Below are 57,671 nucleotides of genomic sequence, written 5' to 3'. Positions count from 1 at the left end.
CCATTGTCAGGTGCGACGGTTAGTGTGAAAGGCACAAGTCGGCAATCAAGCACAGATGCTGATGGGAAATTCAAAATTCAGATTAATTCATCGAACGAAGTAATTGTGGTTAATCTGATGGGGTATTTAGCCCAAGAATTGGTAATTGGTAGTCAGAATAACCTGACATTCAGAATGACAAGCAATGAAGCAAATCTAGAAGAAGTAGTCGTAATTGGATACGGTACGGTAAAGCGTAAAGATCTGACTGGTGCTGTTTCGTCCGTAGACGCTAAAACTATAGCAGCTGCACCAGTAGCTTCGGCTTTGGAGGCTATTCAAGGCCGTGTAGCGGGATTGAACATTTCAACAACAGAGGGTTCACCAGATGCAGAATTGACTGTGCGTGTACGTGGTGGAGGTTCTATCACACAGGACAACTCTCCACTGTATATTGTTGATGGTTTTCCAGTCAACTCTATTGCTGACATAGCGCCTCAGGATATTGAAACTATCGATATCTTAAAAGATGCTTCTTCTACAGCGATTTACGGTTCTCGCGGTGCAAATGGTGTAATCTTGGTGACCACGAAGGGTGGGAAAGCAGGTAAAACGAACATTAGTTTGAATGCTTTTACAGGCGCACGTAATCTTGCAAGCAAACTTGATGTACTTGATCCAATGGATTATGTGACTTGGCAATATGAACAGGCTCTATTAGCGAATAAGATAAATAATTACACAGATTACTTCGGGAATTTTCAAGACATCGATCTGTATACCAACGTACAGCCGAATGATTGGCAAGAAATTGTATTTGGTCGTACAGGAAATACCTATAATCAAAATATAAACTTCAGTGGTGGTGGAGAAAAGACAAAATACAGTGTAAGTCATTCATTCGTGAAAGACAAAGCAATTATGCAGATGTCCGATTACCAACGTCAAAATGCCAATTTCAAGTTAAATCACAAATTGTATAAAAATCTGACATTAGACTTGGGACTTCGTTATTCAGATATGCGCGTAAATGGAGGCGGTATGAATGAGCAGAATGAAGTTTCTTCTGCCGACTCTCGTCTTAAGTATGCGATGCTTTATCCTCCATTTCCAGTTAATGGTTTGACGACTACTACTGAAACAGATGATGATTTCAATTTGTACAGCCCATTGATTGCGATATCGGACAATGACCAATATTTTCAGCGTAAAACATACAATTTGAATGCGGCTTTAACTTATGAGATCGTTGATAATTTACGTTTAAGAAGTGAATTTGGTTACGATAGCTACCGCAATGACCAAGATCGCTTTTACGGGGGGACTACATATTATGTGCGCAATGTGCCAGCACGTGAAAATCAGAATCTTCCAGCTTTGTGGTTGACAAATACGAATCGAAATGGTTGGAGAAACACCAACACATTGAACTATGACTTCAAAAAGTTGATCTCAAAAGATCATTCTTTGAATATGTTAATAGGTCAAGAGTACTTGATGATTCAAAATCAGGTATTGACCAATATAATGCATGGTTTTCCATCGACATTTTCATTTGATGAAGCTCGTAAGTTGACCACTCAAGGAAATCCTTATTCAGTGGACAATAATTTCGCTCCAGATGATAAATTATTGTCATTTTTTGGACGTGCTAATTATGGATATAAAGAAAAATATTTATTGAGCGCAACATTTAGAGCAGATGGTTCGTCGAAATTTTCAGCAGCAAATCGTTGGGGATTTTTCCCGTCAGTTTCTGGAGCTTGGCGAATTTCGGGTGAGGAATTTTTGGAAGATGCAGCTTGGTTGAGTGATTTAAAAATTAGAGCGAGTTATGGTGCGGCGGGAAATAACAGAATTCCTTCGGGTTTATTGGTTCAAACATTCAATAACTCCACCACAACTTGGGTCAATGGGTATAATAACTTTTGGGCTGCCTCTAAAACCATGGCAAATCCTGATTTGAAATGGGAAACGACTACTACGCGAAACGTAGGATTGGATTTCTCTTTGTTCAATAGTAGGTTGAGCGGTACAATTGATGCATATTTAAATAAAACAGAAGATTTATTAATCGCTTATCCTGTAGCAGGTACAGGGTATGATATCCAATACCGTAATATTGGTAATACCCAAAACAAAGGTTTGGAATTCTCTTTAAACTGGTCTGCTGTTCGTAAACAAAATTTTGATTTAACAGTAAATGCGAATATTGCCTTCAACCGTAATGAAGTTCTAAGTTTAGGAGCTGTTGAAAATATTCCTGGAACGTCAAGATGGGCCTCTACGGCAATTAATATGGACTATTTGGTAGAAGTTGGTGCGCCTTTAGGTCAAATGTATGGTTATCAAAGTGATGGTCGCTATGAAGTGTCTGATTTTGAGGGTTATATTTCAAGTCAATGGAAGCTAAAAGAGGGTGTTACAACGGCTGCAGAGGTTGTTGGTACGATGCGTCCAGGAGCTATGAAATTAAAGGATATCAATGGTGATGGCATGATTTCGGTAGCAGATCGTGGAATTATTGGTAATGCGAATCCATCACACACAGGTGGTTTTTCTTTGGCATCACGCATCTATAATTTTGACCTAGCAGCGTATTTCAATTGGTCTTATGGCAATGATGTGTACAATGCTAACAAGATTGAATACACGAGTACGAGCCAATATTTTTCACGTAATATGATTTCAGAAATGGCGACTGGTAAACGTTGGACAAATTTGAGATCAGATGGTACAATCAGTAATGATCCTGCTGAATTAGAGCAAATGAATGCCAACACCACTATGTGGTCGCCGTATATGCGGTCTTTTGTATTCAGTGATTGGGCTGTAGAAGATGGATCATTCTTACGTATGTCTACATTGACATTAGGATATACTTTACCTAAGCATATTTCGGCACGCTTGCGCATGCAGACATTACGCATATATGCTTCAGGTTACAATTTATGGTTACTTACTAATTATTCTGGTTTTGATCCAGAAGTGTCTACACGTCGTCAAACACCATTAACTCCAGGAGTAGATTATTCGGCCTATCCGAAAAGTAAATCTTTCCTTGTTGGACTTAATGTAAACTTCTAGTAGGACTTAATTTGACTGATTATGAAAAAGATTATTACAATTAGCTTAATATTAACAGCCTCGTTAACAACTTGGAGTTGTAAAGATATTTTAGAGGCGCCTACCAAATCCTCTTTGGATGAATCTGTGATATTTTCTACTCCAAGTCTTGCTGAAGGAGTTATTCCAGGTATTATACAATCTTTTGGAGAAACAAACTCCTATAGAGGAAGGTATCTCGTGTATTATGGAACAAATACGGATGTAGAGGTATATAGTTCGTTGAAGGCTATTAATGATGATAAGTCTCGCTTAGGGAATTACAATACTAATGTCGAGAATGATCAAATGAATACAGATAATAACGCTTGGGCTAAATTTTATGAAGGAATCGAGCGTGCAAATATGGCTATTCGCGGTCTACGAAATTATGGCAATGTTGAAAACAATCCAGCCATGGCTCAGGTATTAGGTGAGGTACTGGTATTACGTGCGGTGTTATATAATGATTTGATAAAGGGTTGGGGTGATGTACCGGCGCGATTTGAGCCAATTACTACGGAGACAACCTATCTTCCACGTGCGGATCGCGATGTCATCTATAAACAATTATTGGCCGACTTGGATGAAGCAGCCGGTTTATTGCCATGGCCGAATGAAAGTAATGCTACACGTTCTGTAGAAAGAGTGAGCAAAGCTTTTGCAAAAGGGCTACGAGCTCGATTAGCTTTAGCCGCTGGTGGTTATGCACAGCGACTAGATGGTACAGTGCGATTGAGTTCAGATCCTGACCTTTCAAAAGAGAAAATGTATGCTTTAGCGAAACAAGAATGTTTGGATATTATTCAAAGTAATACGTTGAAACTATTAGGTTTTGAAGAATTATTCAAAAGATTCAATAGTGAAAACCTCCTAGCGGGAGGAGAATCCATTTGGGAGATACCGTTTAGTGAAGGTCGTGGACGTGTAATTTTTGATTTAGGCGTACGCCATACCAAGACGAATAAATATACTGGACAAAACCGTGGAGGTACCACTGTCGCAAATCCTTTAATTTGGTATGAGTATGACCGCGAAGATGTTCGCCGAGATGTGTCTGTTGTGCCTTACGAATGGGATAGGGCAGCATCTGATGAGGCTGATGCGGGAGGATTTCAGGTGCCGACCACATTGGGTAGGATGTATTTTGGTAAGTATCGTTACGAATGGATGAACCGCAGAGTGACTTCTACGAATGATGATGGATTAAATTGGATGTACATGCGTTATGCAGATGTGATATTGATGGCTGCAGAAGCTATTAATGAGTTAGATGGACCGCAGGCTGCAGCGCCATATTTAAAAATGATATTAGACAGAGCATTTCCAAACAGTCCAAATAAAGTTTCTACCTTATTAACGAGTGCCTCTGCATCGAAAACAGCATTTTTTAACGCGTTAGTCGATCAGCGTGCCCTAGAATTTACAGGTGAAATGTTGCGCAAAGGAGATTTAATCCGTTGGAATTTGTTGGGTACCAAATTGGCCGAAGCTAAAACAAAATTGCAACAATTAGAGAATAGAACAGGTCCATATGCAAATTTGCCTACTCGCATTTATTATAAAAATGAAGGTGAAAAAGTTGAAATCTATGGGCTAAATTTTGGCGATACTGATGCAGAAGGAGCTTCTTTGGGCTATACAGCAAATAAAGTATGGACAATGTCTTCTTCTGGTGATCAGACAACGTATTGGGATGCGCTTGTGTATCCTGGTAAAGATCCGAATAAACAACAATATTGGCCAATATGGCAGTTCTTTATAGAAGGATCAAATTCTCAATTAAACAACAGTCATTTAAACCTATAAATCGAAGAATTATGAAACGAAATAAATTATTCGGTATAATGGCAATTGCGTTGTCTGTAACAACGATGTCGGCATGTGATAGTAAGTTGACTCAAGAAATAGCTGAACTGCATTTAGATAGAGCATTGTCTCCTACGAATGTAGTGGCTCAAGTGGTCGAACGCACTAATGTGCGATTGAATTGGAATAAAGTTTACAATGCTTCATCCTATACGGTCGAATTCTATGATAATCCAGCTGGAACAGGTACTGCTGTAAAGCGCATTGAAAATATACAACTGGATGAACTCCCTTACACGGTCGCCGGCTTGGATGGCGAAACAGAATATCTTGTAAAAGTACAGGCATTAGGTGAACAAATAAATGAGTCCAAATGGTCAACAGTTACTTTTATTACCGGTACAGAACAGATTTTGCGTGCAGTTGATCCTAACGAAATTACGTCCTCTTCAGCATTGCTAAGATGGCCAGCAGGCCTTCCTGCCACTTCTGTGGAAATAACACCAGGAAATAGATCTATTCCGGTTACAGCACAAAATATTGCAGAGGGGGCTATCCTCATCGAAGGTTTGGGTAGCGATATTACCTATACCGCACGTTTGATAAATGGCTTAAAAACTAGAGGTACTATATCGTTTACAACTATGCTAGGTGATAATGTTACCAAAATAGGCCCTTCTGACGATTTCGTAAGTACACTTTCTACTCTTCAAGATGGAGATATTATTGCACTAGAACCCGGTGAATATACTGTAAATGAAGATGTAGAAATAAACAAAACAATTTCTATCCAAGGTTATAGACCTGCAGATAAGCCAATCTTAAAAGGAATTGTTTTGAAAGTAAAAGCTGGCGCAGGCTTGACTATCAAAGATGTGATTATGGATGGTACTGGCAATTCATCACAAAATCAATCTATATTTTATGATGAAGACTTAAATACAGCATATGGCGAACTATCTATAGAAAATTCAGAATTTAGAAATTATGTGAAAGGATTGCTTTATGTAAATAAAAAAGTACGTATATCTAAAGTTACATACAGCAACAATTTGATATATAACATTGAATGTTCAGGAGGAGATTTCATTGATTTCCGTAATGGTATAGTCGATGAATTGTACTTCCGTAATAATACAGTTTACAATTCTGCATTAGCTCGCGATTTATTCCGAATGGATGCCGGAGGATCAACTAATTTTCCTGGAATCACCTCGAAAATATATATCGAGCAAAATACATTTCATAAAATATTAGATGGAAATTCCAGAAGGATGTTGTATATCCGACTGTCTTCGCATCAGATTTATTTCAATAAAAATATAGTTTCCGAATCTTTGGGATTGCACAGTAATCAAGTAGCTACCACAATTACGCAGATGCAGCAGAATAACTATTTTAATTCGGCAAATTACACGAGTAGTACTGCCTCAAATGCGAAAAATGATACAGGAAATTTCACATTGTTAAATCCACAATTTACAAATTCAAATGGAGGCAATTTTACAATTGGAAATTTAGACCTGAAATTGAATGAAATAGGAGCAGCTCGTTGGAGAAATTGATAAAATGCTCAATTAAATATTCGACTGTTTCGCTGCACAATCTATTATAGTTTATTTTTTGTGTTAAATCGAAACAGTCGAACAATTTTGTAATTTTTAATTATATTAAAATCAGTAAGGATAATTACTATTGTCCCTTTAATTGGATTTCCTGAAGCTGATTAACTATATAAGTACTAATTTATCGTATTATTTATGTATTTTTTGCGCATAGTTAACAGCAAGATATATTACTGCTTCAAAAATTCTTTGATATTTTTATTACTTCCGTAAATGACAATAATTTCACCTTCTTGTAAAATAGTATCTGGTTTTGGGATGCCATGTAAGACCGTAGTAACGATTTGACTTTTTCCGATAAGTGAATCGCGTTCTGTTTTTTTCAATATTGTTAAAACGAGTATTTCATAGCGCTCTCTAAAGCCTATCTCTTGAATAGATTTTCCAAAATACTTCTTGGGAATGATTGCCTCAACAATACTATAGTTTGCATTTAGTTCGAAGGAGTCGACCAAACCAGATAAACATAATTTCTTTGACCATCGTTCCGCGGTTTCTTCCTCAGGGTGGACTATTTCAGAGACTCCAATTGCACTAAGAACTTTTTCATGTAGGGTATTAACAGCCCGGCTAATTAGCCGTTTAACTTTGGCTTCTTTACAAAGAGCGGTAACCATAATATTAGCTCCCTCATTTTCTCCAATTGCAACTATTACGACATCTGTATTTTTCAATGGAAGTGAATTAAACGCAACGGGGTCAGCTGCATCTATGGAAACGGTATGAGTAATATGTTCTTTAAGCGCAGTTATGCGATTTAGTTTAATATCGACACCTATAACTTCATTTCCTTGCGCTGCTAATTTAATTGCTAATGAGGCGCCAAAATTTCCAAGACCTATAATAATGAATTTCATATTTCTAATTTATAGTTAGTTCTTCTTCTGCAAATCGATAATTTGTGAATTTTACTTTTTTAAAAATGGCAATCATAATGGATAGCATTGTAACTCTTCCTATAAACATCAAAATGATGAGCACTGCTTTACTAGCGGTAGATAGATTAAAGGTAATTCCCAGTGTGAGACCGACAGTACTATAAGCTGAGAAGCATTCAAAAGCAATTTGTAATATATTAAATTGATTATCAAATATGCTTATAAGAAATATACACAATCCAATTATAAATAGGGAGAGGGTCATAGTCGCAAATGCTCTTTTAACGGTTATTTCTGCTATTTCTCTACTAAATATTTCCAATCTTTCTTTTCCTCTTACTAAAGTGACGATGTTTAATAGGGCTATAGCGAATGTACTTGTCTTAATACCTCCTCCTGTTGAATTCGGGGAGGCCCCAATCCACATCAAGAATATGACAAACAGAATGCTCGATACCTTTAATTCTGCAAAGTCTATGCTATTATATCCTGCAGTGCGTGGGGTGCTAGCTGTAAATAGAGCTGTGACCCAGCGTCCAAATGTATTATGTTCACTCAGTACTCCGTTTCTTTCTAGAAGCCACAGTAATAAGGTTGCCAAGGCAGTTATAGTTAGTGTCGTTATTAGATTAATTTTACTATTTATGTTGATGACCCAAGGCTTATAAGCATATTGATTTTGAGCATATCTTTTAATGAATCTATTAATTATATGTTTTAAGTATTGAAGTAGATTTATAACTATTGGAAACCCTAGCCCACCTAGTACAAATAAGGAGAGAATTATTAATTGAAAAGGATAATTAAATAAAACTGATTTTTCAGCCAGACCAAGTGGGAGAGTGGAAAATCCAGCATTACAAAACGAAGAAATGGAATGAAATATACAGAAAAATACGTGTTGTTTGAAGCCTAGGGTTTGAAAGTCGGGTGTTAAAAAATAAATTAAAATAGCTCCCCAAGCTTCAATAGAGAATGTAATTATAATTATACGTTTTAACAAAAGAAATACTTCTCCAAGTTTTTGAGAATTTGCCATGTCTTTACTAGCAAGCTGATTTTCATAGGAGGAGCCCCCCTTGAAAAAGTACGCGAAATAAGATGCAAAAGTTAATATTCCTAACCCTCCCATTTGTATAAGTAACATAATAATGACTTTTCCCACAGGTGTAAATGCACTGGCGGTATCTACAACTATTAGCCCCGTAACACAAACTGCACTTGTTGCCGTGAAAGCTGCGTCAATTAATGATATATTTTGTGTATGCGATATAGGGTGGTATAATAGCGCGGTCCCTATTAAAATGAGCAAAATGAAACTACCAGAAAATAGCTGGGCAGGATTGTAGAATTTTTTCACAACATATATTTTTTCAAAGGTATAAAAAGTCCTTACTATTCAAATTGAATTTTCCAAATGTTGTATTTGAAATTTTTATGCATTATGTAATAGATTTTGGTGAGAAGAATTGGTACATACAAAGAGAATAAGTTGGTCTTTTTGAAGATTACATGTCATATTAAGGTATGCTTTTAAACCAAAATTTGCATTTAAGGTATTTATTTATACATTTGAGCCGTTGTATCATAATAATTTACTATGAAAAATATAATAATTTTACTTTCTTTTGTTATCAGCGGTTTTGTTGCTCAGGCTCAAGTTGATAAATTTCAATTATCTAGTCACATATTAGATATATCTACAGGGCAGGGTGCACCTGATGTAAAAGTATTATTAAAAAAATGGAGCAATGATAAATGGATAGATGTTCAAGGTTCAAAGACTGATGAAAATGGTAGAATTAAAGAGTTGTTGGCTTTTTCCAAAGCCGGTAATGACGGTATTTATAAATTAGTTTTTGAGACACATCCATATTTTAAGAAAAAAAATATCGATAGTATATATCCGTTTATTGAAGTTGTGTTTAGTATTAAAGGCAATGGGCATTATCATATTCCAATAACTGTTACGCCTTTTGGTTATTCTACATACAGAGGTAATTAGTGTAAATATATACTTTCGGGTGTTGATTTATAACATTCAACCATTATGATTAACATAAAGGTTTTGAATAAATATTTATTAAATCTGTGCAATATCTTAATCATGAGTTCGAGGTTTCTTTGAACTCATTTCTTTTATATTAATAGGTGTTATTTTAAAGTGATGTGTTTTAACTTTTATTCCCAAGAATCAACGTTTACTATGATGTTTTCTTCATTAATTAAATTTGTTTTATAGGTAATTTGTTGTATTACCTCATCTAATTCATTTACTGCATCCATAATTAATTCCATAATTTCCTCTATAGTTAGTCCCCCTCCTCCTAGTTCTTTGGAGAGATATACTAGACCCATTATTCTGGTAAGGGGGCTACGTATTAAATGTGACTGTGTCCAAGCAATTTCTCGAAGGGCTTCATTTTGCTTCTTAATTCGCTCCATATTTCCGCGCGATACGGATACATCTAAAGCTGCTCCTACCAATCTTACCGCATTTCCATCTTGATCTCTTAATATATTGCATCTGTCTACCACATATGATACTGACCCATCAGTTAATATAATTTTATATTCTTCACGCCATGTTTCTTGAGTTTTATTTTTAAGAGCGTATTCAAGAGATGCCCAGACTCTTAATCGGTCACTAGGATCTATGGCGGTGAACCATGAATTTTCTATCGAGAATGTTTCGCTTAAATTATAATCAAATGTTTGATTATGATTCTTTCTTCTTATGAGCTGATTAGTCGTTAAATCAACGTTCCAAATCAATTCATTACTTGCTTTCATTGCTAGTATAAAGACTTCATTACTTAAATGCAGTTGCTTTTCATATTCTTTTCTCTCAGTGATGTCTTGTATTGTTCCTTCGATTCTGACAGGAGTACCTTTTTCATCAGTTATTAGTTGTACTTCTTGACGAACCCATTTACTTTTGCCTGACGATGTAATTATTTCGTGTTCAAAACTTTGTACTTTTGTATCAGTAAGGTGTATTGCGGGGTCATCTGAAATTAAATACCTGTCGGCAGGCTTGAATGTTTGTAATAAGTTCTCTTTAGTGGGTGTGAATGTCTCGGGTTGATATTCATAAATGGCATATGTTTCCTCGCTCCATACCGAAACGTCCGAATTAATTTCTCGGTACCAGTAACCTAGTTTAGCAATTTTTTGTGCTGTTTTTAATCGCTCGTAAGCTGTTTTTAATTTTTTTTCTGCAAGGGTTTGTTCTGTAATATCTTTACCAACAGCAATTATAGTCTTAGATTCAGTTAATGCTGTGGCAGAACATAACAACCATTTAACTTCACCATTAGAGGCGATAAGTCTTCCCTTAAAAGGTTCTGATGATTGTCCTTGTATTAAAGAATTAATACTTTGGGCAACTTTATCTTTATCATCTGGGTATATAAAATTAGAAATGGGTGTAGTATATAAATGTTTCTTAGAAAAACCAATTAGAGAAATAAACGCTTTATTACATTTTTTTATATAGCCATCGAAACCGACAACACATCTAGGGTCTGGGGAAATATTAAAAAAGTTTCGGTATTCCTCTTCTGTTAATTTTTGTTTTATTACTATGCCTAATTTCTGGATTACACTACTTAAAATACAAATTTGTTCCGTAAGTTTTTCAGAAGAATCTTTTGAAAAGCATGTGATGCAGCCAAGAAATTGATCGGCATAGATAATAGGAAATCCTATGCCGGATGAAAGTTTTGCTATTTTTGCAGCTTTTGTTCGAAGAAATTTTTTATGTTTAGGGAGATTTTCCCATACAACTTTATTTTTCTCCTTCCATACTCTTCCTGGTAACCCTTCATTAAATCTAAAGTTGGTAGTATGTAAAGACTGAAAATGAAAGGCCTCTGTATCAGTTTTTTGATAAGCTTTTGTAATAAGATTCAATTGGCTATTATCAGGGGTTATCAGCCATATTTCACTCATACATATTTTTGAAACTTTAACTAACTTTTTTAATGCTTCATGAAGGCAGGTTACTAAAGAATTTGGTTTAGCTATTGCTAAACTAATTTCTGTAACCAGATTGTTAATTATTGTCTGTTTTATTTCGTCAGTAACATCATGTGTGTTCGCAACAATTCCTTCAATTAAGGGTGTGTTTAGGTGATTGGAAAGCTCAGTACGTACCCATCTAAGGTTTCCCTGGGCATCAGGAAAACGATATGGTTCAATAGAGATATATTTTTTATTTTGAATTTTGGATAGTAAGTGTTTCACTCTAGGCAAATCTTCTTCATAAACAAAATCGAAAGCACTTTTCCCTATAAATTCTGTTGCATCGATTCCTAATACTGTTTTTGATGAAGGAGCAACATATTTATAATTTCCATTTTTATCCAAAATAGCCACAAGGTCATTTCCATTTTCAATTAAAGATTTGTATTTACCTTCGCTAAATGATAATTCTTGATATGCTTTATGGGATTTAAGTACTTGTGCAAGATTTGAAGTCAGTGCATACAATAATTGAAATTCATCTTCTGAAAATCGTTTATATTTTTTACAATCATCAAAGCCTATAAACCCATAAAATTCCTCATCGACAAATATGGGGAGTGTAAGTGCCGATTTTATGTTTTGTGCCTCTAATACACTTTTTGACCATGAGGGGGGTAGCTCATTGACTATAGCCTCAAAGTGTTTCTTTTCTTTTAAAGAGTTTATGATAAGATGGTAATCAGATAGTTTTGCATCTTGTAACAATGGATTGTCAATTTCTGGTTCAATATTAGTCCTATTCCATTCAAGTTTTTGGGAGGTAGTTTCATTTTTTAAGTTATTTTCGAAGAAGTAAATACGATCCACTTCTATTATTTCACCAATAATTTCGAAGCAGCGATATAGCGACTGCATCCAGTCAGTTGACTTTAACCAAATTTGACTTATATTTCCTATGGCTTTTAAATAATCTTTTTGGGCTAAAATTTTCTGCTGTTTTTCATATCTTGTCGTAAGATCAGTTATAGTAATTATTTCAGCGTCAATCCCTCGGTAATGAATGCTATTACATTTAATTTGAACATATAAAGTGTTGCCATTCGCATTTTTATGTCTATAAACAACTTCATTTTTAATTCCTTTGTTATAGTCAAAATTACTGCATATTATTTCGGTCTCTGTATCACCTACAGTCTGCCAAATATCGTTCAATTTCATGTTTAAAAATTCATCTTCACTATAGCCATAGAGTTGTATAGCTTCCTTATTTATAGCAAGAAATTGTAGTGATTCTTTTTGATAAACCACTACTGGGACAGGTATAAAACTCAAGAAATCAAAGTTGTTATTAGACAGTTGGAAAGAGCTGTTAGTCATACTTTTTAAGTGTTATGTAGCTTGATTGTCAATTGTTTAATTGCGCTTTTGATTGGTGCATATGAATCTTTTCATGGATTTATATTTAAATTTTTAATAATCTGCTTGGTGAGGGGCTTAACTAAATATGACTCAACTAGACTAAACTCCTTTGCTTTTATTTTATCTTGAACATCTATAGAGGAACTCAGTAAAAAAATTTTTAAGTTGTAGCCTTTCTCATTCTTTGTGAGGGCATTTAAAAATTCCCACCCATCCATTATTGGCATATTTATGTCGAGAAAGACCGTAAAAGAAAATGCTGGATTGTTATAAATGTGAGCAAGCGCAGATTTTCCATTCTCAAAATTTAAGATGGAAGCTTCAGGATATTCGGAAGAAATAATTTTTTGATGGATAAAATTCATTATTTGATTATCATCAATTAATAGTACCTGATGCATTGGCAATATTTATTATGTATTAAAATTTGATTTATTGCAGGATTATAGCCTACTATTATACCCTGGTTCTAAAATCTTTTAACGATTTTATCGGAATTTACGGAGAATTTGAGACATTTCAAATCATAGTTATTTCTTGTATGGGATTAAATACTCAAAAAATTTATGGGCCATTTATATAAAAAATGCGCATAAAAACATTTTTTGGAACAATTATGGTAGAAATAAATACTAAATGTTGATGCAAAAGTGTAGTTTTACACCTGTGTTGCTTTGGTTTAATTTGTGAATTTTATAATTAACATTTAATCCATTTCTAAATTTTTATTTGTCTACAGCAGGGTTACAAAGACTAATTAAACTGAATTTTAAAATGAACATGTTTACTTAATATGTGAAATCCATGGAAGTAAAGAAAGAAATATCTATATTCTGGTTTCGAAGAGATTTACGTCTTGAGGATAATGTTGGGTTATATTATGCTCTTAACAGCAAATATCCTGTTCTGCCAATATTTATTTTTGATACAGATATTTTAAAAAAGTTAGATGACAAAAATGATAGGAGAATTGATTATATACATCAATCACTTTATGCTATTAACTTAAAATTAAGGGAGTTTAAAACTACTTTAAATACTTATATTGGCTCACCGTTGCACCTATTTAAGGAATTAAGTGAAAAGTATAGCATTAAATCAGTTTTTATTAACAGGGATTATGAGCCTTTAGCTATACAGCGTGATGTTCAAATTTATTTATACTTTAAAGCACAAAACATAGAGTTTACAGCTTGTAAAGATCAAGTCATATTTGACAAAAAAGATATTTTAAAATCTGATCAATCTCCTTATACTATTTATACGCCCTATTCTAAGAAATGGAAGGAAACCCTAAAATCAGAGCATTATAGAGTAAATAAGCCAAATTATTCTAATTTTCTAAAGCTAGATCATAAAGCAATTCCGTCTTTAAAGGAAATTGGATTTACTAAAACTGATATTATTTTTCAAAAGCCTTATCTTGATCAAAAAATTATAGAGAACTACGATAAATATCGAGACTTTCCTTATATGCAGCATACTACACAGCTCGGTATTGCCTTGCGTTTTGGAACTATCAGCATCCGTGAGTGCGTTGGTTATGCATTAAGTCATAACCATATTTGGTTAAATGAATTAATTTGGAGAGAGTTTTTTATGATGATTATATATCATTTTCCAAAGGTAGTAAAAGAATGTTTTAAACCTAATTACGATTATATTCAATGGAGGAATAATGAAGAGGAATTTGAGCGTTGGTGCATGGGCGAAACGGGATATCCAATTGTAGATGCGGGTATGAAACAGCTAAATGCTACTGGCTATATGCATAATAGGATTAGGATGATTACAGCTAGTTTTCTTTGTAAACATCTTTTAATAGACTGGCGTTGGGGTGAGGCATATTTTGCTAAAAAACTTAATGACTATGACCTTTCTGCAAATAATGGTAATTGGCAATGGGTTGCTGGTTCAGGCTGTGACGCAGCCCCTTATTATAGAGTATTCAACCCTAAACTTCAAATGGAAAAATTTGATAAGAATTTACAATATGTAAAACAATGGGTTCCGAAATTTGGTACCAATGAATATCCAAAAGAAATTATTGCCCATAGCGAGGCTCGGGAGCGGATGTTAATCTGCTATAAACGGGCTTTAGAACTTAATTTCATCAAATAGAAACTTTTAATTGAAGTATACTAATTTTGGTTGGTTAGTAGTGTAATATTTTAAAAAATACAACTCTTCTCGCGGGCTAACCAGGGGTTAAATTTTTAAACTCTCTGAATTTGTAAGGATAGAGATATATGAGTCAACCTTATTCACGGTTGGGATAAACCAGGGATGAAAATACCAAAATGTATGAGGAGACTGTTCAAAATGTAACTCCTCCACATGGATGTTCCATTCTTTATATTTGGTTTTTACTTCATTTTTACCTGCGCTAAACCTCTTATAACCACTCGTAATGAATAACATAGGCGAAGAGTTCTTAGATAAATGTGTCAGTGCAGAAGCTTCTTTCCAATTAGTTGAAGCTTGTGTCGAATCTCCTCCAAGCCATTCTGATGCCATTTTTCCTTCTTCCGCATCCGGATGCGTGAAAGATAATAAACCATCGATGTTTACGACAGCTTTGATGGAAGGATTATTGACGCCATAATTTCTTTCCTTATGAATTGATTTGTTAAGCGCGCCAACGAGAGCGGCTAACTGACCACCGGAAGAAGTGCCTAAACAAATGATATTTTTCCGATCGATGTTGTATATTTTTGAATTTTTCTTCAACCAACTAATTGCATCTTGAATATCCTCTACAGCAGCTGGATATTTAGCTTCTAATGATAACCTATACTCTACTGCAACGCACGTATAACCTTTTTCTGCAAGGGCTAAGGAAAGTTGATGCATATGCGTTTTGTCTCCAGATCGCCATCCACCGCCATGTATTAAAACTATTGCAACATTTTTATGGAGAATTCTAGGCTCAAAAATATCCACTTTCAAATCTCTATTCCCCACATTTTTGTAGGTGAGGTCTTTCGAAACCTTAACATGTTTACTGTTGACTTGGGCTATCTGAATGTATGGGAATTTTTTCTTTTCTTTCTCAAAAGTAGAATAAACACTGAAGGAAGTGTCTTTTGGGATAATAATCGTTTGCCCAAATAAATTTTGAGGATGATTTAGCTGTCCCAAAAGAACGATTAAAAAAAACAGAAAACGCATTGTAGACTATTTTCCTAAGGGGTTCCAACCTTTAAAAATTTTATCTAAACTGTATTTAGTCGCTTCGGTATCGGATAATTGATGAGACCATGCAACGCGTTGAGACAAATTGCTTGCTCCTGGGCCTATATTTTTGTATTCCGCATAATAAGCAGTTTTGTGTTTGTCTGCAAAGTTTTTGTCTCCTGCCCAGGGATCCCATCCTTCTGAGGTAATGTGACTCCCAAGCTCGCAGTACAAGAAAATAGTTTTGGCAAATGGGCGCCAAGGTCTACCGAGGTAAACTTTATTTACATTCGCATCTGCTGCGACCAGGGTGCACTTATAAAACACAAATCCATACGGCTCGTGTTCCGTTGTTGAGGCTGCAGTAATATAAGAATTGGATAAACTTTCGATTATACATTCCTGAAAAAAGGCCGTTGTAGCACCAAAAATATAATCTGTTGTTCCCTTGATGTGCGTATCGTGCACAAATACGCGTACACCAGCTTTGGATAAATAAAATGAATCTTGATTACCAAATATATTACAATTCAATACTTTGATGCGATCGCCTTCTGTATGCAAAGCAACGGCTTGACCAACTCTACCTGCCGTATTTTCTATGGTAAGATTCTCTACAACACAATCATCTCCCGCAACACGAAGGGTGTAAGTGGTATAAGTCGTATGCGCTTCTCGGCCGTCTATGTCCTTTGTCGGAAGTTTCTTTCCTGAATAATCATCATTGCTGATGATGGTATTTTCTTTATTGAACCCACGTAGAATGATATTTCTTTTGTTATTGGGTATCGTAACTTTCTCAAAGTAAGTGCCTGGATGAATTTGAATGACAACAGGATATTCTGCAAAATCGCGTACATGATCTATTGCATCTTGAATCGTTGTAAAATCCTCAGTACCGTCTGTACTAACACCTATTTCAAACTTATTGTCTAATGTCTGTGCACGCAATGATACGCTAGTACCAAGCACTAATAGGATTAATAAGGATAAAGTTTTTATGATCTGCATGGAATTGTTTTTCATTGGTTATGACAAGATTACTAAATATCCATTAGCGTATCAATACAATTTTATGCAATCGTTATCGATAACGATTTCGCATTTATTTCATTGAATACTAGCTTATTGATGGTAAATTAGGTTTTAAAATTTACCGTTAATGAAAAGCATAATTTACGTTAGTGTTGCTATCGTATCTTTTTTAATATTTTTTGGTTTTGCTGAAAAGCGTCATATAACCGTGTGGATGATAGGAGATTCTACAATGGCTATTAAATCGCAAAACAAACATCCTGAAACAGGATGGGGAATGCCGTTTGCTTCTTTTTTTAAAGAAGAAGTTGTGGTAAAAAATCATGCTAAAAACGGCCGAAGTACTAAATCATTCAAAAATGAAGGTTTATGGAAAGAAGTGTATGAAAATTTAAAAGCTGGAGATTATGTGTTTATCCAATTTGGTCATAATGATGAAAAAGTTGATAAACCTAATGTTGGTGTGACACTAGAACAATTTGAAGCGAATCTTCGAGAATATGTTGAATTAGTCAAAGCAAAAAATGCTTTTCCCATATTACTTACTCCAATTGCTAGACGCAAATTTGATGAAGGCAAATTACAAGATACACACGGCGATTATGGAAATATTGCCTGTGCACTTGCTCAAAAAGTCAAGGTTCCTTGCATTGATATGCGCAAGGTGAGCAATGAATTGCTTTCTGAACTTGGGGAGGAGTCTTCAAAAAAATTGTTTCTTCATTTGGAAAATGGGCATGTGAATTATCCAGAAGGTGTGACGGATAACACGCACCTCAATGAAGTTGGGGCAAAGCGAATTGCGGAGCTAGTAGCAAGGGAATTAAAAACACAAAAAATAGCGTTAAGTAGCTATTTGAAATAGTAGCAGATTGACAACGTTTGCATAGAATGTTCTTTCGATTAAGATTTTAAGAACGTAAAATTGTTGTTCGCGATAACCAATACTAAAATATATGATGATACTTAAGAATTTATTTAAAGGATCCGGTGCTATATGGAGCACGACAATTTGTTTATTAGCTGGTTTTTCGGCAAAAGCCCAGATTCATGAGCCCCAACAGCCTATAATTAAGGCAACATCTTTTCGGGCTGATACGGTTAATATTTCCAGTTTTGGTGCTAAAGGCGATGGCCAATTTTTAAATTCTGAGGCTATCAATAAAGCTATCACGACTATAAGTCAACGTGGTGGAGGTGTGGTATTAGTGCCTGCAGGGCTATGGCTTACGGGTCCTATTGAAATGAAAAGCAATGTAAACTTGCATGTTTCCAGAGAAGCAATTCTTTTGTTTTCTGACAAATTTGACGATTACAAACTAGTAGAATCGAATTGGGAAGGACAGCCAGCTTGGCGTAATCAAAATCCTATTTCTGGTAAAAATCTAGAGAATATTGCCATCACAGGTAAGGGTATTATCGACGGAAATGGCGGTGTGTGGCGAATGGTCAAGCGCAATAAAATGACGGATTCGCAGTGGAAGAAATTGTTGGCTTCAGGTGGTGTGGTAGATGAGAAAGCTAAGATTTGGTATCCTTCAGAAGGCTCGTTAAAAGGTGCTTTGGAAAATAGAAGTGGAACCATAAAACCTGGTGTTACCAAAGAAGATTTTTTAGATGTAAAAGACTTTTTAAGACCAAATTTATTGGTTTTCACACAGTGTAAACGAGTATTAATCGAAGGCGTGACGATTCAGAACTCTGCAGCGTGGAACTTACATCCACTGATGTGTGAGGATGTGATATTGCGTGATGTATTGGTTCGGAATCCTTGGTATGCTCAGAATGGGGATGGTGTGGATATAGAATCATGCAAAAATGTATTGGTAGAAGATTGTACTTTCGACGTGGGTGATGATGGAATCTGTATCAAATCCGGAAGAGACAAAGCAGGGCGTGATCGTGCAATGCCTACAGAAAATGTGATTATACGTCGCTCCGTGGTCTATCATGCACATGGCGGTTTTGTGATTGGCAGTGAGATGAGTGGTGGAGCACGCAACATTTGGGTAGAAGATTGTTCATTTATTGGAACAGATATTGGGCTTCGTTTCAAAACAAAAAGAGGCCGTGGAGGTGTAGTTGAAAATATTTTTATAAAGAATATCAATATGGTTGGTATCCCAGGGGAAGCTATTCTTTTTGATATGTACTATGAAGCTGTGGATCCAATACCGCTTTTGGGTGATGAGAAAGAGCCAATAAAAGTGGTGAAACTTCCAGTTACCGAGGAGACGCCTCAATTTAAAAATTTTACGATTAAAAATGTACATGTAAACGGAGCAGATAAAGGAATTTTCTTCCGTGGACTTCCAGAAATGCACGTAAAGAATGTCTCATTAGAAAACATAAATATCCAAGCAAACAAAGGAATTGAGATTATAGCATCGACCAATATTTCATTAAAGAATGTACGTGTAAATACTGAAAATACAAATCCATTGGTTCAGGTGGTAGATAGTGAGGGTATTACGTTTGATAAGTTGACACCGATGAGTCCTGTTGAATTGCTGATGCGTGTATCGGGAAGTGAATCCAAAAATATCCGTGCGACTGGAACGAATTTTAAGGACGTAAAAACTAAAAGTGCATTTGATCGCGGTGCGACATCCAAAGCACTTACTATGTAATCTGATATGAAAAAACTTATAGCAGCTGTTGGACTTTTATTTGTGGGTTACCTTAGCTTCGCCCAAAAACCATATTACGAACGCATGACCAATACGGCTATGGATAAGGTTGTGATAGATTCTAAGTTTACGACAAACAAAGGTCTGAAGTGGACGTATGATTGGGGTGTTCCTTTGGAAGGTGTGATCGAGGTTTGGCGTACTACAGCAAATGGTACTTATTTCTCTTTTGTAAAAGAATGGATGGACAAGTATGTCGATAAGGAGGGAAATATTCTGAATTATTCTGCTGAAGAGTACAATATTGATCATATCAAAAACGGCAAAATATTACTCGCACTTTTCAAGGCTACAGGAGACAAGAAGTACTTAAATGCATCTCATCGTCTTTTTGCGCAGATGCAATCTCATCCACGTACGAATGAAGGTGGCTTTTGGCATAAAAAGGTATATCCAAATCAAATGTGGTTAGACGGTTTGTATATGGCACAACCTTTTTTGACCGAATACGCGGATTTGATGGACAAGCCAGAATTGTATGATGATATTGTCAACCAATTCGTGTGGATGGAAAAAAATGCTAAAGACCCCAAAACAGGACTATTGTATCATGGCTGGGATGAATCACGTAAAGAGCGATGGTCCAATCCGAAAACTGGTGTGTCACCACATTTTTGGGGAAGAGGAATGGGCTGGTTTGCGTTTGCTTTAGTGGATGTATTGGACTATTTCCCTACTTCACATCCTGGACACCCAAAGATTGTTGCTATACTTCAAAGAACGATTGAAGCTGTAGCAAAATACCAAGATCCAAAAACAGGTGTTTGGTACGATATTGTGGATCTACCTCATAGAGAAGGAAATTACCACGAAGGTTCTGCATCAAGTATGTTTACATATGCAATGGCAAAAGGCTTGCGTAAAGGTTATTTGGATAAAAAATACCTTAAGAATGTTGGAAAGGCACATGCAGGATTGTTAAAAGTATTTGTTGAAGAGGTATCACCGACACATATTAATTTAAATAAAATCGTTGCGGTTTCGGGGTTAGGAGGGAGCAAAAATTACAGAGATGGTAGTTTTGAGTATTACATGAGTGAGCCTGTCATCAGCAACGATCCAAAAGGTGTAGGGCCATTTATGCTGGCAGATATTGAATACGAAAAGTTAAAAAAGCGTACAGCAATTGGTAAATCTGCTCGTGTTACTATAGACAATTTTTACAATAATGAATACAAAGAATTCGTTCCGGGTTTAAAGAAACCTTACCATTATTTATGGGATGGTCAGGATTTTAATGGGTTTTATATTTTAGGCAATGTATTTGAGAGCTATGGAGCTACATTGTCAACTTTAAGCGATAAGCCTAATGCAGCAAATCTTAAAAATTCAGATGTATACATTATAGTAGATCCAGACAATGAAAAGGATACTCCGAATCCTAATTACATGGATACGCAGCAATCAAATGAAGTTGCCGAATGGGTAAAAAAGGGGGGAGTTCTTGTTTTATTGTTGAATGATCAAGGAAACTGTGATTTGGATAAGATCAATCTTCTGAGTACGAAATTCGGAATTAAGTTTAATGCGGATAGTCGAAACAAAGTACAAGGTCGCAATTTTGAACAAGGTGCAGTGATGCTAAGTCCTAATGAAATTTTTAAAACTACATCTAAGCTTTATTTAAAAGAAATTTCTACAATACAAGTTTTAAAACCAGCGAAAGCGCTTGTAACTGATGGTAGCGACACACTTATGGCAATAGCTAAATACGGTAAAGGAACTGTATTTGCTGTTGGAGACCCTTGGCTTTACAATGAATATGTTGATGGAAGAAAGCTGCCAAATGATTTTCAAAACTTTTCAGCGGCACACGAATTAGTGAAGTGGCTGATTAAACAAACTAGATAATGCGGATAAAGTTTCTATATAGTCTATCGGCCTGCCTGCTAATATTTTGCTCTTGCTTGGGGCAAAAAACAGCGTCAAATGAGAATAGCATTTGGGATAATATGTTGGTCTATCAATTGCCAAATGGCGGGTGGTCAAAGCATTATACAAATGGTACAGCGGTAGATTATAACAAGAAACTTTCAAAAGATATTTTAAAGATTATTCCAAAAGAAGAGCGATTAGCAACTATAGATAATAAAGCTACAACGCAAGAAATTGAAGCACTGGCGGAAGGATTTCAAAAGACCTCAAAGAAGGAATACAAACAGGCGGTAATAAGGGGTATTAATTATTTACTATCAGCGCAATACGACAATGGAGGATTTCCACAATATTTTCCAGACACAAAGGGGTATAGAAGTCAAATCACATTCAATGATAATGCAATGATTAACGTGCTTGAGCTTTTACGCAATGTAGCAAAGGCCGAAGATGTGTACGATTTTATTCCAGATGATCTCAGTGAAAAAGCTCAGCGAGCTGTTCAAAAAGGTGTCGAATGTATTTTGAAGGCACAAGTTCGTGTAGAAAATGAGTTAACGGTTTGGGCTGCCCAATATGATGAAAATTTGAGACCCGCCCAAGCGCGCAAGTTTGAGCCTGTATCTTTAGCTGCTAGTGAGTCAGTAGGTATTGTTAGATTTTTGATGAAGGAAGAACCGACTGATGAAATTGTTAAAGCTATTGAAAGTGCAATATCCTGGTTCAATAAGGTAAAAATACAAGGATTTAGATACGAAACCTCTAGTGACGCGAAAGGAAAAATAGTGAGAAGACTAGTGCCTGACGATGAGGCTGTTGTTTGGAGTCGTTTTTATGAAATTGGTACCAATAAGCCTGTATTTGGTGATCGAGATGATACTGTACATTACAATCTTGATGAAATATCCGAAGAACGAAAAAACGGATATTCTTGGTATGGGGAATGGCCAGTCAATTTGTTGAAAAACAATTACCCCAAATGGTTAAAGTCAATTAATTCTAAAAAATAAGAAATATACTAAATGAAAATCTTGTCTACTGATATACTTCAAGACATATCTACTGAAAATTTAGAACTGCCTACGTCTGTTTCATTTGAATATCCTGAGAAGGTTTTACAATTTGGAACGGGTGTCTTGTTACGTGGATTGCCTGATTATTACATCGATAAAGCAAACAAACAACGAGTGTTTCAAGGACGTGTTGCGGTCGTTAAATCAACACCAAACGGTTCTATTGATGATTTTGTAAATCAAAATGGCTTATTCACGCTTTGCAATAAGGGGATACAAGATGGGCGTGTGATTGAAGAATACGCTGTTAACAATGCTATCTCTCGTGTGATAGAAGCATCACCGGATTGGGCTGAGATTTTGAAAATTGCCGCAAGTCCTGATTTGGAAATTATCATAAGCAATACAACCGAAGTTGGAATTGTGCTAAGTGAGGATAAGGTTTCTGATAATCCACCTTCGTCATTTCCAGGCAAATTATTAGGTATTCTTTATCATCGTTATGCAGTTTTTGGTGGAGATGTATCTAAAGGCTTAGTGATCTTGCCTACAGAATTGATTACGGATAATGGCAAAAAATTAAAAGACATAGTACTGACTTTAGCTGAAAAAAATCAACTTGGCGAAGCTTTCAAAAATTGGTTGTTAGAAGCAAATGATTTCTGCAATACTTTGGTAGATCGTATAGTACCGGGCAAATTGCCGTCGAAAGATCAGGAAGTTGTAGAACAAATCCTTGGCTATAAAGATAACTTGATGATTATGGCTGAGCCATTCAGCTTATGGGCGATAGAATCGAGCTCTGATCGTGTCATCGAAAAACTTTCATTTGCACAGATAGATTCCAGTGTGCGTATCGTACCTTCTATTAACAAATATAAGGAGATAAAATTACGTTTGTTAAATGCTACACATACATTCAGTTGTGCTGCAGCGCTATTGGCAGGTTTTCAAACTGTAAAAGAAGCGATGCAAGATGATGTATTTAAGAATTATGTGAAGAACCTCATGGAAATAGAAATCGGGCCTTCTATTACAAGTGAAGAGATTCCGGCACAGGAAGTGAATGAGTTTTCTAATAGTGTGATAGATAGATTTAGTAATCCTTTCTTGGATCACCAGTGGACTGCTATTGCTATGAATTACAGTTCTAAAATCGCCATGCGATGCATTCCACTTTTAGCTAAATGGTATGCAAAGCACGATACTACACCGCATTATATGGCTTTTGGTATTGCGTCATTCCTAAAAATGCACGCTGAAAGTGAGGGTAAATCAACGGATGAACTGATTCAAGATAAAGAATTATGGGAGCAGGATTTGACTGCGTATCCTGATTTTGTAAATCAAATAAACGCCAATTTAGAAAACATGGCTAACCAAGGTGTTTTAAAAGCTATAGCACAAATCGTATAAATGAAAGCAAAAGTATTACGAATACATCCTCAGGATAATGTGCTTGTCGCACTGAAGGATTTAAGTAAAGGTGAGCAAGTGGTATATGACGGCATATCATATATTTTAAAAGAAGATATCCCCGCAAAGCATAAGTTTTTTATGCAAGATATGCAACAAGGAGAAGAGGTGCTGATGTACGGTGTGTTGGTGGGTAAAGTGCAATTTCCTGTACAGCAGGGAGTGCGAATGTCAACAGATAATACTAAGCACGCTGTAGAGCCATATGAATTTAGACCATATGCGCAAGGTGAATGGGCCGCACCTGATGTGACTAGGTTTACAAATCGTACTTTCAAAGGCTATTTGCGTGAAGATGGACGTGTGGGCACTGCGAATTATTGGCTATTTATCCCTACGGTATTTTGCGAAAACCGAAATCTCGATGTCATAAAAGAGGCTTTGTATGATGTATTGGGTTATTCAGTTACGGATAAATATAAATCATATGCAGCTGAATTGCTGAAAGCGTATCAAGAAGGAAAAGATCTTGAAAGTTCATCTCTTGAATCTTTAAACACGACAATTAATTCAAAAAATCGGGTGTTTGAAAATGTTGATGGTATCAAGTTTTTGAACCATCAGGGCGGTTGCGGAGGTATCAGACAAGATGCTGCGGTTCTTGGAAAGCTTTTGGCAGCGTATGCAGATCATCCAAATGTAGCGGGTATTACGATTCTGAGCTTAGGATGTCAAAATTTGCAATTGCAGGAATTATTAGATGAGATTAAATTAAGAAATCCTATTTTTAATAAACCATTGTACACTTTCGAACAGCAGAAGTCTGTGAGTGAGGAAGATATGGTGAAGGAGGCAATTAAGAAAACTTTTGAGGGATTAACCAATATTAATCAATTTAAACGTCAGGATGTTCCTTTAAGTAAGTTAACCTTAGGCGTGAAATGTGGCGGTAGTGATGGCTTCAGTGGCATATCTGCAAATCCTGCAGTAGGCTATGCGTCAGATTTATTGATTGCTTTGGGTGGTAAAGTCTTATTAGCCGAATTTCCAGAGCTCTGTGGAGCGGAACAAAATTTAATAGACCGAACAATTGATCCTTCTGCTTCGCAAAAGTTTATTAAACTTATGCAAGCTTACAGTGATTCTGCAGAACGTGTAGGTTCAGGGTTTCACATGAATCCTTCGCCTGGAAATATACGTGATGGACTTATTACGGATGCAATCAAAAGCAATGGTGCTGCCAAGAAAGGGGGCACATCACCTGTGGTAGATGTATTGGATTATACAGAAGAAGCTACTAAGAATGGTCTAAATCTGGTATGTACGCCTGGAAATGATGTTGAGGCGACCACTGGTAAAGCAGCTTCTGGGGCTACGTTAATTCTGTTTACAACGGGTCTTGGTACACCTACTGGTAATCCAATTTGTCCAGTTATTAAAGTCGCTACAAACAACGAACTTACTAGAAGAATGTCCGATATCATTGACATTAATACAGGACCTGTAATTGAGGGAGAGAAAACCATTGAAGAAATGGGGGAAGAGATTTTGGAATACTGTATTAAAGCAGCTAGTGGTGAGGTAACTCCGAAAGCTGTATTGTTAAATCAAGATGATTTTATCCCTTGGAAAAGAGGGGTTAGCTTATAAAATATAAACTGTTATGAGAAAATTTTTAGACGAGAATTTTTTGTTGCAAACCGCTACAGCGCAGGATTTGTACCACAACTATTCCAAAGCGATGCCGATTATTGATTACCATAATCACTTAATTCCTGAGCAGATCGCTAACAATACCCAATTTGAAAATATTACACAAGTATGGTTGCATGGAGATCACTATAAATGGCGTGCAATGCGCACAAACGGTGTAAATGAAAAATACATTACGGGTGATGCTTCGGATAAAGATAAATTCTTGAAATGGGCGGAAACTGTTCCTTTCACTATGCGAAATCCACTTTATCATTGGACGCATTTGGAATTACAGCGTTACTTCGGAATTCAGGATTTATTGAGTCCTAAAACTGCGGAAGCAATTTGGGAGCAAACATCCGAAAAATTGGCTACACCAGCATTCTCGGTTCGAGGTCTTTTGAAGATGATGAATGTGGAGGTAGTGTGTACGACCGATGATCCTATCGATAACCTGGAATTTCATCAAAAATTCGCATTAGAAAATGAATCCTTTAAGATGCTTCCTGCATTTCGTCCAGACAAAGCCATGAATTCGGATGATATACAAGCTTTAAATGCGTATATCAATCAGCTCGAAGCTGTCGTGAATAAGTCTATAGGTTCATTGCAAGATTACTTAAACGCGCTGAAAGAAAGACATGATTTCTTTGCAGCAAACGGCTGTTCTGTATCGGATCATGGTCTTGAACAAATTTATGCAGAAGATTATACTGAAGCACAAATAGCAGAGATTTTTAATAAAATTCGTTCTAATCAGAATATTTCATACCAAGAAAACCTACAGTTCAAATCAGCAATGTTGGTTTATTTTGCGGAGTGGGATCACGAAAAAGGTTGGGTACAACAATATCATTTAGGCGCATTGCGCAATAATAATGCACGTATGTTGCGCGCTAATGGACCTGATACAGGATACGATTCTATCGGCGATTTTAGCCAAGCTAGAGCATTATCTAAGTTTTTAAACCGTCTAGATAACCAAGATAAGTTGACTAAGACGATTTTATACAACCTGAATCCAGCGGATAATGAATTGATGGCTACCATGATTGGGAATTTCAATGATGGTACTGTTGCGGGTAAGGTACAATTTGGTTCAGCATGGTGGTTTTTGGATCAAAAAGACGGGATGACCAAACAAATCAATACATTATCTAACATGGGTTTATTGAGTCGTATGGTCGGTATGTTGACTGATTCAAGATCATTTTTGTCATTCCCAAGACACGAGTATTTCCGAAGAATATTGTGTGATATTTTCGGACAAGATATAGAAAATGGCGAATTACCAAACGATATAGAATGGGTAGGAAAGCTAGTTCAAGACATTAGTTACACTAACGCAAAAGAATATTTTCACTTCAAATAATAGTGAATTAACAACTTGAAACATCGGTTTTAGACAATTCTAATTTAATTAGTAAGGGCAATGATTTGCCCTTACTACTTTTCTTTTTGAAATAATTTGGGTATACTTACCTAAATTACCTGATTATGTCTTTCGAAAAATTTACCCTAAAGGATATTGCTAAAGCGCTCAATTTGTCTACTTCAACCGTTTCGAGAGCGCTCAGAGATAGTTACGAAATAAGCGAAGAAACGAAAAAAAGGGTTTTGGCTTATGCACAGCAAGTTAACTTTCAAGTCAATCCAATCGCTAGAAGTTTAAAGGAGAGGAAAAGCAATACGATTGGTGTTATAGTTAGTGAGATCTCTAATAACTTTTTTTCTCAAGTAATAGAAGGGATTGAATCTGTCGCTTATGAAAAGAATTACCAAGTTGTCATAACCCAATCACATGAATCTGCAAAACAAGAAAAATTATTGGTAGAGCATTTGTTTATGCGTTCTGTAGACGGTCTTTTGATGACTCTTTCGGCAGAATCTGACGAAACCCCTTACTTACAACAATTGGTGAATAGTGGATTCCCTATTGTTTTTTTTGACCGAGTACCTGAAAATTTTGATACGCATAAAGTAATCGCGGACAACACGAAAGGTGGCTCAGATGCGGTAGAGTTCTTAGTAAAGAAAGGATGCCGGAGAATTGCGCATATAACTGGAAATCAAAATCTCTCTACAAACCGAGAACGATTAGAAGGGTTTAAAAAAGGACTTAAATCCAATGGTTTCCCATTTGAAGAACAAGCAGTAAAATATTGCCAGCATGGTGGTGCAGACGGCAAAGAGATTGAAGATGCTATCCAAGATTTAAAAGATTATCAATATGATGGGATTTTTATCTCTGGTGATAGACTCACTACTGGTTATTTGCAGGCTTTAAATAGAATGGATAGTGCGCTGTCGCATGCACATAAAATTATCGGATTTACAAATTCCAAAGTTGTTGATATTTTTAATCCGCCAATTACAGCAGTCAAACAACCTGCTATAGAAATGGGTGAGAAAGCGGCTCGGTTGTTAATTGCACAAATTGAAGCCAAATACCCAATTGAAGATTACGAAACCATAATGCTTCCGATTGAAATTGTCGATAAGTAATTGGCATTATAGTTGCTCAAGTCTATACGTTTTTAAAGAACTTAAATAATGGGAATTAATGCCAGATAAACAAAATGTTGTATCTGGCATTTTTTGTTAATTAATTGGTTTGGAAAAAATTATTATTATCAATTCGATGTTAGTAGTTCTTTATTAAAAGTGTCAATATTGAAGAATTAATCTTTCCGATAATATCAACGTTTAATATCCAATTACCTCAACTTCTGCTAAGTGGGTGTAATTTTGACCTCCAAAGGAGTTTTTTAGATCTAGCTTGATTTTTTTCAAATACTGTGGCGCAATTTCGAAGACTTGCATATCGTCATTAAACTGTTCCATGACTTGATTAGATGCTAAAGTGATCCAAGTCGTACCATCTTGACTACCTAAAATATCAAAAGTTTTGAATCCAGTGGAATTCGCTTGTCTCTTGGTAATGCCTATTTTAGTAGCATAGAGTTCTTCTCCGAAGTCAATCTCCGCCCAATGTGGGTAATTTGGAGATCCTGCTCCATAAGGCGTATGCCAAAATGTAGTAATATTGCCATCAATGATAGCGCCTGGCGTACCGATTGACTCTCCTGTGTGAATTGTAGATACTTTTGCTGTCCATTTAGATTTAGCATGTGGTTTCTCAACTACAGCGGCATAATATAATATCGTACTACTTCCTGGTCTAAAAGTATACCCTTGGCTGTTCGTTGCCGTTAATGCCAACATGTATTCTTTAGTCAAATCGAATTGTTCGGGTTTGTATGTCAACGTGATAAAATCAGATCCTGTTGTTCCTGCTTGTATATTCACACTACTTTTATCTAAACTATACGATCCTGCGGGAAAAGGAAGGTAGGGTTCTAGCCCTCCAACTTGACGTATTCTATTTACGCTATCCAAAGCTTTTTGATCTTGAACGAATGTAATACTTAGGTCTTCAGATGGATATCCTACACCACCATAATTCACTCTAAATACGTCTTTACGTTCCTGTATTTGCGGAAATAAAACTAAGTCCTGTTGTCCATTGGCTGCTTTTTGAACACTTAGCCAAGCTTGATCGCGCGTATCATTCAACTGCTCATAGGTAGGTACATCTTCCTTGCATCCAAATAATGTAGCAATACCTAATCCTAATACAAATAATGATTTATTGATTTTTTTCATAATTTACAAAGATTAATAACCTGGGATTTGTACTAGAGCTTTATTACGGTCAATCTCCATTTGATGCCAAGGCATGAAATAGTTTTTGTCATTCCATTCTGCTCTTACAACTGCTACGACTCTAGTGTGAAATGCTGGATCACTTAATGAAGTTCCTTTTGAGGTATCCATGCCCGTAATTGCACCCCCTTGATAGTACCCTTCTTTATCGGCAACTTTCCATCTCCTCACGTCGAAGTAACGTTTTCCTTCAAAACATAATTCCAGTCTTCTTTCTAAACGAATACTTTCACGCACTTGTGCTTGAGATAGACCTGATGCTAGGGCAGGAATTCCTGCTCTTGTGCGGACTTTATTCAGATAGATTAATACATCTGGGTTATTTGGTTCAGCTTCATTTAATGCTTCTGCATAATTAAGATATAGTTCTGACAAACGTATAAGCATCGCGACCCTATTTGTCACTGTCGATGGGTTGAACCCATAATTAGGATGTAAATTCTTCCTTGCTGTGTATCCTGTTTTTGGCCAGTCACGAGGTGCACCATTTTTACCAGAATTTCCTGTCGAATAATATTCAACACGCGTCATTCCAGATTTGGCAACACCAGGTATGATTGATCCATTAAATGTGATGTAAGAATAAAATCTTGGCTCACGACCTGTATACATGGTATTAGTTCCTGATACATAATATTTAGTTGTTGTATTTACATATGTATTTTCATTGTAACTACCACTTTGATTGATCGCTTGGCCATCAGACATGCGAAAATCATCAACTAATTCCTGTACGGCAGCCAATCCATTATATGGCGTACCTACTACAGCTCTTGGTGCAGCGTGTCGTTCCCACTGTTCTCGTTGTGTATTAGGTCTAATCCATATACCTTCTTTTTGATAGCCATCCCAAAATACATCTCTAGTAGAAAGAAACCCTGTTTCAAAAGCATTTTCTCCATTTTTTACAAATAAATCTTTTCCATTTGCAACAGCAAGATCTATAGCAGCTTTTGCTTGTGTAGCTGCAGCTTTCCAGCGGCCAGCCTCATAGGTCGGATTGATTAATTGTTTGCCATCAAGGTTTTTCCAATTTGATAAATCAGTATTTCCATTGTATAGCGGACTAGCATGGAAAAGTGTTATCTCCGATTTAACTGCTTCAGCCACCATTCTGTTTATTCGACCTAACTGTGTTCCGTCAGGCGTAGTCGTATTGGCTTGGTAGTGTTCTACAGGTAAGTCAACCATTGCTTCATCTATTAAGCCCAATACAAATGCTACACTTTCATCCCAAGAACTTCTAGGGATTTGATAATTATCAGCTGCAGCCTCATCAACATTCATTGGTAAAATGACTATTGGGCCATGCATTTTCATTACTAACCAATAATAATAAGCTCTTAGGAATCTCGCTTCTGCTTTGTACTGTTTGACAAGCGTAGCGCCATTTTCTGCCAATAGCAATTCCTCACATTTATCCACGTTATCGATGAAAATCTGACATTGTCTGATTTTATTGTAATAGTTTACATAGGATGTATTGACATTATCGGCAGAAAGCGCGCCCGAATTCTGTGCAAATTCTTGCCAATTGGATATGTCTAATTCGTCTGTAATGGCTGAAAAATAGAATGTGTAAGGTTGATCCCAAATATCAGGAATAGGTGAATATAATCCTCCCCAATAATTCTCAGTCTGTACGCGGTTAGAAAAGATTGTTTCAATATTCAATAAGTTATCCGGCTGTGCATCAAAGAATTTATCGTTGCAACTGTTGTTTATTGTTAGCGTTGCTATACCTAATAACAATGCTATTTTTAATTTCTTATATTTAAATTTCATAATATTTCTTATTTAAAATTTAGTCTTAAACCTACATTGTATACTCGTGTAATAGGATAAGCTGTACCTCTTCCGTCTCCCATTTCTGGGTCCCAAAAATCCCAATTCGAAATTGTAAATAAGTTAGTTCCATTCGTGTAAAGACGCATCTTAGCAACTCCTATGCGAGAAAGCCAAGATTTATTCTCAAAATTGTAACCAAATTCAGCTTGTTTAAGTCTTAAATAGTCGGCTCTATTAATCCACCAAGTGCTTGTGTAGTAGTTTGTTGTTACGGTTTCGTTCGTTGAAAGACGTGGATAAAGTGTTTTATGATCCGGATTGTTAGGATCCCAACGGTCTAATAGCGTAGAATACATATTACCATATGTCGCTCCTTGAGAGAATGGTGTAACAGAAAATCCACTTGAATAATTCAAGTCAACCATACCAGCACCTTGGAAGAATAGACTGATGTCAAATCCTTTGTAACCACCGCCTAAAGTAATACCGTAAGTAAGTAATGGTGTAGCACCGTATCCAATCGCTGTTTGATCATTTGAGTTAATGATTCCATCACCATTTAAATCTTTATAACGAATATCACCTACGCGTACATCTCCAGCTTGTGTCGCTGAATTAGCTATTTCTTCATCGCTTTTAAATAATCCTTGATCGATATATCCAAATCGTTGTGAAATACGATGTCCTTCACGATCTAAATATGGGAATGCCCACGGCGGCAAATTATCTTTAACTACACGGTTGGAGTTGTAATTCATTGTACTTCTTGCCATGAAAAATCCATTGGTCATTTGCTTATTATACTCGAGCGTCAAGTCAATACCTTTGTTTGCAGTCTCACCAATATTTTTATACGGTACGTTACCTGAATTGTAACCCGAAACGTATGGTATATCTAAGCCGCGCATCAAAATTCCATTACGATCTTCTTTAAATAATTCTGCGATGACTTGTAGATTATTGTTAAACAAATTGAACTCTATACCGACATTATGTCTGTAAGATGTTTCCCACGTCACATCTCCTCGTAATAAGGATTCAGCATAACCCGTATAGCCTCTTTGTGATCCAGGTAAACCAAAATTATATCCACCACCAGACTGCGTATATCTCGTTAAGAATAAAAATCTATCATTAGTATTCGAGTTACCTGAGCTACCGTAAGAATATCTAAGTTTTAAATGTTGGATGTAGTCTTTCGCAGATTCGAAGAAGGCTTCGTTTGAAACAACCCAACCTAAACCAATGGATGAAAATAATCCAAATCGGTTATTAGGAGTAAAGTTGTCAGAGCCTGAATAAGAAAAGTTGCTTTCAAATAAATACTTTCTATCATAAGCATAGGTAGCTCTACCCACTAAATTACGATTCCTATAAGGAATAGCTTCTTGATAGGTGTCAACTTCAGGACGTGCGTCAGAAAAGTCTGATTGATTAAAAAGTAGTAGACCACCAACATCATGCACACCAAATTCACGACCGTAATTTAATGAAGCTTCTGTGTATAATCTTCTTGTAGAAGATCTTTGTAGGCCGAAACTCAAATCTGGTGAGCCAGTATCTGTATTGGTTAAAATTAAATTACCCTCGGTATCTCGCCCTTCAGCAAAATAAGAAGGTAAATTTCTACTTCTTGATAACGTGGTCTGGCCAAATACATCAAATGCAAATAATCCACTGGTACTTAAACCCTGTGTAACCATATCAAGATTTTGCGTCAATCTTAGATTCGAACGTACCACATTATCATATCTGTTGTTAATACCAGATTGGGTAAGCGCTTTATATGGATTTTCTGTTGCACCTCTTACAAATGACCATGATCCGTCAGAATATTGTACTGGAACGATATGTGGTGAAGCCTGTGTTGCTAGGGCAAATATATTGTCTCTTCCGCGCGCAGGCTCATTAAAATTTTTCAAGTAGCCATTTAATCCAAAATCGATTTTGGTCTTAGAGGTGACATTGACAGTTAAATTACTCGTGAAATTAAAGCGATTTTCTTTAAGCGCAGAGTTGTATGTCTCTATATCAGTTGTATTGAATTGTCCAGTCTCATTGTAATAACCAAGTGAAAGGTAATAATTGGCAACATCTGCACCTCCTGTTATATTCACATTAGCTCTATTATTTGTAGCGTTATTAGTAAATAATTCTTTGTACCAATCCACATTTGGGTACAAATCTGGATCTTCACCTGATCTATGCTTTTCAATTCTATCAGGATCATAAAATGCATTCTTACCACGCATTGTCAAACCTTCATTAAAAAGTTCCATAAATGTTGGGCCATCCACAAATTCCGGTAAATATGTAAATCCCGTAATGCCTTGCTGTACTTCTGCAGATATGCTAGGTTTACCCGCTTTACCTTTGCGCGTGTTGATAATTATGACACCATTTGCACCTCTAGTACCGTATACTGCTGTTGCTGTTGCATCTTTAAGTATAGTAAAGCTTTCGATATCTTCTGGGTCAATATTATTTATATCACGATCTGGTACACCGTCCACAATTAATAAGGGTGACTGTGGAGAACTTGCAAATGTTGCAACACCACGTACAAATAAATTGGCACCACCACTACCTGGACCGCCACTACGCTGAGTAGCTACTACACCCGCGAGACGGCCTGCAATCGCTGTGGATAAGTTTGCCACAGGTACTTTTAACTCAGCCCTCTTAATGGTTGATTGCGAGCCTACATTACTCGCCTTTTTTTGTGTTCCAAAACCTACAACAACTACCTCGTCTATCCCTTCGGTGTCTTCAATAAGTGTAACCGAAATATCATTTTGATCTGCTCCTACTTGAAGTTCTTGTGGTACATAGCCTACGAGTCTGAAAACTAAAGTCGAGTTTGTTGGAATTTCGACAACAAAACGCCCATTAATATCGGTTGATGTTAGAGCGTTTTTTTGGTCTTTTAGCGAGATACTCACACCTTGTAAAATGTTGCCATCAACATCCTTAACTGTTCCTGTGTATAACTTTTTCTGTTGAAACAGGAAGTGGTTTTCCATTTTTAATGAATACTCAAATGAGTAAGAATTGCTAGGTGGTAGCTGGCAAATTAGCAAAGCAACGATTGTGCCTCTACCCCACATAGGCGAAATTTTACCCATATTTGCCCAAGGGTACTTTAATGGTTTAAGTTTTTTCATAAAATAGAGTATAATTTAACTGTAATTACATTGGTTTTTAATTACATAATAGTAAATTACAAAGTAATTTTGGAATAACAATACGCAAACGATTGTTCTATTTTAACAAATTTTAACAATCGAACTTTTATTATAAGTTTTTTCGTTAAACTATTGTTGTTATAGTAAAGTTTAATTCTATTGAGTGGTAGTGTTCTTAAAATTATTTGTTAAAATCAACGGAACCCTACAACGAGCTGTTTTCTAGTGTGCTGATGTGGGGTTTTTGATTTTATGTAGTGTAAAACTCTTTCGTATATTTAAATAAAATAAACTACATTGCTCTATGAGAATATTCACAGTTTTATTATTTGCGATGCTATCAATTTTCGCTAAAGCGCAGGAAGTGAATAAGTCAAAATGGATTATTGGGCCGTCAATTGGATACCAGTACCAAGACAAGCACTTTGTCAAAGCGTCTTTATGGGGGTTGACTGATCTGGGGTACGCGAATTATTTGAGATTTGATGCGGGTGCAAATATGACTTTTGCTGATAAAAAGGCTCATTTCATCCCAGAGCTAGGTGTGACATACTATTTGAGCGCTAAGGGTGTTTGGCCATTAATAAAAGCAGAAGTAACGCCATATACGCTTACACCGAAATTGGGGTTTGGAATTTTTAATATCGTGGAATTTGCTGCGGGTTACGGATTTGAATTGAAGCAAAAAAGCAATCTTCCGCCTATAAAAGGTTTTAATTTTTCCGTGGGAATTAACATCCCATTCAATTATCATTTGCATTAGTCTTAACCTTGCTGAATGATTACATTTGTGAATTAATACAAACCATAAATGACTTCATTTAGAAATCTGCATCAACCAACAAATCGTACGATTAATATTGATCAACAGGAATATTTATTTTTTGGCGGAACAGCTTATCTTGGGCTATTAGTAAATGAAGATTACCAAAATTTGGTTTTTGAAGGGATTAAGAAGTATGGTTTAAACAACGGTACTTCTCGATCCAATAATGTGCAGCTGGGAATATATGATGAGGCAGAGAAGCATTTATCCTCTAGATTTGGATATGAAGATGCAGCTTTGTTTTCTAGCGGCTATTTAGCTGCGCAGGCTACAGTCAAAAGTCTCACCACCCGTGGCAAAGTTTATTATGCTCCAGATTCACATCCTGCTTTGTGGATTGCGGATAAACCATCAACTTTAGCCGAAGATTTCCAAGAATGGCTAGTCAAAGTTGTGGACGAGATCAACAGTTCAGCAGACACAGACTTTGTAATCATTGCAAATGCTATTGATAATCTTAGACCCGAATTGTATGATTTTACATACCTCTCTTTAATTGATTCCTCGAAGAATATTATTTTAATACTAGATGATTCGCATGGATTAGCTGTCGTAACTAAAAATGATATTGCAGCAAACGTTAGTGCTCTTTCAGGTCGTGGTAATATTCAAATTGTTGCAGTTGCTTCACTTGCAAAAGGATTGGGTACAGACGCTGGTCTTGTGCTTGGTTCTAAAGAAATCATTTCTAGTGTTAAAAAATCACCAATATTTATGGGAGCCTCACCAAGTTCGCCTGCTAGTATATATGCATTGACAAAAAGTCAAGTTATTTATGAAGAGGCATATGGGCGTTTGCAGGAGAATATTAGATATTTCGAGTCGCTTCAAAATACAAAGCTGATGCTTAGTAGTGTGCAAGGTTTTCCAGTTTTTACATCAACTGACTCTAATTTATACCGCTATCTGTACAAAAATAATATACTCATATCTAGCTTTCCATATCCATTGCCGGCTAGTCCCTTGTTAAATCGTATAGTTATATCTGCTTTGCATTCCCGAGCTGACATCCTTAAGTTATCGGAGGTTTTACATTCATATGTGCAATAATAGTTTGAAAATCAACTAAATAATTGTAGATTTGCGGACTATTTTCGATAAGGTAGGGATAAGTTATATGCTTAATCGTTTGATTATGAAAAAAATATGTTAGATAAATAAGCTAAAATATTTTTAATCATCATATAAAAACGATAATTTTGCAACCCCAAATGGGGGTAGTGGAGAAATAAATTATTACAGAATATAGATATGACTAAAGCAGAAATTATTGCAGAAATCTCTACCAAGACTGGTCTAGAGAAGGTTGATGTACAAGAAACGGTTGAGGCGTTCTTCAAAGTTGTTAAAAATGCGATGATTGAGGGTGAAAACGTGTACGTAAGAGGTTTTGGAAGTTTCGTTGTGAAAAAAAGAGCGGAAAAAACTGCGCGTAATATCTCAAAAAATACAGCTATTATTATCCCTGAGCACTTCGTGCCTAGTTTTAAACCTGCAAAAGTTTTTGTAGAAAAGGTAAAAAATGGTAATAAAGTAAAAAAATAATTTAAATTCGCTGTATGCTTAATACCAAACAAATAGTTGTTGTCGTGATCGTTGTAGTGATGATAGGTGCGTTATTGGCGCAGCCTATTAAGGGTTTGGTAGATAAGCAAGAGCAAAATACTACTGCTGCTGCAGATGAATCATCTTCAATGTATAATTTGAAGAGTGTTTCAGAATTAGCAAAACAAGGAATTAATGCTTCATTATCTCAAGAAATTTCAGCTATCGAGCAAGAAGTGGAAAAAGCAGATGGTGAAGAGAAAGTTTCTTTGTTGCAGTCGTTAGCTAATAAGTGGGAAGATTTGGCTAAACCAATTCCGCAAGGTTTCATTTACAAAGAAATGGCGGAAGCAACTCCAACATTAGAGTATTGGGTGAAGTCTGGAGACGCTTTTCGTACGGGATATACCAATCAACAAGACACGGCATTAGCGTCAGCGTTGAACAAATTGGCTATTGAATCGTATGAGAAAGCTATTGAGATCGATCCAAATAGTTTGTCCGCGAAAACGGGCTTAGGGGCTTCTTTGGTGACGGGCTCAAACAATCCAATGGCGGGTATTGCTTTATTGCGTGAAGTGGTACAAGCTGAACCAAAAAACTTAGATGCTAACAAAACTTTAGGTTTGTTTTCAATGCAGTCAGGACAGTTTGATCGTGCGATCGACCGTTTTAAGACTGTCATAGAAATAAAAGCTGATGCTGAATCGTATTTCTATTTAGCTACAGCTTACGAAAAAATTGGTCAAAAATCAGAAGCTATAGCCGCTTTCAACAAAAGTAAAGAGCTGGCTGCTGATCCGACCCTATCTCAATACATTGATCGTCAGATAGAAGCATTGAGTAAATAATAATTAACAGAATTTTTTAACATTATTTAAAAACATTAAGCTATGCCAAGCGGAAAAAAAAGAAAAAGACACAAAATGGCTACTCACAAGCGTAAAAAACGTTTAAGAAAAAATAGACACAAGAAAAAATAGTTCTTGTTAGTAGTCTTCTAAGATTTATTCAATCTCAAAAAGACAATATACAATCTATGAAAAACTTCGGTTATATTCATAGATTGTATTTTTTCATTAAACAAGTTTTTTATGTACAACGGGAGTTAATATTGAAGCGCGAGGCGTCAATATCCCAAAATTTGAGTAGCTGTTGGTAAAGGAATTAATTATCGATTCGACTCCTGAGAATGGAGTGACTATTGCTTTACTACAGGATAAGCAGCTTGTCGAACTAAACAAGGAACAGGCTGGCAGTCATTTTTCGGTAGGAGATATCTATCTCGGCCGTATCAAAAAGATTATGCCAGGACTAAATGCAGCATTCGTAGATGTAGGCTACGACAAAGATGCTTTCTTGCATTACCTTGATTTGGGACCTCAGGTGCAATCCTTACTTAAGCTTACGCGAGTAGTAAAGAATGGCAGTTATCAAGAGAATCTGCTGAATAGTCTGAAACTTGAAAAAGATATCGATAAAGCCGGCAAAATATCAGATGTACTAAGTCGTAACATCATGATACCGGTGCAGATAGCTAAAGAGCCTATCTCAACAAAAGGTCCTCGATTGAGTTCGGATCTGTCTATAGCAGGTCGATTTGTTGTGTTAGTGCCATTTTCAAGTTCGGTTTCCATTTCCAAAAAAATCAAAGCTAGTGCCGAGCGTACACGTCTTAAAAAGATCGTTGAGAGTATTAAACCAGCAAATTTTGGTGTTATTATTCGTACTGTATCGGAAGGTAAAGGAGTAGAAGAACTTCAAAAAGACCTTTTAGACTTGATCGCGAAATGGGAATTATTTACCAAACGCCTTAAAAACGTAGAGCCTCCACAAAAGATTTTGGGGGAAATGGATAGAGCTTCTACCATTCTACGAGATATTTTGACAGATGAGTTTACACACATTCATGTCAATGACTCTTCTATATATGAGGAAGTAAAATCATATGTACAGGAGATCTCACCAGAATTGGAGAAAATAGTCAAATTGTATAAACACAAAGAGCCTATTTTCGAACATTTTGGCGTTGAAAAACAGATTAAGGCGTCTTTCGGCAAGACGGTGAATTTGCAGGGGGGTGCTTACCTTGTTATCGAACATACCGAGGCTTTGCACGTCATAGACGTAAATAGTGGTAACCGTATTGCAAGTAAAGAAAATCAGGAAGATAATGCACTCTTAGTAAACAAAGAAGCAGCGCGCGAGATTGCTCGTCAACTGCGTTTACGCGATATGGGTGGTATTGTGGTCATCGATTTCATTGATATGCACAAGCCGCAGAATCGTAAAGATCTGTATACATTCCTGAAAGAATGTATGAACGAGGACAGAGCTCGTCATACTATTTTGCCACCAAGTAAATTTGGCTTGGTACAAATCACACGCCAGCGTGTGCGTCCAGAAATGAGTGTAGTGACTAATGAAAAATGTCCTGCTTGTGATGGTACGGGTGAAATAAGATCAAGCGTCGTATTATTTGACGATATAGAAAATAACTTGAGTTTTATCCTAGAGGAACAAAACGAAAAAGGAGTAACACTATGTGTGCATCCTTATATGGGCGCCTACATTACGTCTGGTCTTGTCTCTCGTCGATTGAAATGGTTCTTCAAGTACGGTAAATGGATTAAAGTAAAATCTATTCCAGCGTATTTCTTGACAGAATTTCATTTCTATAATCAGAAAGATGAAGAAATTAAGTTATAAGATGAAAGAAATTATTAAAAATGGCGGTATCCTGTGGATATCGCCATTTTTTAATAAAATTAAGCAGCCGATTTGGATGCTTTATTTTAATTTTTTCAGAACTGGAAGAACATTACCAACCTGGATTCTGAACTAATTTTTTACTTTTTTGAATTTCAGCTAAAGGTATTGGGTACAGGTACATCTCTCTCGCAAAAGCTCTGTTCTCATAAGATGTTCTTTTGAAAAATTCAGTTTCGCTCGTTGCTCCCATGTTCATTCCGTAGAATAATCCACCTTGGCCGCCTTTACCCACTTCATTTTCAGCAATCATCCATCGTCTCACATCAAAGTAACGTTGACCTTCCGTAGCTAATTCAACACGTATCTCTGCACGAATCGCTTCACGTTGTAGATTTTGGTTGCCTATAATATTAGACTTAATATCTCTTAATTTGGGTACTCCCGCTCTTTCTCTTACTTTATCTATATAATCGATAATTAACGGATTGGATGGATTAACCTCATTCATAGCTTCCGCATAGAGCAATTGAAATTCTGCTAACCTAAAAATTATTGATGGTCTATATTGACTTTTTGGAAATGAACCTTGGTTATGTACATTTCTAGAGATTCGTTTATACAATAAGTATCCTGACCAGGGGTGATCGGCAGCCGTGTTGTCATTTCCATTGCCACGGTTAAATTTGACTACTCTATTTGTCAAATGCCATTTACGTCCGTGATAAAAAACAGTTTGATAAAATCTTGGTTCTCTATTGATCCACATTTTATATGTTCCAACTTCTGTACGTCCAGTCACATCATCGCCCTCAACCGAAAAACCATCTTCTGAGTATTTTGGTGATTCTTCAATTGATAATCCATCATTCATAAAGAAATCATCAACCAATTCTTGGGTAACAGCAATATTTGCAAATCCCGCATTTTCTGACCTTGGTGTAGCTCTTCTGTCCACACCTTCACCGTTTACTGCACCCCATGATTGATTAGGGTTAGCCCAGATGATTTCGGAATTATACTGCATAAACAATTCATATAATGATTTGTCGGGATCATATTGTCCATTGGTATAAGCTTTATATAATTCGTATTTTCCTGATTCTGCAAAGGCGATAAAATCTCGTAGAGCTACTTCAGCTTTATTCCATTTTGAAGGATCGGCAGCACTGAAAAGCTTTTTTCCAGATGGATTTGTAACAGCTAATGCTTCTTCATACCCACCATTATACAATGGACTTGCTGCATAAATCATTAGTTTTGCTCTTACTGCTAAAGCTACACCTTTAGTTGGCAACGCCAGATAATTCTGATCTGTGTTTATTTCGTCTAAGTCTGTGGAAACTTCCGTCAATTCTTTGTACAAATAATCTACAACTTCATCAACTGAGTTTCTTTCGAAATCAATTTCACTTGAAGAGGGATCAATGGAGGATTCCATAATTGGTACAGGTCCATACTGCTCAAATAATAGATAATGATAATAAGCACGTAAAAATCTTGCTTGTGCTTTCATCTTTTTTAATTCGACAGCATCAATAAAATCTGTATCTCCTGATTGGGGAATCTCCTTCGCATTTTCTATGAAGAGATTGGCTTGTCTAATTAATGTATACAATCCTCCCCATCTATGAAATGGTGCATTACCGGAGTTAAAACCATTTGAATTCAATGTTCTTAAAGTTCCTTGCGCCATTTTTAGTTCATCCGAAGAGCCTGTCCATGGATTAGTTAAGGGACCTTCATCTAAAATCATCCCTGAGCTATTTGGAATCCCTGTAAATATATTGCGGTGCCAATTTCTTGTATATCCTGCATTTTCAAAAATTTCGGTCATGGTCAGTTGGCCTGCCAATTCATCTGAGACGTTTAAAAAATCTTTATTACAGTTGGTTAAGGTTAATGAGGCTAAAACAAGCATCATTTTATATGTATTACGTATCTTTTTCATAATTTATTTTTTAGAAGTTAAATTCAAGTCCAAATGTATAGGCAGAAGGTATTGGATAATTAAGGCCTTCATTTGCATTTCCTAATTCAGGATCCCACATTTTTATGTTATCCCACACGTGAATGTTATTTCCGTTCAAATAAATTCTACCTGATTTTAAGCCATATTTTGACAATCCTGTTTCTTTAAACCTATATCCTAATTCAACATTTTTTAATCGAATAAAAGAAGCGTCTCTCAACCACCATGTACTTGCTACGGAATTGTTAGCAAATGTTGCAGAGTGTAATCTTGGATAAAATACATCATCAGAAGGATTTTCTTCAGTCCAGCGGTCTAGTGCTTGTACGCGTAAGTTTGATTCATCCACACCCCACTGGAAAGGGAAGAATCCCGCAGGTGTATTAGCGCCAAGAACTGTTGATACTTTTCCAGCTCCCTGAAAAAATACATTAGCATAGAAGCTTTTGTACTCACCAGATAAACCAAATCCATAAATTAATTCAGGAACATTTGGGTTGGCAGCAAGCTTCGTTTGATCGTATTGATTAATGATCCCGTCACCATTCAAATCTTTATATTTAATATCTCCTGGGCGGATATTTGAGCTGAGTGTTGAGCTAACTACGCCTTCTTTCAATTGATATGTCTTTACGCCATTATTATCTGTGATAATGAAATCATCATGCTTGTACAAACCATCCGCTATATACAAATTCCAACTTCTTAGGCGATTGCCTGTATCGTTCATCCATGGGTATAACTGTGGAATTTCATCGTATTCGATGATTTTATTACGGGCATAGGTAACATTACCGCGTGCACTCAAAATAAATTCACTGCCAATTTTTTGTCTAATATTTAAACTTCCATCGACACCTTGATTGGTAACTTTTCCGAAATTCTGCCATGGATTTTGACGAAATCCTGCCACGGCTGATACGGTACGTCTTTGTAATAAAATATTTGAACGATGGTTATCAAAATAATCAACTTGTAAATCTATTTTATTATTCCATAAACCAATTTCTAAACCTAAATTTTTCTTATCCTCAATTTCCCAAGATAGATAAGGTGCTTCAAAACGGCCTTCTATTAGTCCTGCTAGACCATTTAGTGTGCCTGATCCACCGATCCCAAAAGGATAGCCAGCTGCGCCAGTCGCAAATGTTCCTCTATATAAAAATCTAGCACCTCCTGTATTATCATTACCAGTACGTCCTAAAGAAGCACGTAAACGTAAATTGTTTACTACCGATTTAAAATTATCACTTAAAAATGGTTCATTACTAATAGTCCATGATGCTCCTACTGCTGGGAAAAATCCAAAACGATAATCTTGTGCAAAAGTTTCTGATCCTGTAAAACCAAAGTTACCTTCTATTGCATAGCGATTATCAAATCCATAAGTGACGCGACCAACGTAGCCTTGCTTACGAAAAGCTAAAGCTTCACTGTGCAATTGAGATTCCTTTTGGTACGTCAAGAGCATTCCTCCCACATCATGCTTTTCAAGAAATTTTCGGTTATACCTCAAGGACATTTCTAAATAGATGTTTTTATTTCCGTTGTTAGTTTCTGAAGGTTCACCAAAATCAGGGTTACCAGCAACAACTTCTCGATAGATTAATGAACCATCAGGGTTTCTTCCAGTTGCATAAAACTGCTTAGGCGTTTTGGTACGCGTCATGTAATAGTTCATTACGGCATCGTAACTAATATTACCTTGCGCAGTTAATCCTTCTGTAATGAAGTTTAAATTTTGCTTAACCCCAACATTCGACTGTACACTTGATCTCCATTCTTTCGCATAGCCCGATTCCATCAATAAATTGTATGGGTTGATTCGATTGTTACTCGGACGTGGATGGCCAGGAATGGTGCCATCAGAGTATCTTGCTGGAATAATGTATGAAGGAATTGTAGTCATTCGTTGAAATATCAAACCAGTGCCAACACCAGGATAGTTGGTTGTCAGGTATTGTCCACTTAGATCAACAAACAATGAAGTCGACTTAGTGACTTGTAAGTCTACGTTCGAACGTAAATTATATCGCTTAAGTCCGATATTATTATTGTATTCCGCAAGTTCATTTTGTTTAAAAATCCCACTTTCAGAAAAATACGCTCCTGATACAAAGAATTTAGCAATATCGCCACCACCTCTAAAATTTAGTGTATGTCTCATATTGTTGGTCTTATCGTCTAGCATAAGATCTAACCAATTCGTATTTGGATATAAATCCAAATCTTCCCCCTTGCGGTAATTTTCTATTAATTCCTCAGAGAACATTATTGCAGAACCTTCGTTTTTCAAAGCTTCATTATAGAGCATCATGTAGTCTGCAGAATTTAAAAATTCAGGCAATCTAGTCGGTTTCATCACGCTATATTCTCCTCTGTAGTTTACCTGAGTTTTTTGACTCATACCACGTTTTGAGGTAATGATGATTACACCATTGGCTCCCTCAGCTCCATATACAGCAGTTGCTGCGGCATCCTTCAAAAGTGTAAAAGTATCAATTTCATCAGGTTCAATGTCTTGCATGGCGCGAGGTATACCATCAACTAATACTAATGGACTTGTGCCACCAGAAAAAGAACTTACGCCGCGAATCCAGAATTCAGAATTGTCATAACCTGGTTCGCCAGAGCGTTGAATGGCAATTAAACCAGGTAGTTGCCCTGCTAAATTGTTGGTTAAATTTCTTGTTGGAAATCTTAAATCTGAACCTTTGACACTTGTAATGGAACTCACAACACTCGATTTCTTTTGCGTCCCAAAACCGACAACTACAGCTTCTTCCAGCTCTTCACTGTTCTCCGTGAGCATGATTGTATTGTCTTCTAAAGATTCAACTTTGTATTCAACTTTATTAAAACCTACATATGTAAAAATTAATTCTGCTCCAATATTGCCCTTAATAGTAAATGATCCATCAGCCGCAGAAAGCGTGGATTCCTTTGATCCGACCACCGAAATATTTACTCCAGCTAAAGCATTATTATCTTTATCTACAACTTTACCACGAATAGTAGTTTGTTTAGTGTTGAATTTTAATTGGTTGCTGTAAATTCCAGTATTTTTAAAGGTATGTTCTTTGACAATACCTTTATCTAAGTTTAAGGTGTTTGCAAAACCAGATGATACTGCTGCAGTCATAAGGACTGTGAATACTGTGGTATTTCTCCTTTTCACAGCATAGAATGGAGGTGTTAAAAATTTTATCATAAATTAATTGGTTAAATAGATGTGTTATAGAGTTGATAAGGGTTAACTCTACGTTATTTTAATATAGGATTATAGATATTTTATCGCATAGCAGTCCTATACCTCCTTTCTAATAGTAGTTTAGTTTTTCTTAATTAATTAAATCGAAACATATCTGCCCATGCAGTCCTATGAGCAGATATGTGGCCGTGGTTTTGTTTGAATAGGTTATTTTTTTTCTGTATTACCTTCTAGACGATCAACTCCTTCATAGTGATAGAGGCCGATTTTGTCGAGAAAAGGTTTGATACGTGATTGTGTTATAATGATTCGTACTTGATTTGTAGTTAGCTCAGGGAATGTTACAATGCGCTTGTATCCAATAGTTGTTCCTGTAGCAACTGTTGTCCATTGGCGATCTTTCAAAATTTGAAGTTCAAACTTTTCAACACGCTGTCCCCATTTAATGTATTCACCTAATTGAATAATGTTCGTTTTAAATGGCTTTTTGGCAGAATACTCGAAAACTAACTGTTCGTTTTCCTGTTTTGTAGTCCAAATTTTTTCACCATCATCCTTCTTCAGAATTCTGCTTTTATCCTTTTTCAACTTTACTCGTTTGGCTTGAAGTAAATTATTTTCAAAAATTGAATCCCTAAGATGCTTCCAATTCAGCAAATTATTTTCGTCAATAGAATGAAACAATCCTTCTCGTGTTGGCGGAATATTTAAAAGCAATACCCCATTTTTACCTACCGAGTTGAAATAAATATCCAACAATTTTTCTGGAGATTTTACTTTCGAATTTTGATTCTCGTGATAGAACCATCCTGGTCTAATTGATACATCTGTCTCGGCAGGATACCACACTAATCCTTCAGCTTTTCTTATTACATCGCGACTACCCACATCTTTCCTACGCATATCCCCGGCCGGCTTAATATTCATTTGTTGCTGGGAACCTTCGGCGATTTTATTTTGATCCAAATTGTTTGTAGGAACAACTGACCATTCTGTATCTCTGCCATAACCTGTTTCGGTTCCCACCCAGCGAACATCTGGTCCCATTACTGCTATCACGGCCTCCGGTTGTAGCTCACGAATTACACTGTAGTACGAAGCCCAATCATATTCTTGCTTCTTCCCATTTGGACCTTCGCCATTTGCTCCATCAAACCACACTTCATCAATCTTCCCATAATTAGTTAAAACTTCTTTGAGTTGATTACGAAACATTTCGTTGTATTGATCAGTGCCATATGACTTCGCATTTCTATCCCATGGAGATAAGTAAACGCCGATTTTCACGTCGTATTTCTTACAAGACTCAGCTAATTCTTTTAAAATATCGCCTTCTCCATTTTTATATGGCGCCTTCTTTATTGAATAATCAGTAGTATTCGTTGGCCATAAACAAAAGCCATCATGGTGTTTTGCCGTAAGAATTAGAAGTTTTATCCCTGACTCTTTTGCAATTCTTACCCATTGATCCGTTTCTAATTTTGTAGGATTGAATAGTTTAGGACTTTCGGTTCCATCTCCCCATTCTTTACCTGTGAAAGTATTTATACCGAAATGTATAAAGCCTGTGATTTCTAACTTCTGCCAGTTAAGCTGTCTTGTGGTCGGTTTAACCGAAGCAGCCTTTCTAACCATTTCTTCTTCAGTGTCATTCGGGCTGAGCTTTACATAGTTCTGTGCGGAAGATTGGAGCCACATCCCAAATAATATGCAGAAAGCAAAAGTCAATTTTTTCATAATGTTAAGCTAAATAATTGTTGTATTAATTTGTTAATATTATGTCAAACATAATTAATCAAATCTAGCTGTTGAAAATTTGGAAATTATATGTTTTATTAGCCATTTTATAAACTATATTAACATGCTCAATTAATATAGTGATATTAAGAGAAAGGGACTTTGAAATTTTGGAATTATGTAACTGTCAGATAGGTAGTGGGTTTGCTCTGTTTTTGTTGTGTGGAATTTTAGGGGATATTAATTGGATGGAATTAATTTAAAAAATATGTAGATAATATATTGTATAATATGAAATTTATACCAATTCAGATAATAATCGATTCAACTATGGACTTGTAGTTAGTTACTAAATGTTAATGCTTAAATACGAAAACAATAATGTATTTAAGCATCAACAATAATACTATCCCCCAAACTCCATTAAATAAGTTTTTAAGAACTCATCCAAATCACCGTCTAATACCGCCTGTGTATTGGAAGTTTCGGTTCCTGTTCTCAAATCTTTAATCAGTTTATAAGGATGTAATACGTAATTACGGATTTGAGAGCCCCATTCAATTTTCTTTTTCGAACCTTCAATCGCTGCTGAAGCTTCTTGGCGTTTACGCATTTCGATTTCGTACAACTGTGATTTCAATAAGCGCAAAGCATTCTCCTTGTTTTGCAATTGGGACCGTGATTCTTGGTTTTTAATGATAATTCCAGAAGGTTTGTGGTGCAAACGTACGGCTGTTTCCACTTTATTTACATTTTGTCCACCAGCACCTCCAGCACGGAAAGTATCAAATTCTATTTCCGAATCTTTAATATCAATCTCGATATTGTCATCTACCAATGGATACACATATACGGACGCAAATGAGGTATGGCGTTTGGCATTGGAGTCAAAAGGTGAGATACGAACCAAACGATGTACACCATTTTCGCCTTTCAAATAGCCATATGCAAAGTTGCCTGAAAACTGCAATGTTACTGTTTTAATACCAGCGACATCGCCTTCTTGGTAATCTTGTTCGGTGACTTTGCATCCATGTTTTTCGCCCCACATGATGTACATACGCATCAACATTGCGGCCCAATCACAAGATTCAGTTCCTCCAGCACCTGCCGTGATTTGCAGAATAGCATCCAGTTGGTCTTCTTCTGCGCTAAGCATATTTTTGAATTCCAGCTCTTCAACTTCTCTCAATGCTAGTTGATATTGCTCTTCAGCATCTTTTTCACTTGCATCCCCAGATTGAAAGAATTCATACATAACAGCGACATCGTCAACTGCTGCCGATACCTGATCAAAATGTTCTGTCCAGATTTTTAAGTTTTTTATGCCGTGTAATACTTTTTCGGCTTCTTTGGGAGAATCCCAAAAATTGGATTGAAGCGTTATTTCTGTGTCTTTTTCAATCTCTGCTTTTTTCGCATCGATGTCAAAGATGCCTCCTCAGGGACATCACGCGATCCCTCAAGTCTTGTATTTGTTCTTTGGTCATAAATCAAAGGTAGTAAGTAAATTGGTAAATTAGAAATTCAACGATTTTACATTATATTTGTTTAATTATTAATAAATATAAAACTTAAACATGTTTCCCAGTATAGATTTTACACAAACATCATCTTATAAATACCTCGTAGATCACTACATCACCTTAAATGAAAAATCTCTAAAAGATTTATTTGCCGAAGATCCAGCTCGTTTTGAAAAATTTTCTATCCTATTCAATGATATTTTATTGGATTTTTCCAAAAACAGAATCAATGAACAAACTTTAGCATTATTAATTCAATTGGCTAAAGAATGCAAACTGGACGCGGCAATTAAAGCGATGTTTGATGGTGAAAAAATCAATGTAACGGAAGGTAGAAAAGTACTACATACGGCGTTGCGTAATCAATCTGATCATTATGTATTAGTTGACGGCGAAGATGTGATGCCTAAAGTGCGTGCAGTATTGGCGCATATGAAAGAATTCGTAAATCAGATTGTATCTGGCCAATGGAAAGGTTTCACGGGAAAAGAAATTACTGATGTAGTCAATATTGGTATTGGTGGTTCGGATTTAGGGCCTGTCATGGTTACGGAAGCATTAAAACCGTATAAAACGCGTTTAAATCTTCATTTTGTTTCGAACGTGGACGGTACGCATATCGCGGAAACGTTGAAAAAAGTAAATCCTGAAACCACGTTATTTCTGATTGCCTCAAAAACTTTTACTACACAAGAAACAATGGCAAATGCACAATCTGCAAAAGATTGGTTTTTGCAATCTGGCGCTTTGGAGGCAGATGTAGCGAAACATTTCGTGGCTTTGAGCACAAACGAAAAAGGTGTTTCTGCTTTTGGGATTGACACCAAAAATATGTTTGAGTTTTGGGATTGGGTTGGAGGTCGTTATTCTTTATGGTCAGCTATTGGTCTTTCTATTGCTTTAGGCATTGGATACGATAATTTTGAAGAATTATTAAAAGGTGCATACGAAGCGGACGAACATTTCCGTACGACCGAGTTTGAAGAGAATATTCCTGTTATTCTAGCATTATTAGGTATTTGGTATAACAATTTCTTTGAAGCAGAAAGTCATGCTATTTTACCTTATGATCAATATTTGCACCGTTTTGCTGCTTATTTCCAACAAGGAGATATGGAGAGTAACGGAAAATACATCGATCGCAATGGTAATCGTATTGATTATCAGACTGGGCCAATTATTTGGGGTGAGCCTGGTACAAATGGACAGCATGCATTCTACCAATTGATACACCAAGGTACGAAATTGATTCCTTGTGATTTTATAGCACCTGCTAACTCACATAATCCAATTGGAAATCATCATCAATTGTTGCTTTCAAATTTCTTTGCGCAGACAGAGGCATTAATGAACGGTAAGACAGAAGAAGAAGTCGTAGCGGAATTTGTTAAAGCTGGAAAATCGCAAGAAGAAATCGATAAATTAAAGAACTATAAAGTTTTCGAAGGCAATCGTCCGACAAACTCTATCCTTTTGAAAGAAATTACACCAAGATCATTAGGTTCATTAATTGCTATTTACGAACACAAGATTTTTGTCCAAGGAATTATTTGGAATATTTACAGTTTTGACCAATGGGGAGTGGAATTGGGTAAGCAATTAGCTTCTAAAATTCTTCCTGAATTGAGTGGAGCAGAAGCAGTGGGATCTCATGACAGCTCGACAAATGGATTGATCAATCAATATAAAGCTTGGCGATAAAAGCTCTATATTTAAAACAAAACGAGGTGAATAGTACAACTATTCACCTCGTTTTGTTTTAAATGAGTATTGATAAATGCAGTCTAAGCAAAAATGTTTTAATAATGCGTATCTAGGATTTTACGTGAGTATTTAATTTAAATACCTAAATTCGAATTATACATATGAACTAACTACAATTTAACAAACTATGAAACAAACATTCATCCGTCAGGGTAGATCTTTAGTTTGGTCCAGTGCAATCCTTTTAGGTTTCGTATCTTATGATACTGCTTTTGCTCAAACAAGAGGACAGCGACCTGCGCAAAACTTAGATCCAATTGTTACCAAAATAGTAGAAGAGGTAAATAAGAACTCTCAATTGGAAGGATTAGCTTTTGAATTACTTGATGTAGTAGGACCGCGTCTAGTAGGTACTTCAGGTATGACAAATGCCAATAATTGGGCCGTCAAGAAGTTTGAAAGCTGGGGTATTTCGGCGAAAAATCAGCAGTTTGGTGAATGGGAAGGATGGGAGCGTGGTATTTCGCACATAGATATGGTATATCCGCGAATAAAGACCTTAGCTGGAACGCAATTAGCATGGAGTCCGAGTACTAAAGGAAAAACCATAGAAGGAGAGGTAATTGCACTGCCTGAAATCAAAGATTCGATCAGTTTTCAGAATTGGTTGCCGAATGTGAAAGGTAAATATGTTATGATTTCTATGCCGCAACCAACAGGCCGTCCAGATCATGATTGGGAAAAATACGGTACCGTTGAATCTATTGCCAAGATGAATAAGCATCGTGATTCTTTAAGTGTGGCATGGGCAAATAAAATAAGAGCGACAGGATATAATGTAAATTCTATTCCCGGAATATTAGAAAATGCTGGTGCAATTGGAATTTTAACTAGCAACTGGTCAAGAGAATACGGTGCTAATAAAATTTTTGGAGCGCGCTCTAAAAAAGTTCCAACGCTAGATATTTCGCTAGAGGATTATGGCATTCTATACCGCTTGGCGCATAATGGTGTTAAACCAAAGATTGCTGTCAATACAGCTTCTAAGTCCTTAGGCCCAGTACCTTCTTTTAATACAATAGCAGAAATAAAAGGTTCAGAAAAACCAAATGAATATATTATTCTATCTGCGCATTTAGATTCTTGGGAAGGTGGATCTGGCGCTACGGATAATGGTACAGGTACGATTGCGATGATGGAGGTAGCACGTGTGTTGAAAAAAATATTACCGAATCCAAAGCGTACCATTTTAATAGGTCTCTGGGGTTCTGAGGAGCAAGGATTGAATGGTTCCCGTTCTTTTGTTTTGGATAATCCAGATGTTGTAGAAAAAACTCAAGCTGTATTTAATTTGGATAACGGTACAGGGCGCGTTGAGCGCATCAACGGCTCCGGCTTTGTACATGCTTACGATTATGTTGGAAGGTGGTTGAGTGCCGTTCCAGAAGAAATTACAAAAGATATTAAAACTGAATTTCCTGGTTCTCCAGGTGGTGGTGGCTCCGATCACGCTTCTTTCGTAGCTGCTGGCATACCAGCTTTTATGTTGAGCTCTTTGTCTTGGGGATATTTTAATAATACATGGCATACCAATCTGGATACGTATGATAAACTTGTATTTGATGATTTGAAATGGAATGTAATTCTAACGGCAATTATGACGTATAAAGCTTCCGAAGAGACTGAATTGGTCAATAGAGAGCAACGTGTACTACCGTTAGGTAGAGATGGTAAACCACAACCTTGGCCTGCGATTAGACAGCCGCGCAGAACAGGCGTAGGATATTAAAGACTATATGTGTAATTATAGCTAGAAATATTATATTTCTAGCTATAATTACAACTTATAATTTATTTGTTGGTTTGTTGAATATTAATTCTATCAAGTCAAATAGTGCTTTCTTAATTTCTTGTTGTCCTTTATTACTATTAATATCAATTTCGCAAAATTCTCCTCCAGTTGTTTTTGCATGCAATGTTAAATAGTATACACCTGATAGAAGTATTGAATAACATGCTCGAAGATTAATAGGACTATCTTTAAAATATTCATCGGTTTGTGCAAACATATCTTTTCCTAAAAGTTCCCTCTCAAAACTTAATCTTTTTAAATGTTCACTTTTTTCAGATATTTCCCAAGTTAATATTTTTCTCGCTTCCTCAAGATTATAAAGATTGTCAAATACATGAATTAAAAATTCTGATGCTAGATGCTTTCCATGATCTTTGAATGATAAATCGATTTTATCAAAAGTCCCTTCACTAAGTTGACCCCAAAAATCTCTTTTACGGAAATATTGAGCCATCAATTCGTCAAGACCTCCAAAATAACGGTAGATAAGCTTTTTATCTACCATTGCTTTTCTAGCGATATTGTTTACCCCCAACTTCGAATATCCATCTGAAATAATTATTTCTCCGACAGCTTCTATAAGCTTTTCCATAGTTCGTTCTCTATTACGAATCTCCCCATCAACAATTTTTCGCATGGTGGTTTATTTTAGATCAATTGTGAAAGCATTTTTAAAGTATAATCCATTTGTTCTTTCGTATGGACTGCTGATAAACTCATGCGTATTCTTGAGTCTCCTCTAGATACCGCTGGATACAAAATAGGATTAGTATAAATTCCCCTTTTCATAAGTTCTTTACTAACAAATAGAGTTTTAACATCATCACCAATTTTAATAGGGAAAATAGCTGATTCTCGATTGCCTAAATCAACTCCGATTTTTTTAAGACCATTATTGAAATACAAGATATTCTCTTGAAGTTGTCTTAGCCATTGTGGTTCATCATCAATTAAATCTATAGCTTTAATAATGCCTAATGTTGAAGCTCCTGCGGTTGCAGAGAATATTTGTTGCTTAGCTTGAAACTTTATAAATTTTGCATTTTTTGGATTACAGATTACAAATCCGCCAATATTTCCAAAAGATTTACTAAAAGTTCCAGTTATAAAGTCTACATCTTTTAATATGTTATCTCTTTCTAATACACCTCGTCCTGTTTTTCCTGTTACACCAATACCGTGTGCATCATCAACCATCAGATATGCGTTATATTTTCTGCATAAAATTAAAATCTCCTTAAGTGGGGCAGTGTCTCCATCTTGAGAATATATACCGTCAACTACGACTAATTTCGATCTGAATTTATCTTGGTATTGTCGAAGGATTCTCTCTAGAGCATCGATATTATTATGAGGAAATGTTTTTTTGTTTGTTAGTATACATCCTTCATGTACAGATGTATGAACACCACTATCTAATATCGCTACATCTTCTTTTTGCAACAACGCTAATAGTGTAGCGCTATTTGCTGTATAGCCTGTTGTGAATATTATTGATGAGTCGCTTGGGTAACCAAAAAAAGCAGCAATTTTTTCTTCAAGGAGTTTATGGTAGTCAAAGAATCCTCCAATTAATGGAGAGGCACCTGCACCTGTTCCATATTTAGTTATTCCTTCTATAGCTGCTCTTTTTACTTCCGGGTGCTGTGTAAACCCTAAATAGTCATTAGATACATAACTAATAAACTCATCCCCAAAATCACTTTTCAATTTAATTTTTGAATTACACCCACTCGTGGCAATTACCCGATAGGTTTGCTGATCATCATATCTTACATAAGAAAGGTATTCAGAAAAAATTTCTGATCTACCACTGATGTCTAACTCTGAAATATTTTCAAAGTCTTTAAACGTTTTGTTGTCAAAATTCATAAATAGAAATAATATGTCACCACTTTTTTATAAAAGCTACATTAATTTAGCACAATATTAAAAAACGATTATTTGGCAGATTAATAGATCAAGATTAAACTATAAAATAAAGGAAAATTTTTTAATATAATGGGAATAAAAAAAGTTATTTTATGGTTTTGTTGGTGCGTGAAACCATAAAATATTCCCAAATGAAATTATGTATGAATTCAGTGTTTCTATAACAAGAAGATACTCTGAGTTATAGTATATAGAAATTTTAAAATAATGCAGCGTTTGAAAGAATAGCAATAATACAATTGATTAATTCTTCACCACATTTCTTTAACAAGATGATAAATTTATTATTTAATCTTTTTGAAATATGATTAAGCTACCTATAAAAACTAGTAGTGAAAGTGAATTTAATCAAGCTATAGAATGGTTTGAAATTGCTTTTGACTCGCCGCCCTATAAAGCTGATTCAACTTACACATATTTTAATTTGGGTAAATATGAAATAGCATTATATAAAGAGAAAGAAGACTTTTTGGAGAGAAGGCGAAAAAATATTGTTTATGTTGTTGTAAATGATATTGCGACAATCTTTAATCGTTTAATATCAATGGGCGCAAATGTAATACAAAAACCTTTTCCATTAGGCGAGGAAATAATGATCGCACGTGTTAAGAATCCTTTTGGTCATATCTTATGTTTAGTTGATGGTCCACCATATAAATAAAAAGGTAAAATTTAAGCGATGGCTATTTTAAAAAAAAGGTAATGTTAACAGTCTAGAAAAATAATAAAAAATATTCTACATTCAATAATTGGTAATATTGTTTTAAAATGATACCAGGGCTCCCTACCCTGGTTTTCACTTTTTAGGATGTTTGTAAATCTTTTGTAGATAGAAAATTTACTTTATGCCATTACATTATTTTTGGTGTTAATTTAATTTTAAAGCTTTAAAACATGAACATAAGGGCCATCCTTTATACTATTTTTTTTATAAACGCTTAATATGAGTTTAATTAGTTAAGATATGAGCCTATTGTTTCTTAGGTGCTATCGGGAAAGGTAACATTTATAGCATGAGTACATTGCGGTCCCATTTATTGAGATTCATTAAGGGTTGGTATTGCCAGGGTGGATTGATTTTGTACGTCATAGTTTTGGTGATTTTTTAATATGATTTATTATGTTTTCTTAATATATCCACTTTCTCAATATTTAATTTTTTTGAGATTTTTCTACCTTATAAATCAAAAATAATTTTCTAATAAAAGTTTAAACTTGTCATCATCTATTTTTATTTCTTTAAAAGAATCCAATTGAAATTATTAAAATGATAATTAAATAGCTTAAAAAACCTTAGTATTTTCAATAATGGAAAAATAGAGTGTTAAAAATTGTCAATATGATAAAATAATTTTTCATTGTTTGAACAATAAGTCTAATTTTGGCTCAAATTAAATCAATTATAATGAGCAATAATCTAGCGGACTGTATAGTTCAATATCGAGATCAACGATATGAATGCCTTACCATAACATTGTATGCAAATATCTTATGGAAAGACCGGGATGTTTTATGTCTTTTTTATGGACATAGTTTAGTGGATGAAAAAGTCGATTTTCTATTAAAGTTTTTTAATGAGACAGAGTTACCCAAAAAAAATAATGGTCTAAATTCAATTTTATGCATTATTAAAGAATTGATTCAATTACCGGAACTTCCTAGCGTCATTGATATTGGTTTACTAAAGGATAGTTTAAATGACGGGGAGTTATTTAGTAAAGAAGCTTTGATTGCCAAACTATGGTATATACATTTAAACAATAATACGGATCAAAAACATGTCGTATTATATGGTTTCGGTAGAATAGGAAGATTATTAGCACGTGAACTTTGTACAGATCCGGCTTTGCAAATTAACCTTGATCTACGAGCTGTAGTTACAAGAGATCCAATTAACTTAAATTATTTAAGAAAGAGAGCTTCTTTGTTGCAACGAGACTCTATACATGGCCCTTTCAAAGGTAGAGTAGATGTAGATGAAGAGACAAATAGCTTGATTATAAATGGTAAACAGGTACGTTTTATAAGTGCACAGCAATCCAATGATATAAATTATAGGATGTATGGTATAAGAAACGCTATTCTTATCGATAATACTGGAAAGTTTAGAGATTATCTAGGGTTATCGAATCATTTGGAGAATGATGCTATTTCTAAGATAATTGTTACAGCTCCGGGAAAGGATATACCAAATGTTGTTTTTGGAGTGAATGAAAAGGATATACTTGATACGGATACAAAGATTTTTTCAACGGCTTCCTGTACCACTAATGCGATTACACCAATATTGAGCATAATAGAGAATGAGTACGGAATTGAAAAAGGACATATTGAAACTATACATTCCTATACAAATGATCAAAATCTTGTAGATAATATACATTCTAAAAATAGAAGAGGAAGAGCTGCAGCTATTAATATGGTCATTACTGAGACTGGTGCAGGAAAAGCAGTTTCTAAAATAGTTCCACAGCTTAAAGATAAATTAACTTCAAGTGCTATTCGTGTGCCTATGCCTAATGGGTCTTTAGCTATATTAGTATTAAATTTAAAAAAGAAAACTTCAGTTGGCGATTTACACAATAAATTAATTCAGGCAGCATCCTCACCATCCAAGCATAAACAAATTGATTTTTCATACGAAGATGATTTAGTTTCATCTGATATAATTGGTAATAGTGCAACAGGAGTTGTTGATGGATGCGCTACAGCTATCTCTTCTGACGGTCGTACAATAACATTATATGTATGGTATGATAATGAATATGGCTACTGTATGCAGGTGTTAGGGTTTACTCAATGGTTATCCACTCAAATTAGTGGGGATTCGGATTTAAGTCAATCTACTAGAAAAGAAGTGTCTAAATTATTAATTCATGCATAATTTTCATGTGATGAAATTTAAAACGTTATCCCAATATATTTGGGAGGAAGTCCAATATAACGGGTTGTCGAATGAATTGGCTAAAATTCTAATGGACATATCAATTGGTGGAAAAATCTTAAGAGATAATATTGAGAAAAATGTATTTGCATTAAATACTGATATTTTCGAGACAAATGTGCACGGAGAAAATCAACACAGCTTAGATATTATAGCGCATAATGTTTTTTGTAATATACTTGATGATGGAAATGTTTGTAGGTATTTAATATCTGAAGAGAAGGAGCAACGTATTGAATTTAAAGTCTCTTCAAAAGATTCTGAATTTGAAATATATATTGATCCATTGGATGGAACATCAAATTTAGATGCAAATGTGTCTGTGGGTAGTATATTTTCAATTTATGGTAATCCTGTAGACCTGTCTAGCAAACTGAGCAACAATGTTGGAAGACGGCAAATGGGCGCAGGATATTTGATTTATGGTACTTCTACAATGCTTATAATTACACTTGGAAAAGGTGTTAATGGTTTTACGTATGATAAAAATATTGGTGAATTTCTTCTTACTCACCCTAAAATGAGAGTTAGTAAATCTGGTAGTTCATACGCAATAAATGAAGGTAATTTTGGAGATTTTCCTATACAAATAAGAAAGTATTTGACATTTTGCAAACAGTCCGACGATGATAATAAACTTCCTTATACGCTTCGTTATATTGGATCTATGGTTGCGGATATACATAGGATATTATTAAGTGGGGGAATATTCATGTATCCTTCTACACGTTTAAATCCAAAGGGTAAATTAAGACTTATGTACGAATGTAATCCAATTGCGATGATTATCGAGCAAGCAGGTGGGTTGGCAATAGATGGCATGAGTCCAATATTAGATGCTAAGGTATTAAACTACCATCAAAAAATTCCATTTATTGCAGGTAGCTATAACATGGTAAAGAATGTACTTAATCTATATAAAAATGAGAGTATAAATAATCATATGTTTTACAGTTGTTAGTTTAGTTTTGAATTTATGGCCTAGATTTCTTAGGCCATATTTCATTATTTGCCCGGCATGGGTTTAAACTCTAGGGGGTAAGTCCCGATCGCGCCTTGATATTGGCAAGCGTTAATTTAAGGCAGGGGTGTCCATCGTGTGATGGAATTTGAAGGAAGCTACCGATAAATCTCTTACCTGAAGTACAGAAATAAAATTAGGACTAGATTTTCTATTGCGTTTACCGTTTTTTCTGTCTTCTAAAAGCTTATCTTCAAGAATAGGTTGAATTTTATAAAACGGAGCGTAAATCCCACAGGTGTTTAGCCTGTGGGATGTAAGCGACTAACCCTGATTGAGAATATACTCACGAATAGTATCAGGAGATG

Annotated in this window: 38 protein-coding genes (1 of these 38 running past the window's edge); 23 read left to right on the top strand and 15 right to left on the bottom strand. The window is 35.8% G+C overall.

Going from position 1 to position 57,671, the window contains the following annotated elements; all coding sequences use genetic code 11:
• The 3 genes in view from GOQ16_RS10800 to GOQ16_RS10790 are tightly spaced (at most 21 nt apart) and all read left to right on the top strand, a layout consistent with a single transcriptional unit that may run on beyond the window.
• Positions 1 to 3,066, top strand: the 3' portion of a protein-coding gene (locus tag GOQ16_RS10800) for a SusC/RagA family TonB-linked outer membrane protein (RefSeq protein ID WP_240141016.1). 102 nt of this gene lie to the left of the window's left edge; the window shows 3,066 of its 3,168 coding nt (coding positions 103-3,168); its start codon lies beyond the left edge, outside the window; the stop codon is at positions 3,064 to 3,066.
• Positions 3,067 to 3,087: 21 nt separating this feature from the next.
• Positions 3,088 to 4,893, top strand: a complete 1,806-nt coding sequence (locus GOQ16_RS10795; RefSeq protein WP_160069287.1) for a RagB/SusD family nutrient uptake outer membrane protein — start codon at positions 3,088 to 3,090, stop codon at positions 4,891 to 4,893.
• An 11-nt stretch (positions 4,894 to 4,904) separates the two neighbouring features.
• Positions 4,905 to 6,458, top strand: coding sequence for a DUF4957 domain-containing protein (locus tag GOQ16_RS10790; RefSeq protein WP_160069286.1), 1,554 nt, complete (start codon positions 4,905 to 4,907; stop codon positions 6,456 to 6,458).
• A gap of 230 nt (positions 6,459 to 6,688) precedes the next feature.
• Here GOQ16_RS10790 and GOQ16_RS10785 read toward each other — a convergent pair whose 3' ends face one another.
• Together GOQ16_RS10785 and GOQ16_RS10780 are read right to left on the bottom strand one after the other, a co-directional pair.
• Positions 6,689 to 7,375: a potassium channel family protein gene (locus GOQ16_RS10785; protein ID WP_149915151.1), complete on the bottom strand. Its 687-nt coding sequence runs from the start codon at positions 7,373 to 7,375 to the stop codon at positions 6,689 to 6,691.
• 4 nt (positions 7,376 to 7,379) lie between these two features.
• Complete coding sequence (locus GOQ16_RS10780; protein WP_204987465.1) at positions 7,380 to 8,756, bottom strand: TrkH family potassium uptake protein; 1,377 nt, start codon at positions 8,754 to 8,756, stop codon at positions 7,380 to 7,382.
• Positions 8,757 to 8,996: 240 nt separating this feature from the next.
• On the opposite strand from GOQ16_RS10780, the gene uraH reads away from it, so the two are divergent.
• Positions 8,997 to 9,401, top strand: coding sequence for a hydroxyisourate hydrolase (gene uraH / locus GOQ16_RS10775; protein ID WP_149915149.1), 405 nt, complete (start codon positions 8,997 to 8,999; stop codon positions 9,399 to 9,401).
• Between the two features lie 176 nt (positions 9,402 to 9,577).
• Here the strand turns inward: uraH and GOQ16_RS10770 are convergent, their stop codons facing one another.
• On the bottom strand, positions 9,578 to 12,742 hold the full coding sequence (locus GOQ16_RS10770) for a PAS domain S-box protein (protein WP_160069285.1): 3,165 nt from the start codon (positions 12,740 to 12,742) through the stop codon (positions 9,578 to 9,580).
• 71 nt (positions 12,743 to 12,813) lie between these two features.
• Positions 12,814 to 13,185 carry a response regulator gene (locus tag GOQ16_RS10765; RefSeq protein ID WP_160069284.1) on the bottom strand — a complete coding sequence of 124 codons (372 nt, stop codon included), beginning with the start codon at positions 13,183 to 13,185 and terminating at the stop codon, positions 12,814 to 12,816.
• Positions 13,186 to 13,588: 403 nt separating this feature from the next.
• Between GOQ16_RS10765 and GOQ16_RS10760 the strand changes: the two genes are divergently transcribed.
• Positions 13,589 to 14,905: a cryptochrome/photolyase family protein gene (locus GOQ16_RS10760; protein ID WP_160069283.1), complete on the top strand. Its 1,317-nt coding sequence runs from the start codon at positions 13,589 to 13,591 to the stop codon at positions 14,903 to 14,905.
• Between the two features lie 87 nt (positions 14,906 to 14,992).
• Here GOQ16_RS10760 and GOQ16_RS10755 read toward each other — a convergent pair whose 3' ends face one another.
• Both GOQ16_RS10755 and GOQ16_RS10750 read right to left on the bottom strand, forming a co-directional pair.
• Positions 14,993 to 15,955 carry an alpha/beta hydrolase gene (locus tag GOQ16_RS10755; protein ID WP_160069282.1) on the bottom strand — a complete coding sequence of 321 codons (963 nt, stop codon included), beginning with the start codon at positions 15,953 to 15,955 and terminating at the stop codon, positions 14,993 to 14,995.
• A gap of 6 nt (positions 15,956 to 15,961) precedes the next feature.
• On the bottom strand, positions 15,962 to 16,987 hold the full coding sequence (locus GOQ16_RS10750; protein WP_160069281.1) for a pectinesterase family protein: 1,026 nt from the start codon (positions 16,985 to 16,987) through the stop codon (positions 15,962 to 15,964).
• 136 nt (positions 16,988 to 17,123) lie between these two features.
• Between GOQ16_RS10750 and GOQ16_RS10745 the strand changes: the two genes are divergently transcribed.
• The 8 genes from GOQ16_RS10745 (at position 17,124) to GOQ16_RS10710 (ending at position 28,190) form a co-directional block, all read left to right on the top strand.
• A complete protein-coding gene (locus GOQ16_RS10745) occupies positions 17,124 to 17,861 on the top strand; it encodes a rhamnogalacturonan acetylesterase (RefSeq protein WP_160069280.1) in 738 nt (245 codons plus the stop codon).
• A 91-nt stretch (positions 17,862 to 17,952) separates the two neighbouring features.
• The gene (locus GOQ16_RS10740) at positions 17,953 to 19,626 is read left to right on the top strand and encodes a glycoside hydrolase family 28 protein (protein ID WP_160069279.1); all 1,674 of its coding nucleotides are present in this window, start codon (positions 17,953 to 17,955) and stop codon (positions 19,624 to 19,626) included.
• 6 nt (positions 19,627 to 19,632) lie between these two features.
• Positions 19,633 to 21,537 carry a glycoside hydrolase family 88/105 protein gene (locus tag GOQ16_RS10735; RefSeq protein ID WP_160069278.1) on the top strand — a complete coding sequence of 635 codons (1,905 nt, stop codon included), beginning with the start codon at positions 19,633 to 19,635 and terminating at the stop codon, positions 21,535 to 21,537.
• 101 nt (positions 21,538 to 21,638) lie between these two features.
• On the top strand, positions 21,639 to 22,571 hold the full coding sequence (pelA, locus tag GOQ16_RS10730; protein WP_160069277.1) for a pectate lyase: 933 nt from the start codon (positions 21,639 to 21,641) through the stop codon (positions 22,569 to 22,571).
• Between the two features lie 12 nt (positions 22,572 to 22,583).
• Positions 22,584 to 23,990 (top strand): tagaturonate reductase, encoded by a 1,407-nt coding sequence (locus GOQ16_RS10725; RefSeq protein WP_160069276.1) that lies wholly within the window; start codon positions 22,584 to 22,586, stop codon positions 23,988 to 23,990.
• Entirely contained in the window at positions 23,991 to 25,640 is a 1,650-nt protein-coding gene (locus tag GOQ16_RS10720) for a UxaA family hydrolase (RefSeq protein ID WP_160069275.1), read from the top strand.
• A 13-nt stretch (positions 25,641 to 25,653) separates the two neighbouring features.
• Positions 25,654 to 27,057: a glucuronate isomerase gene (gene uxaC, locus GOQ16_RS10715; RefSeq protein ID WP_160069274.1), complete on the top strand. Its 1,404-nt coding sequence runs from the start codon at positions 25,654 to 25,656 to the stop codon at positions 27,055 to 27,057.
• Positions 27,058 to 27,182: 125 nt separating this feature from the next.
• Complete coding sequence (locus tag GOQ16_RS10710; protein WP_160069273.1) at positions 27,183 to 28,190, top strand: LacI family DNA-binding transcriptional regulator; 1,008 nt, start codon at positions 27,183 to 27,185, stop codon at positions 28,188 to 28,190.
• A 201-nt stretch (positions 28,191 to 28,391) separates the two neighbouring features.
• Here the strand turns inward: GOQ16_RS10710 and GOQ16_RS10705 are convergent, their stop codons facing one another.
• From GOQ16_RS10705 to GOQ16_RS10695, 3 genes are read right to left on the bottom strand one after another with little or no spacing between them, the layout of a single operon-like run.
• On the bottom strand, positions 28,392 to 29,351 hold the full coding sequence (locus tag GOQ16_RS10705; RefSeq protein ID WP_160069272.1) for a discoidin domain-containing protein: 960 nt from the start codon (positions 29,349 to 29,351) through the stop codon (positions 28,392 to 28,394).
• Between the two features lie 12 nt (positions 29,352 to 29,363).
• Positions 29,364 to 31,196, bottom strand: a complete 1,833-nt coding sequence (locus tag GOQ16_RS10700) for a RagB/SusD family nutrient uptake outer membrane protein (RefSeq protein WP_160069271.1) — start codon at positions 31,194 to 31,196, stop codon at positions 29,364 to 29,366.
• A gap of 8 nt (positions 31,197 to 31,204) precedes the next feature.
• The gene (locus GOQ16_RS10695; RefSeq protein ID WP_160069270.1) at positions 31,205 to 34,363 is read right to left on the bottom strand and encodes a SusC/RagA family TonB-linked outer membrane protein; all 3,159 of its coding nucleotides are present in this window, start codon (positions 34,361 to 34,363) and stop codon (positions 31,205 to 31,207) included.
• A 325-nt stretch (positions 34,364 to 34,688) separates the two neighbouring features.
• Between GOQ16_RS10695 and GOQ16_RS10690 the strand changes: the two genes are divergently transcribed.
• The 5 genes from GOQ16_RS10690 to GOQ16_RS10670 all read left to right on the top strand — a co-directional run bounded on the left by GOQ16_RS10690 (position 34,689) and on the right by GOQ16_RS10670 (position 39,464).
• A complete protein-coding gene (locus tag GOQ16_RS10690; protein ID WP_160069269.1) occupies positions 34,689 to 35,147 on the top strand; it encodes a hypothetical protein in 459 nt (152 codons plus the stop codon).
• 48 nt (positions 35,148 to 35,195) lie between these two features.
• Entirely contained in the window at positions 35,196 to 36,260 is a 1,065-nt protein-coding gene (locus GOQ16_RS10685) for an aminotransferase class I/II-fold pyridoxal phosphate-dependent enzyme (RefSeq protein WP_160069268.1), read from the top strand.
• Positions 36,261 to 36,461: 201 nt separating this feature from the next.
• The gene (locus tag GOQ16_RS10680) at positions 36,462 to 36,755 is read left to right on the top strand and encodes an HU family DNA-binding protein (RefSeq protein ID WP_132777778.1); all 294 of its coding nucleotides are present in this window, start codon (positions 36,462 to 36,464) and stop codon (positions 36,753 to 36,755) included.
• Between the two features lie 14 nt (positions 36,756 to 36,769).
• Positions 36,770 to 37,606, top strand: coding sequence for a tetratricopeptide repeat protein (locus GOQ16_RS10675; protein ID WP_160069267.1), 837 nt, complete (start codon positions 36,770 to 36,772; stop codon positions 37,604 to 37,606).
• Between the two features lie 304 nt (positions 37,607 to 37,910).
• Entirely contained in the window at positions 37,911 to 39,464 is a 1,554-nt protein-coding gene (locus GOQ16_RS10670; protein ID WP_160069266.1) for an Rne/Rng family ribonuclease, read from the top strand.
• Between the two features lie 112 nt (positions 39,465 to 39,576).
• On the opposite strand, the gene GOQ16_RS10665 is transcribed toward GOQ16_RS10670, so the two are convergent.
• From GOQ16_RS10665 to prfB, 4 genes are all read right to left on the bottom strand, one after another.
• Positions 39,577 to 41,415 carry a RagB/SusD family nutrient uptake outer membrane protein gene (locus GOQ16_RS10665; RefSeq protein WP_160069265.1) on the bottom strand — a complete coding sequence of 613 codons (1,839 nt, stop codon included), beginning with the start codon at positions 41,413 to 41,415 and terminating at the stop codon, positions 39,577 to 39,579.
• A gap of 10 nt (positions 41,416 to 41,425) precedes the next feature.
• On the bottom strand, positions 41,426 to 44,647 hold the full coding sequence (locus tag GOQ16_RS10660; RefSeq protein ID WP_204987464.1) for a SusC/RagA family TonB-linked outer membrane protein: 3,222 nt from the start codon (positions 44,645 to 44,647) through the stop codon (positions 41,426 to 41,428).
• Between the two features lie 207 nt (positions 44,648 to 44,854).
• Positions 44,855 to 46,384 carry an alpha-L-fucosidase gene (locus GOQ16_RS10655; protein ID WP_160069264.1) on the bottom strand — a complete coding sequence of 510 codons (1,530 nt, stop codon included), beginning with the start codon at positions 46,382 to 46,384 and terminating at the stop codon, positions 44,855 to 44,857.
• 406 nt (positions 46,385 to 46,790) lie between these two features.
• Positions 46,791 to 47,874 (bottom strand): peptide chain release factor 2 gene (prfB, locus tag GOQ16_RS10650; protein ID WP_160069263.1). Its coding sequence is split into 2 segments (ribosomal slippage): positions 46,791 to 47,813 and positions 47,815 to 47,874, totalling 1,083 coding nucleotides; the frame shifts between segments, so codons are not numbered across the junction.
• 90 nt (positions 47,875 to 47,964) lie between these two features.
• Here prfB and pgi point away from each other — a divergent pair.
• On the top strand, positions 47,965 to 49,611 hold the full coding sequence (gene pgi, locus GOQ16_RS10645; protein WP_160069262.1) for a glucose-6-phosphate isomerase: 1,647 nt from the start codon (positions 47,965 to 47,967) through the stop codon (positions 49,609 to 49,611).
• A gap of 190 nt (positions 49,612 to 49,801) precedes the next feature.
• The gene (locus GOQ16_RS10640; protein ID WP_160069261.1) at positions 49,802 to 51,403 is read left to right on the top strand and encodes a M20/M25/M40 family metallo-hydrolase; all 1,602 of its coding nucleotides are present in this window, start codon (positions 49,802 to 49,804) and stop codon (positions 51,401 to 51,403) included.
• 55 nt (positions 51,404 to 51,458) lie between these two features.
• Here the strand turns inward: GOQ16_RS10640 and GOQ16_RS10635 are convergent, their stop codons facing one another.
• Both GOQ16_RS10635 and GOQ16_RS10630 read right to left on the bottom strand, forming a co-directional pair.
• On the bottom strand, positions 51,459 to 52,058 hold the full coding sequence (locus GOQ16_RS10635; protein ID WP_160069260.1) for a TetR/AcrR family transcriptional regulator: 600 nt from the start codon (positions 52,056 to 52,058) through the stop codon (positions 51,459 to 51,461).
• Between the two features lie 56 nt (positions 52,059 to 52,114).
• Complete coding sequence (locus tag GOQ16_RS10630) at positions 52,115 to 53,338, bottom strand: aminotransferase class I/II-fold pyridoxal phosphate-dependent enzyme (RefSeq protein ID WP_160069259.1); 1,224 nt, start codon at positions 53,336 to 53,338, stop codon at positions 52,115 to 52,117.
• Positions 53,339 to 53,702: 364 nt separating this feature from the next.
• Here GOQ16_RS10630 and GOQ16_RS10625 point away from each other — a divergent pair, with 364 nt between their 5' ends.
• From GOQ16_RS10625 to GOQ16_RS10615, 3 genes are all read left to right on the top strand, one after another.
• Positions 53,703 to 54,059 (top strand): VOC family protein, encoded by a 357-nt coding sequence (locus GOQ16_RS10625; RefSeq protein WP_160069258.1) that lies wholly within the window; start codon positions 53,703 to 53,705, stop codon positions 54,057 to 54,059.
• Positions 54,060 to 54,779: 720 nt separating this feature from the next.
• Positions 54,780 to 56,282, top strand: a complete 1,503-nt coding sequence (locus tag GOQ16_RS10620; RefSeq protein WP_160069257.1) for a glyceraldehyde-3-phosphate dehydrogenase — start codon at positions 54,780 to 54,782, stop codon at positions 56,280 to 56,282.
• Positions 56,283 to 56,292: 10 nt separating this feature from the next.
• A complete protein-coding gene (locus GOQ16_RS10615) occupies positions 56,293 to 57,303 on the top strand; it encodes a class 1 fructose-bisphosphatase (protein ID WP_160069256.1) in 1,011 nt (336 codons plus the stop codon).
• Positions 57,304 to 57,671 lie beyond the last annotated feature (368 nt).

Source organism: Sphingobacterium bovisgrunnientis, assembly GCF_009829085.1.
GTDB lineage: Bacteria > Bacteroidota > Bacteroidia > Sphingobacteriales > Sphingobacteriaceae > Sphingobacterium > Sphingobacterium bovisgrunnientis.
This window is presented reverse-complemented; position numbering and strand designations above follow the sequence as displayed.

Bases quoted from the DNA above. Each gene is read 5' to 3' on its own strand.
- GOQ16_RS10795 (WP_160069287.1), top strand. From the start codon at position 3,088: ATGAAAAAGATTATTACAATTAGCTTAATATTAACAGCCTCGTTAACA.
- GOQ16_RS10790 (WP_160069286.1), top strand. From the start codon at position 4,905: ATGAAACGAAATAAATTATTCGGTATAATGGCAATTGCGTTGTCTGTA.
- GOQ16_RS10785 (WP_149915151.1), bottom strand. From the start codon at position 7,375: ATGAAATTCATTATTATAGGTCTTGGAAATTTTGGCGCCTCATTAGCA.
- uraH (WP_149915149.1), top strand. From the start codon at position 8,997: ATGAAAAATATAATAATTTTACTTTCTTTTGTTATCAGCGGTTTTGTT.
- GOQ16_RS10770 (WP_160069285.1), bottom strand. From the start codon at position 12,742: ATGACTAACAGCTCTTTCCAACTGTCTAATAACAACTTTGATTTCTTG.
- GOQ16_RS10765 (WP_160069284.1), bottom strand. From the start codon at position 13,185: ATGCATCAGGTACTATTAATTGATGATAATCAAATAATGAATTTTATC.
- GOQ16_RS10760 (WP_160069283.1), top strand. From the start codon at position 13,589: ATGGAAGTAAAGAAAGAAATATCTATATTCTGGTTTCGAAGAGATTTA.
- GOQ16_RS10755 (WP_160069282.1), bottom strand. From the start codon at position 15,955: ATGCGTTTTCTGTTTTTTTTAATCGTTCTTTTGGGACAGCTAAATCAT.
- GOQ16_RS10750 (WP_160069281.1), bottom strand. From the start codon at position 16,987: ATGAAAAACAATTCCATGCAGATCATAAAAACTTTATCCTTATTAATC.
- GOQ16_RS10745 (WP_160069280.1), top strand. From the start codon at position 17,124: ATGAAAAGCATAATTTACGTTAGTGTTGCTATCGTATCTTTTTTAATA.
- GOQ16_RS10740 (WP_160069279.1), top strand. From the start codon at position 17,953: ATGATGATACTTAAGAATTTATTTAAAGGATCCGGTGCTATATGGAGC.
- GOQ16_RS10735 (WP_160069278.1), top strand. From the start codon at position 19,633: ATGAAAAAACTTATAGCAGCTGTTGGACTTTTATTTGTGGGTTACCTT.
- pelA (WP_160069277.1), top strand. From the start codon at position 21,639: ATGTTGGTCTATCAATTGCCAAATGGCGGGTGGTCAAAGCATTATACA.
- GOQ16_RS10725 (WP_160069276.1), top strand. From the start codon at position 22,584: ATGAAAATCTTGTCTACTGATATACTTCAAGACATATCTACTGAAAAT.
- GOQ16_RS10720 (WP_160069275.1), top strand. From the start codon at position 23,991: ATGAAAGCAAAAGTATTACGAATACATCCTCAGGATAATGTGCTTGTC.
- uxaC (WP_160069274.1), top strand. From the start codon at position 25,654: ATGAGAAAATTTTTAGACGAGAATTTTTTGTTGCAAACCGCTACAGCG.
- GOQ16_RS10710 (WP_160069273.1), top strand. From the start codon at position 27,183: ATGTCTTTCGAAAAATTTACCCTAAAGGATATTGCTAAAGCGCTCAAT.
- GOQ16_RS10705 (WP_160069272.1), bottom strand. From the start codon at position 29,351: ATGAAAAAAATCAATAAATCATTATTTGTATTAGGATTAGGTATTGCT.
- GOQ16_RS10700 (WP_160069271.1), bottom strand. From the start codon at position 31,196: ATGAAATTTAAATATAAGAAATTAAAAATAGCATTGTTATTAGGTATA.
- GOQ16_RS10695 (WP_160069270.1), bottom strand. From the start codon at position 34,363: ATGAAAAAACTTAAACCATTAAAGTACCCTTGGGCAAATATGGGTAAA.
- GOQ16_RS10690 (WP_160069269.1), top strand. From the start codon at position 34,689: ATGAGAATATTCACAGTTTTATTATTTGCGATGCTATCAATTTTCGCT.
- GOQ16_RS10685 (WP_160069268.1), top strand. From the start codon at position 35,196: ATGACTTCATTTAGAAATCTGCATCAACCAACAAATCGTACGATTAAT.
- GOQ16_RS10680 (WP_132777778.1), top strand. From the start codon at position 36,462: ATGACTAAAGCAGAAATTATTGCAGAAATCTCTACCAAGACTGGTCTA.
- GOQ16_RS10675 (WP_160069267.1), top strand. From the start codon at position 36,770: ATGCTTAATACCAAACAAATAGTTGTTGTCGTGATCGTTGTAGTGATG.
- GOQ16_RS10665 (WP_160069265.1), bottom strand. From the start codon at position 41,415: ATGAAAAAGATACGTAATACATATAAAATGATGCTTGTTTTAGCCTCA.
- GOQ16_RS10660 (WP_204987464.1), bottom strand. From the start codon at position 44,647: ATGATAAAATTTTTAACACCTCCATTCTATGCTGTGAAAAGGAGAAAT.
- GOQ16_RS10655 (WP_160069264.1), bottom strand. From the start codon at position 46,384: ATGAAAAAATTGACTTTTGCTTTCTGCATATTATTTGGGATGTGGCTC.
- pgi (WP_160069262.1), top strand. From the start codon at position 47,965: ATGTTTCCCAGTATAGATTTTACACAAACATCATCTTATAAATACCTC.
- GOQ16_RS10640 (WP_160069261.1), top strand. From the start codon at position 49,802: ATGAAACAAACATTCATCCGTCAGGGTAGATCTTTAGTTTGGTCCAGT.
- GOQ16_RS10635 (WP_160069260.1), bottom strand. From the start codon at position 52,058: ATGGAAAAGCTTATAGAAGCTGTCGGAGAAATAATTATTTCAGATGGA.
- GOQ16_RS10630 (WP_160069259.1), bottom strand. From the start codon at position 53,338: ATGAATTTTGACAACAAAACGTTTAAAGACTTTGAAAATATTTCAGAG.
- GOQ16_RS10625 (WP_160069258.1), top strand. From the start codon at position 53,703: ATGATTAAGCTACCTATAAAAACTAGTAGTGAAAGTGAATTTAATCAA.
- GOQ16_RS10615 (WP_160069256.1), top strand. From the start codon at position 56,293: ATGAAATTTAAAACGTTATCCCAATATATTTGGGAGGAAGTCCAATAT.